49 protein-coding genes, 1 tRNA gene, 2 rRNA genes and 3 pseudogenes (2 of these 55 running past the window's edge) are annotated in these 56674 nt (G+C 62.5%); 28 read left to right on the forward strand and 27 right to left on the reverse strand.

Annotation, left to right across the window (positions count from 1 at the left end; translation table 11 throughout):
• From EN859_RS06235 to EN859_RS06245, 3 genes are all read left to right on the forward strand, one after another.
• A 23S ribosomal RNA gene (locus EN859_RS06235) occupies positions 1 to 1654 on the forward strand (it extends 1144 nt beyond the left edge of the window).
• A 76-nt stretch (positions 1655 to 1730) separates the two neighbouring features.
• Positions 1731 to 1845, forward strand: a 5S ribosomal RNA gene (gene rrf, locus EN859_RS06240).
• A gap of 128 nt (positions 1846 to 1973) precedes the next feature.
• Positions 1974 to 2050: transfer RNA gene (locus tag EN859_RS06245), tRNA-Met, on the forward strand.
• A gap of 115 nt (positions 2051 to 2165) precedes the next feature.
• On the opposite strand, the gene EN859_RS06250 is transcribed toward EN859_RS06245, so the two are convergent.
• Complete coding sequence (locus EN859_RS06250; protein ID WP_127852420.1) at positions 2166 to 2399, reverse strand: DUF6429 family protein; 234 nt, start codon at positions 2397 to 2399, stop codon at positions 2166 to 2168.
• Positions 2400 to 2460: 61 nt separating this feature from the next.
• Positions 2461 to 3438 (reverse strand): AraC family transcriptional regulator, encoded by a 978-nt coding sequence (locus EN859_RS06255; RefSeq protein ID WP_127852419.1) that lies wholly within the window; start codon positions 3436 to 3438, stop codon positions 2461 to 2463.
• A gap of 221 nt (positions 3439 to 3659) precedes the next feature.
• Here EN859_RS06255 and EN859_RS06260 point away from each other — a divergent pair, with 221 nt between their 5' ends.
• Positions 3660 to 3878, forward strand: coding sequence for a hypothetical protein (locus tag EN859_RS06260; protein ID WP_127852418.1), 219 nt, complete (start codon positions 3660 to 3662; stop codon positions 3876 to 3878).
• Entirely contained in the window at positions 3854 to 5386 is a 1533-nt protein-coding gene (locus EN859_RS06265) for an FAD-dependent oxidoreductase (protein WP_127852417.1), read from the forward strand. Before EN859_RS06260 ends, EN859_RS06265 begins: the two co-directional genes overlap by 25 nt.
• A gap of 156 nt (positions 5387 to 5542) precedes the next feature.
• On the opposite strand, the gene EN859_RS06270 is transcribed toward EN859_RS06265, so the two are convergent.
• A complete protein-coding gene (locus EN859_RS06270; protein ID WP_127852642.1) occupies positions 5543 to 6340 on the reverse strand; it encodes an AraC family transcriptional regulator in 798 nt (265 codons plus the stop codon).
• Positions 6341 to 6624: 284 nt separating this feature from the next.
• On the opposite strand from EN859_RS06270, the gene EN859_RS06275 reads away from it, so the two are divergent.
• The 9 genes and pseudogenes from EN859_RS06275 to EN859_RS06315 all read left to right on the forward strand — a co-directional run.
• Positions 6625 to 8091: an alpha-glucosidase/alpha-galactosidase gene (locus EN859_RS06275; protein WP_127852416.1), complete on the forward strand. Its 1467-nt coding sequence runs from the start codon at positions 6625 to 6627 to the stop codon at positions 8089 to 8091.
• A gap of 118 nt (positions 8092 to 8209) precedes the next feature.
• Positions 8210 to 10294 carry an ABC transporter substrate-binding protein gene (locus tag EN859_RS06280; protein WP_127852641.1) on the forward strand — a complete coding sequence of 695 codons (2085 nt, stop codon included), beginning with the start codon at positions 8210 to 8212 and terminating at the stop codon, positions 10292 to 10294.
• A gap of 101 nt (positions 10295 to 10395) precedes the next feature.
• Positions 10396 to 11403: an ABC transporter permease gene (locus tag EN859_RS06285; protein WP_127852415.1), complete on the forward strand. Its 1008-nt coding sequence runs from the start codon at positions 10396 to 10398 to the stop codon at positions 11401 to 11403.
• Position 11404: 1 nt separating this feature from the next.
• The gene (locus EN859_RS06290) at positions 11405 to 12538 is read left to right on the forward strand and encodes an ABC transporter permease (RefSeq protein ID WP_127852414.1); all 1134 of its coding nucleotides are present in this window, start codon (positions 11405 to 11407) and stop codon (positions 12536 to 12538) included.
• Between the two features lie 9 nt (positions 12539 to 12547).
• Entirely contained in the window at positions 12548 to 14215 is a 1668-nt protein-coding gene (locus EN859_RS06295) for an ABC transporter ATP-binding protein (RefSeq protein ID WP_127852640.1), read from the forward strand.
• 21 nt (positions 14216 to 14236) lie between these two features.
• Positions 14237 to 15607, forward strand: coding sequence for an alpha-glucosidase/alpha-galactosidase (locus tag EN859_RS06300; RefSeq protein ID WP_127852413.1), 1371 nt, complete (start codon positions 14237 to 14239; stop codon positions 15605 to 15607).
• A 153-nt stretch (positions 15608 to 15760) separates the two neighbouring features.
• Positions 15761 to 16672: pseudogene (locus EN859_RS06305) on the forward strand (transposase); the annotation flags it as partial.
• Between the two features lie 78 nt (positions 16673 to 16750).
• Positions 16751 to 17917, forward strand: a complete 1167-nt coding sequence (locus EN859_RS06310; RefSeq protein WP_127852412.1) for an IS110 family transposase — start codon at positions 16751 to 16753, stop codon at positions 17915 to 17917.
• Between the two features lie 302 nt (positions 17918 to 18219).
• A pseudogene (locus tag EN859_RS06315) lies at positions 18220 to 18660 on the forward strand (transposase); the annotation flags it as partial.
• A gap of 250 nt (positions 18661 to 18910) precedes the next feature.
• Here the strand turns inward: EN859_RS06315 and EN859_RS06320 are convergent.
• From EN859_RS06320 to EN859_RS06360, 9 genes are all read right to left on the reverse strand, one after another.
• On the reverse strand, positions 18911 to 19414 hold the full coding sequence (locus tag EN859_RS06320; RefSeq protein ID WP_127852411.1) for a hypothetical protein: 504 nt from the start codon (positions 19412 to 19414) through the stop codon (positions 18911 to 18913).
• A gap of 130 nt (positions 19415 to 19544) precedes the next feature.
• Positions 19545 to 21371, reverse strand: coding sequence for an allophanate hydrolase (gene atzF / locus EN859_RS06325; protein ID WP_127852410.1), 1827 nt, complete (start codon positions 21369 to 21371; stop codon positions 19545 to 19547).
• Positions 21368 to 21718, reverse strand: a complete 351-nt coding sequence (locus EN859_RS06330) for a cupin domain-containing protein (RefSeq protein ID WP_127852409.1) — start codon at positions 21716 to 21718, stop codon at positions 21368 to 21370. The genes atzF and EN859_RS06330 overlap by 4 nt, the downstream gene beginning before the upstream one ends.
• A complete protein-coding gene (locus tag EN859_RS06335; protein ID WP_127852408.1) occupies positions 21711 to 22379 on the reverse strand; it encodes an isochorismatase family cysteine hydrolase in 669 nt (222 codons plus the stop codon). The genes EN859_RS06330 and EN859_RS06335 overlap by 8 nt, the downstream gene beginning before the upstream one ends.
• The gene (locus EN859_RS06340; RefSeq protein ID WP_127852407.1) at positions 22379 to 23911 is read right to left on the reverse strand and encodes an ABC transporter ATP-binding protein; all 1533 of its coding nucleotides are present in this window, start codon (positions 23909 to 23911) and stop codon (positions 22379 to 22381) included. The genes EN859_RS06335 and EN859_RS06340 overlap by 1 nt, the downstream gene beginning before the upstream one ends.
• A gap of 10 nt (positions 23912 to 23921) precedes the next feature.
• Complete coding sequence (locus tag EN859_RS06345) at positions 23922 to 24623, reverse strand: isochorismatase family cysteine hydrolase (RefSeq protein ID WP_127852406.1); 702 nt, start codon at positions 24621 to 24623, stop codon at positions 23922 to 23924.
• Between the two features lie 25 nt (positions 24624 to 24648).
• On the reverse strand, positions 24649 to 25575 hold the full coding sequence (locus tag EN859_RS06350; protein ID WP_127852405.1) for an ABC transporter permease: 927 nt from the start codon (positions 25573 to 25575) through the stop codon (positions 24649 to 24651).
• Positions 25575 to 26681, reverse strand: a complete 1107-nt coding sequence (locus EN859_RS06355; protein ID WP_245525500.1) for an ABC transporter permease — start codon at positions 26679 to 26681, stop codon at positions 25575 to 25577. Before EN859_RS06355 ends, EN859_RS06350 begins: the two co-directional genes overlap by 1 nt.
• Positions 26682 to 26745: 64 nt before the next feature.
• On the reverse strand, positions 26746 to 27873 hold the full coding sequence (locus EN859_RS06360) for a BMP family ABC transporter substrate-binding protein (RefSeq protein WP_127852403.1): 1128 nt from the start codon (positions 27871 to 27873) through the stop codon (positions 26746 to 26748).
• A 305-nt stretch (positions 27874 to 28178) separates the two neighbouring features.
• Between EN859_RS06360 and EN859_RS06365 the strand changes: the two genes are divergently transcribed.
• From EN859_RS06365 to EN859_RS06375, 3 genes and pseudogenes are all read left to right on the forward strand, one after another.
• The gene (locus EN859_RS06365; RefSeq protein ID WP_127852402.1) at positions 28179 to 28865 is read left to right on the forward strand and encodes a GntR family transcriptional regulator; all 687 of its coding nucleotides are present in this window, start codon (positions 28179 to 28181) and stop codon (positions 28863 to 28865) included.
• 177 nt (positions 28866 to 29042) lie between these two features.
• Positions 29043 to 30427, forward strand: a pseudogene (locus EN859_RS06370) (glutamine synthetase family protein).
• A gap of 66 nt (positions 30428 to 30493) precedes the next feature.
• Entirely contained in the window at positions 30494 to 31276 is a 783-nt protein-coding gene (locus tag EN859_RS06375) for a DeoR/GlpR family DNA-binding transcription regulator (protein ID WP_127852401.1), read from the forward strand.
• A gap of 30 nt (positions 31277 to 31306) precedes the next feature.
• On the opposite strand, the gene EN859_RS06380 is transcribed toward EN859_RS06375, so the two are convergent.
• From EN859_RS06380 to EN859_RS06400, 5 genes are all read right to left on the reverse strand, one after another.
• Positions 31307 to 31813 carry an L-2-amino-thiazoline-4-carboxylic acid hydrolase gene (locus EN859_RS06380; RefSeq protein ID WP_127852400.1) on the reverse strand — a complete coding sequence of 169 codons (507 nt, stop codon included), beginning with the start codon at positions 31811 to 31813 and terminating at the stop codon, positions 31307 to 31309.
• Entirely contained in the window at positions 31810 to 32424 is a 615-nt protein-coding gene (locus EN859_RS06385; protein WP_127852399.1) for an ABC transporter ATP-binding protein, read from the reverse strand. Before EN859_RS06385 ends, EN859_RS06380 begins: the two co-directional genes overlap by 4 nt.
• Positions 32421 to 33251, reverse strand: coding sequence for an ABC transporter permease (locus tag EN859_RS06390; RefSeq protein ID WP_127852398.1), 831 nt, complete (start codon positions 33249 to 33251; stop codon positions 32421 to 32423). Before EN859_RS06390 ends, EN859_RS06385 begins: the two co-directional genes overlap by 4 nt.
• Complete coding sequence (locus tag EN859_RS06395; protein WP_127852397.1) at positions 33248 to 34234, reverse strand: ABC transporter permease; 987 nt, start codon at positions 34232 to 34234, stop codon at positions 33248 to 33250. Before EN859_RS06395 ends, EN859_RS06390 begins: the two co-directional genes overlap by 4 nt.
• A 134-nt stretch (positions 34235 to 34368) precedes the next feature.
• Positions 34369 to 35979 carry an ABC transporter substrate-binding protein gene (locus EN859_RS06400; RefSeq protein ID WP_127852396.1) on the reverse strand — a complete coding sequence of 537 codons (1611 nt, stop codon included), beginning with the start codon at positions 35977 to 35979 and terminating at the stop codon, positions 34369 to 34371.
• Between the two features lie 397 nt (positions 35980 to 36376).
• On the opposite strand from EN859_RS06400, the gene EN859_RS06405 reads away from it, so the two are divergent.
• Entirely contained in the window at positions 36377 to 37567 is a 1191-nt protein-coding gene (locus EN859_RS06405) for a Xaa-Pro peptidase family protein (protein WP_127852395.1), read from the forward strand.
• Here EN859_RS06405 and EN859_RS06410 read toward each other — a convergent pair.
• The 3 genes from EN859_RS06410 to EN859_RS06420 are packed head-to-tail and all read right to left on the reverse strand — an operon-like array spanning position 37564 to position 40062.
• Positions 37564 to 37983, reverse strand: a complete 420-nt coding sequence (locus tag EN859_RS06410) for a cupin domain-containing protein (protein WP_127852394.1) — start codon at positions 37981 to 37983, stop codon at positions 37564 to 37566. The two genes, EN859_RS06405 and EN859_RS06410, sit on opposite strands and share 4 nt — an antisense overlap.
• Before the next feature lie 16 nt (positions 37984 to 37999).
• Positions 38000 to 38854, reverse strand: a complete 855-nt coding sequence (locus EN859_RS06415; RefSeq protein WP_127852393.1) for a phosphoenolpyruvate hydrolase family protein — start codon at positions 38852 to 38854, stop codon at positions 38000 to 38002.
• Positions 38855 to 38865: 11 nt separating this feature from the next.
• Complete coding sequence (locus EN859_RS06420; protein WP_127852392.1) at positions 38866 to 40062, reverse strand: Tm-1-like ATP-binding domain-containing protein; 1197 nt, start codon at positions 40060 to 40062, stop codon at positions 38866 to 38868.
• 113 nt (positions 40063 to 40175) lie between these two features.
• Between EN859_RS06420 and EN859_RS06425 the strand changes: the two genes are divergently transcribed.
• The 7 genes from EN859_RS06425 (at position 40176) to EN859_RS06455 (ending at position 46930) form a co-directional block, all read left to right on the forward strand.
• Positions 40176 to 40859, forward strand: a complete 684-nt coding sequence (locus tag EN859_RS06425; protein ID WP_127852391.1) for a TetR/AcrR family transcriptional regulator — start codon at positions 40176 to 40178, stop codon at positions 40857 to 40859.
• 359 nt (positions 40860 to 41218) lie between these two features.
• Entirely contained in the window at positions 41219 to 42535 is a 1317-nt protein-coding gene (locus tag EN859_RS06430; protein ID WP_127852390.1) for an ABC transporter substrate-binding protein, read from the forward strand.
• A 66-nt stretch (positions 42536 to 42601) separates the two neighbouring features.
• Positions 42602 to 43507, forward strand: coding sequence for a sugar ABC transporter permease (locus EN859_RS06435; RefSeq protein ID WP_127852389.1), 906 nt, complete (start codon positions 42602 to 42604; stop codon positions 43505 to 43507).
• 1 nt (position 43508) lies between these two features.
• A complete protein-coding gene (locus EN859_RS06440) occupies positions 43509 to 44468 on the forward strand; it encodes a carbohydrate ABC transporter permease (RefSeq protein WP_127852388.1) in 960 nt (319 codons plus the stop codon).
• Entirely contained in the window at positions 44465 to 44698 is a 234-nt protein-coding gene (locus EN859_RS06445) for a hypothetical protein (protein WP_127852387.1), read from the forward strand. The genes EN859_RS06440 and EN859_RS06445 overlap by 4 nt, the downstream gene beginning before the upstream one ends.
• Positions 44695 to 45798 (forward strand): ABC transporter ATP-binding protein, encoded by a 1104-nt coding sequence (locus EN859_RS06450; protein ID WP_127852386.1) that lies wholly within the window; start codon positions 44695 to 44697, stop codon positions 45796 to 45798. The genes EN859_RS06445 and EN859_RS06450 overlap by 4 nt, the downstream gene beginning before the upstream one ends.
• 46 nt (positions 45799 to 45844) lie before the next feature.
• Positions 45845 to 46930: an ABC transporter ATP-binding protein gene (locus EN859_RS06455; protein ID WP_127852385.1), complete on the forward strand. Its 1086-nt coding sequence runs from the start codon at positions 45845 to 45847 to the stop codon at positions 46928 to 46930.
• A gap of 12 nt (positions 46931 to 46942) precedes the next feature.
• On the opposite strand, the gene EN859_RS06460 is transcribed toward EN859_RS06455, so the two are convergent.
• Positions 46943 to 47914 carry an AraC family transcriptional regulator gene (locus tag EN859_RS06460; RefSeq protein WP_127852384.1) on the reverse strand — a complete coding sequence of 324 codons (972 nt, stop codon included), beginning with the start codon at positions 47912 to 47914 and terminating at the stop codon, positions 46943 to 46945.
• A 91-nt stretch (positions 47915 to 48005) separates the two neighbouring features.
• Between EN859_RS06460 and EN859_RS06465 the strand changes: the two genes are divergently transcribed.
• A complete protein-coding gene (locus EN859_RS06465; protein ID WP_127852383.1) occupies positions 48006 to 49223 on the forward strand; it encodes an MFS transporter in 1218 nt (405 codons plus the stop codon).
• Between the two features lie 6 nt (positions 49224 to 49229).
• On the opposite strand, the gene EN859_RS06470 is transcribed toward EN859_RS06465, so the two are convergent.
• Positions 49230 to 49577: a GFA family protein gene (locus EN859_RS06470; RefSeq protein ID WP_127852382.1), complete on the reverse strand. Its 348-nt coding sequence runs from the start codon at positions 49575 to 49577 to the stop codon at positions 49230 to 49232.
• Positions 49578 to 49697: 120 nt separating this feature from the next.
• On the opposite strand from EN859_RS06470, the gene EN859_RS06475 reads away from it, so the two are divergent.
• Positions 49698 to 50993, forward strand: coding sequence for an amidase (locus EN859_RS06475; RefSeq protein ID WP_127852381.1), 1296 nt, complete (start codon positions 49698 to 49700; stop codon positions 50991 to 50993).
• A gap of 23 nt (positions 50994 to 51016) precedes the next feature.
• Here EN859_RS06475 and EN859_RS06480 read toward each other — a convergent pair whose 3' ends face one another.
• From EN859_RS06480 to EN859_RS06500, 5 genes are read right to left on the reverse strand one after another with little or no spacing between them, the layout of a single operon-like run.
• The gene (locus EN859_RS06480) at positions 51017 to 51403 is read right to left on the reverse strand and encodes a hypothetical protein (RefSeq protein ID WP_127852380.1); all 387 of its coding nucleotides are present in this window, start codon (positions 51401 to 51403) and stop codon (positions 51017 to 51019) included.
• Between the two features lie 41 nt (positions 51404 to 51444).
• Positions 51445 to 52425 carry a hydroxyacid dehydrogenase gene (locus tag EN859_RS06485; protein WP_127852379.1) on the reverse strand — a complete coding sequence of 327 codons (981 nt, stop codon included), beginning with the start codon at positions 52423 to 52425 and terminating at the stop codon, positions 51445 to 51447.
• An 8-nt stretch (positions 52426 to 52433) separates the two neighbouring features.
• Positions 52434 to 53153 (reverse strand): FadR/GntR family transcriptional regulator, encoded by a 720-nt coding sequence (locus tag EN859_RS06490; protein ID WP_127852378.1) that lies wholly within the window; start codon positions 53151 to 53153, stop codon positions 52434 to 52436.
• 2 nt (positions 53154 to 53155) lie between these two features.
• Complete coding sequence (locus tag EN859_RS06495) at positions 53156 to 54325, reverse strand: mandelate racemase/muconate lactonizing enzyme family protein (RefSeq protein WP_127852639.1); 1170 nt, start codon at positions 54323 to 54325, stop codon at positions 53156 to 53158.
• Between the two features lie 55 nt (positions 54326 to 54380).
• On the reverse strand, positions 54381 to 55268 hold the full coding sequence (locus EN859_RS06500; RefSeq protein ID WP_127852377.1) for a sugar phosphate isomerase/epimerase: 888 nt from the start codon (positions 55266 to 55268) through the stop codon (positions 54381 to 54383).
• A 390-nt stretch (positions 55269 to 55658) separates the two neighbouring features.
• Here EN859_RS06500 and EN859_RS06505 point away from each other — a divergent pair, with 390 nt between their 5' ends.
• On the forward strand, positions 55659 to 56674 hold the 5' portion of the coding sequence (locus EN859_RS06505) for a sugar phosphate isomerase/epimerase (RefSeq protein WP_127852376.1). The gene runs 40 nt beyond the window's last position; 1016 of the gene's 1056 nt are visible here — the first part of the coding sequence; the start codon lies at positions 55659 to 55661; the stop codon falls past the right edge of the window.

The raw sequence follows: 56674 nt of genomic DNA on the forward strand, positions 1-56674 counted from the left end.
GGTCTAAATAAGGGTCTTTGCGCCGAAAATGTAACGGGGCTAAAGCCATACACCGAAGCTTAGGGTTCGTAGCAATACGAGCGGTAGCGGAGCGTTCTGTAAGCTGATGAAGCCATACCCGTGAGGGGTGGTGGAGGTATCAGAAGTGCGAATGCTGACATGAGTAACGTAAGGGGAGTGAGAGACTCCCCCGCCGAAAGTCCAAGGGTTCCTGCTTAAAGTTAATCTGAGCAGGGTTAGCCGGCCCCTAAGTCGAGGCAGAAATGCGTAGACGATGGGAACCACGTTAATATTCGTGGGCCTGGAGGTAGTGACGGATCATTGAGGTAGTCCAATCTTATCGGATTGAAAGGGCTGCTGCGTGGTTCCAGGAAATAGCTCCTCCTTATAGACCGTACCCGAAACCGACACTGGTGGACTGGTAGAGTATACCAAGGCGCTTGAGAGAACTATGCTGAAGGAACTCGGCAAATTGCACGCGTAACTTCGGAAGAAGCGTGACCCTTTCATGCGCAAGCATGGGAGGGTGGCACAGACCAGGGGGTAGCGACTGTTTATCAAAAACACAGGGCTCTGCGAAGTCGCAAGACGACGTATAGGGTCTGACGCCTGCCCGGTGCTGGAAGGTTAAGAGGAGGGGTGCAAGCTCTGAATCGAAGCCCCAGTAAACGGCGGCCGTAACTATAACGGTCCTAAGGTAGCGAAATTCCTTGTCGGGTAAGTTCCGACCTGCACGAATGGCGTAACGACTTCCCCGCTGTCTCCAGCATAGACTCAGTGAAATTGAATTCCCCGTGAAGATGCGGGGTTCCTGCGGTTAGACGGAAAGACCCCGTGCACCTTTACTATAGCTTTACATTGGCATTCGTAGTGGCATGTGTAGGATAGGTGGTAGGCTTTGAAACCTGGGCGCCAGCTCAGGTGGAGCCACCCTTGAAATACCACCCTTATCACTATGGATGTCTAACCGCGGCCCGTTATCCGGGTCCGGGACAATGTATGGTGGGTAGTTTGACTGGGGCGGTCGCCTCCTAAAGAGTAACGGAGGCGCGCGATGGTGGGCTCAGAACGGTCGGAAATCGTTCGCTGAGTGCAATGGCATAAGCCTGCCTGACTGCGAGACTGACAAGTCGAGCAGAGACGAAAGTCGGTCATAGTGATCCGGTGGTCCCGCGTGGAAGGGCCATCGCTCAACGAATAAAAGGTACGCCGGGGATAACAGGCTGATGACCCCCAAGAGTCCATATCGACGGGGTTGTTTGGCACCTCGATGTCGACTCATCGCATCCTGGGGCTGGAGCAGGTCCCAAGGGTATGGCTGTTCGCCATTTAAAGCGGTACGTGAGTTGGGTTCAGAACGTCGTGAGACAGTTCGGTCCCTATCTGCCGTGGGTGTAGGAATATTGAAAGGATCTGTCCCTAGTACGAGAGGACCGGGATGGACGGATCTCTGGTGGACCTGTTGTGGCGCCAGCCGCATAGCAGGGTAGCTATATCCGGACGGGATAACCGCTGAAGGCATCTAAGCGGGAAACCCACCTTAAAACGAGTATTCCCTGAGAACCGTGGAAGACGACCACGTTGATAGGCCGGGTGTGGAAGAGCGGCAACGCTTGAAGCTTACCGGTACTAATAGTTCGATCGGCTTGATCGTTCTCATTCCTTATGCCCATCGTGAACACGATGGATGGCACAGAAAACAGCTTCTCGAACAACGTGCGCTTTGCCGACCTGGTGGTTATGGCGGAGCGGCTGCACCCGATCCCATTCCGAACTCGGCCGTGAAACGCTCCAGCGCTGATGGTACTTCGTCTCAAGACGCGGGAGAGTAGGTCGCTGCCAGGTCTGCCAAGCGCACGTTGAAAGTCTTCTCTTACGAACAGGCCCGCCAACGGGATTTCGGGCCGCGCAAGCGGCCCTTTCATTTGGCGACAGCTTGAATTCGGTAAGCTTCGGCTTATTTCCATGGTTGACGCGGGGTGGAGCAGCCCGGTAGCTCGTCAGGCTCATAACCTGAAGGTCACAGGTTCAAATCCTGTCCCCGCAACCAAATCGGCCCGCCAAGTCATTGACTTGGCGGGCTTTTTGATTCCGGAGATGCGCTTGCCGGCAGCCGCGTACGTCTGCGCGACTCTTGCCGTGGAATTGGAACGCTCGCCCAGCGCTCATGGCGCTGGCCGCGTGAACAGGGTTCGGAACAGCTCCTCCGCACGCCGCAGGCCTTCATCTGTCAGAACCACCGACTTCGCCTTGTTCGCTGGATTCGCGATCAGTCCTTTCTGGTGCAAGCGATCCAGAGCATCCCAATCCAACCCCTTCCAGGCGCGCCTCTCTTCATGCAGCGTTAGCCAAAGCAGGCCCAGAACGGCATTGTCGATCTTGTCGGTGTCCAAATCCATGCAAGAAGTCTAACACGCGAAACGTCGACTGACGCGGTCCACGCCTGACGGTTACTGTATGTCAACCTGCGACAGGTTCGAGCCGATTGGCGTTGGCAGCTATTCCTTCGCTATGTGAAAGGGGAGTAGGATCGCGGCCGCGGCTATATTGTCGCGGCGAACAGCCCATGACCCTCTTGAAGGCCGTGCTGAAGGCGCTTTCGGATTCGTAGCCGAGCGACACGGCAATGACGGAAATGGGATCGCCGGAATTCGCCAGCCTGTCGCCGGCCAGCAGCATTCGCCAGCGGGTCAGGTAGTCCATGGGTGTGGCCCCAACCGTCTCCTTGAATTTCAGCGCAAAGGTCGATCGCGACATGCCGGCGCGCTCTGCCAGCGCCTGCAACGTCCAGCCATGCGCCGGATCGTTGTGCATGGCGTTAATCGCCGCCCCCATCTGTTTGTCTGCCAGGGCGAAGAGCCATCCGACACCGCCTCTCAAACCTTCCGCCAGATGCAGCCGCAGGGCCTGAACCAGCATCATGTGGGCGAGGTGTTGTATGACCAGAAAGCCGCCCGGCTGCGGCTCGCGCAGCTCCTGCATCATCCGCTCCACGGACCAGCGCAGCGCCGCCTGGTCCGGTTCGTTGCGGATATGCACGATCGGCGGCAGCATCCGCAGCAGGATGCCGGCGTGATTGCCGCCAAGCGCGAAGCGGCAGCTGACAAGAAAGAAATCGCCGCCGCCATTATGCGAGACGATGCCGCCATTGCGCGCGGCCGGAAAAATCGTGCGGGCCTCGACAGGCGTCAAGTTCATATCGCTTGCAAGACGGAAAGGCCGCCCGCTCGGCAGCAGGAAGCAGTCCCCCGTTTCCAGGCGCACTGCGTCGGCAACGCCCTCCACGGACAGCCAGCACCGGCCGGAGACCACGGAGCCGCATTTGATGCCTTCCTGCTGGTCGGGGAACTGGATCGACCATTCTCCACCCGCGTCAAAACCAGCGGACATATAATTGCGCGGCTTCAGCAGCGACAGCACATCTGAGAGCGGATCCATGGGTCATCCCGGACGATTGCGAAGATAACGCAAGCTTTACAGCACAGATCGTATTTCCTCAATGACCTGTCACGATAGTGGCGCGGGCTTTCGCATTTCAAAGGTCGGCTCCTTCAATGATCGCCATAAGCCACAATTGGACGTGAGAAGGTTTCGAAATACCGGTGGTGAGGAGGTTTCGATCGAACCTGACGCGTAGTTCCTGATCGCAGGGTAGCCAAATGGCGGAAATTGAAGTGCGCATACTGCCCAACTGGCAACAAATGATGTGGCCGGACGTTTGGGCACAAGCGGTGTCGAGTACCAGAAGGCGCGCTAGCCGGGCAGAAGGTATTCCGAGGCTGGTGGACCTGAAGATTTCCCGGTTCCCGGCCGTGCAGGCGATTTTGACACCGGATCGCCAAGGGAGGAAAAAATGGCTGAAGGTCATTCCAAATTAGACGGGCCGGATCTGGTCCAGGGCATCGCGTTCGCTGATCTTCCAGATGGCGGCAAATTAGTCGGCCATTGTGGCAACGAGCAGGTACTGCTCATGCGCCGCGGGGCCGAGGTCTTTGCTATCGGAGCGACGTGCACGCATTATGGCGGGCCGCTCGTCGACGGTCTTGTGGTGGAAGACACCGTCCGGTGTCCTTGGCATCATGCGTGCTTTGATTTGCGTACGGGCGAAGCCTTACGCGCGCCCGCCTTCAATCCACTCGCTTGCTGGTCGGTGGAACAACGCGATGATCAAATATTCGTGGGCGAGAAGCGTAAACGGACGGCACCGAAGCAGCGCAATGGAAGCCCCGGCCAAGTCCCCGAGAAAATCGTCATTGTCGGCGGCGGCGGGGCCGGTTTCGCAGCGGCCGAAAAACTGCGGCGCGAACACTATCAAGGCAGCATCGTGATGCTCAGCAACGATGAAGCACCGCCGGTTGATCGACCCAATCTTTCCAAGGACTACCTCGCTGGCAAAGCACCGGAGGATTGGGTTCCGCTGCGCGGAGAAAGCTTTTACTCCAAGAACGATATCGACCTACGTCTCAATGCGAACGTCGCCAGCATCGATGCACGTTCTGGCGAGGTCGTACTCGCGGACGGGGCCAGGACTCCTTACGACAGGCTGCTGCTTGCGACCGGAGCCGAACCGGTTCGTCTCACCATCCCCGGCGCCGACCAGCCACATGTTCAAACGCTGCGCTCGTTCGCAGATTGCAAGGCGATCATCGAGCGAGCCGCGACTGCGCGCCGCGCCGTCGTGCTTGGTGCCAGTTTCATTGGCCTGGAAGTTGCCGCGGCCCTGCGCTCGCGCAATATCGAAGTTCATGTCGTAGCGCCGGAAAGACGACCCATGGAGCGGGTCCTGGGTTCGCAAATGGGTGACTTCATCCGCGCCCTGCACGAGGAGAATGGCGTCATATTCCATCTTGAGGATACCGCGAGCAGCATCGACGGCAGGAAGGTGACACTCAGCAGTGGCGACACGTTGACCGCGGATTTCGTCGTCGCCGGCATCGGCGTGCGACCGCGGACCGGGCTTGCCGAAACGGCAGGGCTGGCCGTTGACGACGGAGTCGTCGTGAACGCGTTTCTGGAGACGAGCGCACCAGGGATCTTCGCGGCCGGTGACATTGCGCGGTGGCCCGATCCTCACAGTGGCGAGAACATTCGGGTCGAGCACTGGGTTGTCGCAGAGAGGCAGGGGCAAACAGCGGCTCTCAACATGCTCGGCTATCGCGAGAAATTCGCCGCTGTGCCGTTCTTTTGGAGCCAGCATTACGATGTTCCCATCAACTATGTCGGCCATGCCGGGCAATGGGACGAGATCGCGGTCGATGGAGACATCATTGCCAAGGATTGCCTGCTACGCTTCAAGCGCGAAGGGCGCACGCTGGCGGTCGCTTCGATCTTCCGCGACATCGAGAGCCTAGAGGCCGAGGTGGAAATGGAGAGCCAAATGACCTAGCGCAGCCACTCCGGAACAAAGTCAAACACTGCCACGACGGCTCAAACAAGCTTCACAAGGCTCAACCGTCGCGGTTTTGCTGTTCGCTCAAACCGGTTACCTGCTGGAGCACTTTCGCCACGACACAATTTCTCGAGGCCTGATTCCTCAGGCCATCTACCGGTGGTTTCCCATGCTGGCGTACATGCCGGTGGTGCGGAACTGCGTCGGGTTGATGCCGTACGACCTGCGGAAAACCTTCGAAAAGTAGTTAGCATCTTCGAAGCCGCACATGATGGCGACCTCCTTCACGGGCAGGAAGTCGACTTTTGTCAGCAGTTTCGCCGCACGCTGCAGTCGCTGTTGCAGCACGAATTCGGCGGGCGGAATGCCTTCGCTCTCGGCGAAGCAGCGCGAGAAATGCGCGCGGCTCAGCCCGCTGATCTCGGCGAGGTCCGCAACGCAGAGCGGCCTGTCGAGATTGGCCTTGATGTGGTCGACCACCGGTTGCATGGCGCTCTTCTCGTCGGCGAAGGCATGCGAGCCGAAGACATCGTCGTAGAGCGCCATCGCCGCTTCGTAAGCTACCGCCGACGCAGCCCCGGGCGATGCCGCTCCGGTGATGAGGCGCACGCTGCAATCGGCGAGATGATCGATCGTCGACGGCTGCAGCCGCAGCACCGGACCAACGGCGGCAAGGATCGACTTGTGGATGCGCAGCGCCTCCTCGCCATTCATCGATATCCAGAAATATTCCCAGCGTTCCCCCTTGGCCAGCCAGTAACGGTGGTTGTGCGGCACCAGAACCAGCAACGTATCGCCCTTCTGCAGACGGTAGTTGCGGCTCTCGTAGCGCAATCGGCCAGTGCCGCTGATCGTGTGCTGGAGCACGGTGAACGGGGTCTGGCCGCGCTTGCGCCCATCCCAGTCGTAAACCTCGTTTTCGCGCACTTCATAGCCGGCACTTGTCGGCATGGTGTGCAGGCGCTGGCGGCCGCGCGGCAGCGAGACGGTTCTGCTCGACGGCCCGGTTTCGATCAAGTTGCGCAGCACAAAATTACCCCTGAAAGCATAATCCTTCTCTGTTCGCTGTCTCCATTAGGCGCATAATACCCTTCAAGAAGCAAAACAAACTACGGTCAAGGAGCGGACAGGAGGAGACGCCGGATTCCAGCCTTTCCTGGCAATGCCAAGGCGAGGGGATCAGACCTCCATTCGCTGCCCTTTGCCTAACATTCGATCAGGTCGAGGTGAGGCTGATGAGTTTCAAAATCGCTATCATCGGTGCAGGCAGCGTCGGGTTCACCAAGAAGCTCTTTACCGACATTCTGTGCGTTCCCGAATTCCGGGACATCGAGTTCGCGCTGACCGATCTTAGCGAGCACAACCTGCAGATGATCAAGGCGATCCTCGACAAGATTGTCGAATTCAACAAGCTGCCGACCAAGGTTACGGCGACGACCGATCGCCGCCGTGCGCTCGAGGGTGCCCGCTACGTCATCAGCTGCGTTCGTGTCGGCGGCCTCGAAGCCTACGCCGACGATATCCGTATTCCCCTGAAATACGGCGTCGACCAGTGCGTTGGCGACACGATCTGCGCCGGCGGCATTCTCTACGGCCAGCGCAACATTCCGGTGATCCTCGATTTCTGCAAGGACATCCTGGAGGTCGCCGAGCCCGGCGCGAAATTCCTCAACTACGCCAACCCGATGGCCATGAACACGTGGGCGGCGATCGAATATGGCAAGGTCGATACCGTCGGCCTCTGCCACGGTGTCCAGCACGGTGCCGAACAGATCGCCGAAGTGCTCGGCGCCAAGTCGCGCACCGAACTCGACTATATCTGCTCCGGCATCAACCATCAGACCTGGTTCATCGACCTGCGTCTCAACGGCCGCAAGATCGGCAAGGACGAGCTGATTGCCGCTTTCGAAGCACATCCGGTCTATTCGCAGCAGGAGAAGCTGCGCATCGACGTGTTGAAGCGCTTCGGCGTCTATTCGACCGAAAGCAACGGCCACCTTTCCGAATACCTGCCCTGGTATCGCAAGCGGCCGGACGAAATCACCCGCTGGATCGACATGTCCGACTGGATCCACGGCGAAACCGGCGGCTACCTTCGCTACTCGACCGAAACGCGCAACTGGTTCGAAACGGAATTCCCGCAATTTCTCGAATCCGCCGCCAGACCGATCGATCCGAGCAAGCGCTCCAACGAGCATGCGAGCCATATTCTGGAAGCGCTGGAGACGAACCGCATTTATCGCGGCCATTTCAACGTCAAGAACAATGGCGTCATCACCAACCTGCCGCAGGACGCGATCATCGAGTCGCCCGGCTTCGTCGACCGCTTCGGCATCAACATGGCCGCGGGCATCACATTGCCGGAGGCCTGCGCCGCCACCTGCATTTCGTCGATCAACGTTCAGCGCATGTCGGTGCATGCCGCGATCGCCGGCGACATCGACCTGCTCAAGCTCGCCGTGCTCCACGATCCTCTGGTCGGCGCCGTTTCGACGCCGGAGGAAGTCTGGCAGATGGTGGACGAGATGGTCGTCGCCCAGGCCCGCTGGCTGCCGCAATACGCCCATGCCGTGCCGGCCGCCAAGGAACGTCTTTCGAACTCCAAGGTGAAGACCCGCGACTGGGCGGGCGCGGCGCGGCGCCAGGTACGTTCGATCGAGGAATTGCGCGCCGAGAAGACGGCGATCAGGCAGGCCGGCTGAAATCGTCCGACGCGGATGCGGCGATTTCCGGGAGGGGGATTTCACCGCGATGGAGCCGCGCAGTTCAAGGAAAAGCGGAGCAGCGACAAACGCTCCGGAACATGAGGGAGGAGAGATGATGACATATTTCCGAAATATTAGCATTCTCGCAGGGCTGACGCTGAGCGTTTCGGCGTCGGCGCTCAGTGCGTACGCATCCGAGCCGACCGTGCCGCCGGTGCCCGCGCAATTTCCCGCCGAGGGAAAAATCAAATATGTCGCGCGCGACTCCATCCTGGAGTTCAAGGCGCTTCCGGAATACCACGAACCCGATTGGGTCACTGGGAAATACGTCAAGGCAGGCAAGCTGCCGCCGGTCAAGGATCGCCTGCCGAAAGAGCCGCTGGTCTTCAAGACCGGCAACATGCCGGATGGCATCGGCGTCTATGGCGACACGATGCGCCACGTCATCGGCGGCCGGCCGGAAGGCTGGAACTATGGCGCGGGCCAGACGCAAGGCTGGGGCGGCATCGACATCGGCCTTTCCGAATGCCTGACACGCACGGCGCCGCTGTTCCAGGTCGAGGCCAAGGACACAGAGCCGCTGCCGAACCTCGCCAGAGGCTGGGACTGGTCGAAGGACGGCCACACCCTGACGATGCACCTGGTCGAAGGCGCGAAATGGTCGGACGGCGTTCCGTTCAATGCCGACGACGTCATGTTCTACTGGGACGACGAGGTCATGGACCCGAACGTTTCGCCTCTCAACGGCGCGACCCAGGAAACCTTCGGCGTCGGCACGACGCTGAAGAAGATCGATGACTACACCGTCGAGTGGGCGTTCAAGGACGCCTTTCCGAAACAGTATCTCTATGCCATGGCCTACGGCACCTTCTGCCCCGGCCCGTCGCATATCCTGAAGCCGCAGCATCCGAAATATTCGAAGAATACCTACGAGCAGTTCAAGAACGCCTTCCCGCCGGAATACATGAACCTGCCGGTGATGGGCGCCTGGGTGCCGGTGGAATACCGCCCGGACGACATCATCGTACTGCGGCGCAATCCGTACTATTGGAAGGTGGATGAGAAGGGCAACCAACTGCCGTACCTGAATGAGCTGCACTACAAGCTTTCGACCTGGGCTGACCGTGACGTTCAGGCTGTGGCGGGGTCGGCGGACATCTCCAACCTGGAGCAGCCCGAAAATTTCGTCGCCTCGCTGAAGCGAGCGGCGCAGCCTGATGCACCGGCCCGTCTCGCCTTCGGCCCGCGCCTGATCGGCTATAATCTGCGCATGAATTTCTCAGCCAATGGCTGGGGCAACCCCGACGAACGCGGGCAGGCGGTCCGCGAGCTGAACCGCAATGAGGATTTCCGCAAGGCCGTCACCATGGCGCTCGACCGCAAGGCGCTCGGCGATTCGCTGGTCAAGGGCCCGTTCACCGCCATCTATCCGGGCGGCTTCTCCTCGGGCACGAGCTTCTATGACCGCAACTCGACCGTCTCCTATCCCTTCGATCTCGAAGGCGCCAAGGCGGAACTTGCCAAGGCAGGCCTGAAGGACACGGATGGCGACGGCTTCGTGAACTTCCCGGCCGGCACCGCCGGCGGCAAGAACGTCGAGATTGTGATGCTGGTCAACAACGACTACACCACCGACAAGAGCCTTGCAGAGGGCGTCGTCGGCCAGATGGAGAAGCTTGGCCTTCGTGTCGTCCTGAACGGGCTGAACGGCACCCAGCGCGACGCGTCCAACTACTCCGGCCGTTTCGACTGGATGGTCAGGCGCAACGATCAGGAGCTCACCTCCGTCGTGCAAAACACCGAACAACTGGCCCCCGTCGGTCCGCGCACGAGCTGGAACCACCGCGCTCCGGAAAACGGTCAGGTCGATCTGATGCCGTTCGAGAAGGACCTTGTCGACATTGTCAACAAGTTCGTCTCGACGCAGGACAATGACGAGCGCGCCAGCCTGATGAAACAGTTCCAGAAAATCTCGACGGAACACGTCTACAATGTCGGGCTGACCGAATATCCCGGCGCGCTGATCATCAACAAACGCTTCTCCAACATCCCGCAAGGAACGCCGATCTTCATGTTCAACTGGGCCGAGGACTCGATCGTCCGCGAGCGGGTCTGGGTCGCTGCTGACAAGCAGCAGAAATACGAACTGTTTCCCGAGCAGCTTCCCGGTAAGCCCGGGGACAAGGGTCCGACGAACTGAGTTTCCTCCCTGGCTGAAACCTCCCGGCCGCGCTGCGAGCGCGGCCGGGACAAGACAAGCCAGCGGCCTGAAACCCGAAAGCAAGGAGGACGAACGGTCCGATGCTGCGATTCCTGTCTATGCGCATAGCATCCGCAATACCGGTTCTCGTCATTCTGAGCCTGGTCACCTTTGCGATCATCCAGGCGCCGCCGGGCGATTACGCCGACTACATCCGCTCGCAGCTCATCAACCAAGGTGGAGCCTCATTCGCCCAGGCCGACGCGCAGGCGCGGGCCTACCGCATCGAGCATGGCCTCGATAAGCCGTTGCCGGTCCAGTACCTGAACTGGATCGCCGGCATCGTCACCCGCGGCGATTTCGGCTACAGCCTCTATTACAACAAGCCGGTCGCCGATGTCGTCGGCGAACGGCTGCCGCGTACGCTGCTGCTGGCGCTTGTCTGCCACCTGTTCGCTTCAGTGCTAGGCATCGGCTTCGGCATCTGGGCCGCGACGAGGCAATACAGCTGGATCGACAGCACGCTTTCAGCAATATCCTTCCTCGGCATGACGGTGCCGCGCTTCCTGATGGCGCTGATCATCGTGTACCTGCTGGTCTTCCAGTTCAACGTGTCCGAGATCGGCAGCTTCTTCTCGCCGCAATATGGCGGCGCGCCGTGGTCCTGGGCGAAGTTCGTCGACCTCGTCGGGCATGTCTGGCCGGTCGTGGCGATCGCCACCTTCGGCGGGCTCGCCTACAACATGCGTGTCATGCGCGGCAACCTGCTCGATACGCTGAACGCGCAATATGTCGAAACCGCCCGCGCCAAGGGGCTGAGCGGAGGCGCGGTCGTCATGCGCCACGCGGTGCCCAACGCACTGCATCCGCTCGTCATGTATCAGGGCGTGGTGCTGCCCTACATGCTGACCGGCGAGATCGAGACGGCGATCATCTTTGCGTTGCCGACCGTCGGCCCGGCGATCGTCGGCTCGATGGCGGTCGGCGATGTCTATGTCACCGCGACCTTCATGATGGTGCTGTCGGCGACGCTGATCATCGGCAACATCATCGCCGACATGCTGCTGGTGATGCTCGACCCCCGCGTGCGCCAATATGCAGGGGCTTGAGATGCTTGCTTTCGACACCTCGCTGCCGCCGGTTCCCGAGGAACCCGTCAAGATAAGGCCGCGCGGCAATGAGAGCTACATCGCACTGGTCTGGCGTCGCCTGAAGCGATCCTGGACTGGCATGGCCGGGCTCATCCTGGTCGCGCTCCTGGTCCTGGTGGCGGTGTTTGCCGATTTTTTCGCACCTATGGACCCCAAGGTGACCGACGTCGGCTTCGCCCCTCCGCAAGTGATGAGCTTCCATGACAAGGACGGCAATCTTGTTTTCCAGCCACGGGTCTATGCCCTGGCGGATTCGGAAGGCCTCGATCCGGTGACCTTTCAGCCGGTCGTCGGGCCGGACTATGACCATCCGCGGTTGCTCGGCTTCTTCGTCAAAGGGGCCGACTACAAGCTCCTTGGCTTGATCCCTGCGAACCGGCACTTCTTCGGCTCGACCGACGGCCAGCCGGTGCATTTCCTCGGCACCGACAAATTCGGCCGCGATGTGCTGGCCCGTGCCATCTATGGTTCGCGCATCTCGTTGATGATCGCACTGACCGTGGTCTTCATCGTCACCGTGATCGGTACAACCGTCGGCATGGTGTCGGGCTATTTCGGCGGCGCGTTCGATGTCTGGGTGCAGCGTTTCGTCGAACTGGTGCTCGCTTTTCCGCAGTTGCCGCTCTATCTGGCGCTGACGTCGCTTGTCCCAGTGACGGCGCCGACGAACGTCTTCCTCGCCTTCGTCATCATCGTCATGTCGGCGCTTGGCTGGGCGCAGATGTCGCGCGAAGTCCGCGGCAAGACCCTAGCGCTTGCGCGGATCGACTATGTCCGCGCGGCGATGGCGGTCGGCGCCACCGATGGCCGCATCATCATGCAGCACATCTTCCCCAACGTGATGAGCCACGTCATCGTTGCCGTCACATTGGCGATCCCGAGCGTCGTGCTGCTCGAATCGTTCCTGGGTTTTCTCGGTTTCGCGGTGAAGCCGCCGCTGATCTCATGGGGCCTCATGCTGCAGGACACCGCGACCTACTCGGTCATCGGCACCTATCCCTGGATCCTCTCGCCCGTCGGTTTCGTGCTTGTCACCGTCTTCGCGTTCAACGCGCTTGGCGATGGGCTGCGCGATGCGGTCGACCCTTATTGACGTGACATGATGGTTGAAACGCTTATCAAATCCTTTGCACCGCCTGTCCGGCTCGACCATGATGGACGTTCGGAAAACCCGGTCATCGACGCCCGCAGCATCGCGGTCGATTTCAAGGTCGAGGACGGCATCGTCCAAGCCGTCAAGGATATCTCCTTCCAGCTCTATCGCGGCGAGACGATCGCCATCGTCGGCGAATCCGGATCGGGCAAGTCGGTGACGGCGCGCACCGTCATGGGCCTGTTGTCGAAGCGCGCCGTCGTGTCGCCGAAATCGACCGTCGAGTACGATGGGGAGAACATCCTGAAATTCTCCGAGCGAGCCCGGCGCAAGCTGCGCGGCGACCGCATTTCCATGATCTTCCAGGAGCCGATGAGCTCGCTCAATCCGATCTACACGATCGGCAGCCAAATCGTCGAGGCGATACGGGTGCATCGCAGGATGAGCCGAAGGCAGGCGGAGGCGCGAGCGCTCGAGCTTCTACAGCAGGTGCAGATTCCGGACCCCTCGGCGCGGCTGAAGCAATATCCGCACCAGCTTTCCGGCGGCCAGCGCCAGCGCGTGATGATCGCCATGGCGCTTGCCAACGATCCGGACGTACTGATCGCCGACGAGCCGACAACGGCACTCGACGTCACCGTTCAGGCGCAGATCCTCAATCTCATTCGCAACCTGCAGAAGAAGTTGCGGATGGCGGTGATCCTGATCACACACGACCTGACCGTGGTGCGGCAGTTCTCCGACTATGTCTACGTCATGCAGCACGGCGAGATGCGCGAGCACAATGTGACGGAAAGGCTTTTCGCCAATCCGCAGCATCCCTATACACGCCACCTGCTTGCCTCCGAGCCGCGGGGCCAGGCAAATCCGTTGCCGCAAGGCGCCGACGTCATTCTTGAGGCCAAGGGCGTTCGCGTCTCCTTCATGCTGCGGCACGGCACGTTCCTGAAGCCGGACCTGCGTGAGCTCGTCGCCGTCGACAGTCTCAACCTGACCCTTCGCCGCCACGAGACGCTGGGCCTCGTCGGCGAATCCGGATCGGGCAAGACGACCTTCGGCGAGGCGCTGCTCAGGCTCAACAATACGGCCAGCGGCGAGATCTATTTCGACGGCCAGCCGATCCATGGCTGTACGCGGGCGCAGATGCGGCCTTTGCGCTCGCGCATGCAGGTCGTTTTCCAGGATCCGTTTTCATCGCTCAACCCGCGCATGACGATCGGCCAGATCATCGAAGAAGGGCTTGTTGTCAACAGGATCGGCGCCACGAAGAACGATCGGCTCGTGCGGGTGCGCGAGGCGCTGATCAGTGCCGGCATGCCGGGCAACATCCTGTCGCGTTTCCCGCACGAGTTTTCCGGCGGCCAGCGGCAGCGTATCGCGATCGCCCGCGCCATCGCGCTCGAACCCGAATTCATCGTGCTCGACGAGCCAACATCGGCGCTGGACCTCTCGGTCCAGGCGCAGATCATCGAACTGCTGCGCAGGCTGCAGCGCGAACGAGGCCTCAGCTACCTCTTCATCTCGCACGATCTCAAGGTCGTGCGAGCCCTGTGCCACCGCGTCATCGTCATGCAGCACGGCAAGGTCGTGGAGGAGGGGCCCGTCAATGAAGTTCTGTCCAATCCCAAAACCGCTTACACCGAACGGCTAGTCAAAGCCGCTTTCGAGGTAGCCTGATCGCATATGCCGGAGGTTGTTGTGGCAAGAAATCCCAGGATCGCTTTTATCGGAGCTGGCTCCACCGTTTTCATGAAGAACATCGTCGGCGATCTGCTGCAGCGTCGGGCATTGTCAGGCGCGACGATCGCGCTGATGGACATCAATCCGCAAAGGCTCGAAGAAAGCGCGGTCGTCGTCGGCAAGCTGATCTCGACGCTCGGGGTAAAGGCCAGGGCCGAAACCTATTCCGATCAGCGCGAGGCGCTGGCGGGTGCCGATTTTGTCGTCGTCGCCTTCCAGATCGGCGGTTACGAGCCGTGCACGGTCACCGACTTTGAGGTTCCGAAGAAATATGGCCTGCGTCAGACCATCGCCGATACGCTCGGCGTCGGCGGCATCATGCGTGGCTTGCGAACCGTGCCGCATCTCTGGAAAATCTGCGAGGACATGCTCGCCGTCTGCCCGCAGGCGATCATGCTGCAATATGTGAATCCGATGGCGATCAACACCTGGGCGATCGCGGAGAAGTATCCTGATATCAAGCAGGTCGGCCTCTGCCATTCGGTGCAAGGCACGGCGATGGAACTGGCGCATGATCTCGACATTCCCTACGAGGAGATTCGCTATCGCTCGGCCGGCATCAACCACATGGCCTTCTACCTGAAGTTCGAGCATCGCCAGCCGGACGGCTCCCACCGCAACCTCTATCCGGATCTCGTGCGCGCCTACCGCGAAGGCCGGGCGCCGAAGCCTGGGTGGAACCCGCGCTGCCCGAACAAGGTGCGCTACGAGATGCTGACGCGTCTCGGCTACTTCGTCACCGAAAGCTCCGAGCATTTCGCGGAATACACGCCCTACTTCATCAAGGAACGGCGCGAGGATCTGATCGAGAGGTTCGGCATCCCGCTCGATGAATATCCGAAGCGCTGCGTCGAGCAGATCGAACGCTGGAAGGGGCAAGCGGAAGCCTATCGCTCGGCTGACAAGATCGAGGTCGAGCAGTCGAAGGAATATGCGTCCTCGATCATGAATTCGGTGTGGACGGGTGAGCCGTCGGTGATCTACGGCAACGTCCGCAACAATGGCTGCATCACCTCGTTGCCATACAATTGCGCGGCCGAAGTGCCGTGCCTCGTCGATGCCTCTGGCATTCAGCCCACCTACATCGGCGACCTGCCGCCGCAACTGACCGCGCTGATCCGTACCAACATCAACGTGCAGGAACTGACGGTTCAGGCACTGATGACAGAAAACCGCGAGCATATCTACCACGCGGCGATGATGGACCCGCATACCGCAGCCGAACTCGACCTCGACCAGATTTGGTCGCTGGTCGATGATCTGCTCGCCGCTCACGGCGACTGGCTGCCCGCCTGGGCACGCAAACCTTCCAGGGTCCGGGCCGCCTGATAGGCACCATCTAGACTAGTTTCCGTCCATAAACGGCAAGCTATTGATTTTGTTTTGTAAATCGTAGCTTTGCGCGGGCAAGGCCCGGCGGTTTCAGGTAAACTTTGGTCTCATGCCACTGATTCCAAAGGCCTGCTACCGCCGGAGCCGACAATGCGCCAAGAACGCACCGTCCAAGCCAGTATATTCGATGTTTTCGCCACCCACGAGATCGGCCATGAGTTGAAGGCGATGTCGCAGTGGCTGGATGAGCATCGCGACCTGCTTGGTCTGGTGGTGCGAGATCTGGGTCGACGTGGCGTCAAGGCCACCGGACGGCAAGGCCTGCCGGCCGAAGCGGTCTTGCGCTGCGCGCTCCTCAAGCAATACCGCCAACTGAGCTATCAGGAGCTGGCCTTCCATCTGGAGGACTCCGCATCGTTTCGGGCTTTTGCGCGGCTGCCGTGGTCATGGAGCCCGCAGAAGTCGGTGCTGCAAAAGACGATCAGCGCGATCCGGCCTGAGGCCTGGGAAGAGATCAATCGGGCACTGCTGTCGAGCGCCCAGCAGACGCAGCTCGAAGATGGGAATGTCGTGCGGCTGGACAGCACTGTGACCTCAGCGTTCATGCACGAACCGAGCGACAGCAGTCTGTTGTGGGACGCCGTCCGGATCATGGTGCGCCTGTTGAAGCAGGCTGGTGCCTTGGCCGGCGGCGCCGGCTTGGGGGAATGGCGCGATCACTGCCGCGCGGCCAAAAAGCGAGCCCGCAAGATCCAGTTCACACGTGGTCGACCCAATCGTGTCCAACTCTACCGTGAACTGATTGCGATCACCCGCGGGACCTTGGCCTATCTGCGGCAGGCAGCCGCGCAATTGGCCGTGGCGAGCGATCCGCTCATCGAACTCTGGCAAGCCCAACTCTGTCACTATCGGCCGCTGATCGAACGCATCATCACACAAAGCGAGCGGCGGGTGCTGGCCGGCGAGTTGGTGCCGGCCAGCGAGAAGCTGGTCAGCCTGTTCGAACCCCATGCCGATATCATCGTCAAAGGCGGCCGCGATACCGAATACGGCCACAAGATCCTATGAGGGAGGGTGGATAGCGACCTGCGCTCTGGCAAAGTGAGGTTGCTAGATTAACGCCTTACTCTGGAGACCGACATGCCCATTGCAGCAGCTAGCCGATCCGACGCGCCGACCGCTATCCGTATTGATCTTGGCGCAATCTTCGTCTCATTGGAATTGAGCCGTTCGAAATGGTTGATCACGTCGCTGTTGCCGGGCGGTGGCGAGAAGATGTCGAAGCATGCGGTGGCGGCCTGCGATGTCGTGGGCATGCTTGCGTGGTTTGCCGAGCTCAACAGGAAGGCAGAGGCGCGGACCGGACGGTGCTTTCCGGTCATCGTGATCCAGGAGGCCGGGCTCGATGGTTTCTGGATCCACCGCGTTCTGCAGGCCGAGGGGATCGAAAGCCACGTCGTCGATCCGGCGTCGATTGCAACCTCACGCCGGAAGCGCCGGGCAAAGACCGACAAGATCGACGGCGAGGCGCTGCTCCGGGCGTTGCTTGCTTACAAGAGAGGCGAGCCGCGGGTGTGTGCAATGGTCCGGGTGCCGACGCCCGCCGAGGAGGACCGCCGCCGCATCTCGCGTGAGCGCAAGGCCTTGACCACCGAGCGCGTGCGCCACCTCAACCGCATCAAAGGTCTGCTGTTCGCCCAGGGCGTGTCCGGCTACGAACCGCTGCGCCGAGACCGGCGCAAGCGGCTTGAGGAGCTGAAGACCGGCGACGGCCGTCCGCTTCCCGTACATTTGAAGGCGCAGATCGGCCGGGAACTTGATCTGCTCGAACTGCTGCTGGAACAGATCAAGGCGGTCGATGCCGAACGCGATGCCATGTTCGCTGCCGCTGAGGCGGTCTCGCCGGCTCCGGCGATGCTGCTCAACCTGAAAGGCATCGGGCTGGAGTTCGCCACTGTCCTGTGGTCGGAGGGGCTGTCGCGTCACTTCGACAACCGGCGACAGGTTGCCGCCTATGCGGGCCTTGCTCCGACACCTTGGCAGAGTGGGAAGATCGATCACGACCAGGGGGTTTCGAAAGCCGGCAATCCCAGGCTGCGCACGACGCTGATCCAGCTCGCCTGGCTGTGGCGGCGCCATCAGCCACGATCGGCGCTCACCTTGTGGTTCGAGGACCGGGTCAAGCAGAACGGCGGCCGTCTCAAGAAGACGACGATTGTTGCGCTCGCCCGCAAGTTGCTCGTGGCGCTGTGGAAATACGTCAACGCGGGCGTCGTCATCGAGGGCGCAGCCATGAAGACCGCCTGATGCGTTACCCGAACTGAATTCTGCAATCTTCCAGGACCCGATCAGTCTTGGCGGATCCAGGTGGGACGAACCGAAGGTTGGGATGGCATCTGAAATGCCGACCATAAGAATGGTCCCGTCCTCCTGAGCCTTGTCCGTCGCAAGCGGGATGTTGGTGCCGCTGTCTCGAGCAGCGACCGTATACAAGTTGGATCTGGCTCGGCAACGAGCCGCGTCATGCAATCAGGCTCAGACCGCGGATGCCGCAGTAACCATAGGTAGAAAATGCCGCCCTAGACGAAGTTCCCGCTTGACCTTCCTCATACAAGCTCAACCTGATCACCGGCAGGAGCGGCATGATCCTCGATCTGGTGATCGAGGCGGGCAATCCGCGCGACAGCGATCGGTTGCTGCCGATGCTGGAGCGCCACATCGCCTTCTATGGTCAAGCACCGCGGCAGGCGGCGGCCGATGGCGGCTTCGCCAGTCGCGACAACCTGGCCAAAGCGAAGGCCTGGGGCGTTCGCGATATGGCATTCCACAAGAAAGCCGGCCTCAGGATCGAGGACATGGTCCGAAGCAATTGGGTCTACCGCAAGCTGCGCAACTTCCGCGCCGGCATCGAAGCCGGAATATCATGCCTCAAGCGCGCTTATGGCTTGGCGCGTTGCACCTGGCGCGGTCTTGATCACTTCAAGACCTACGTCTGGTCCTCGGTCGTGGCTTACAACCTCGTCCTCTTCACACGCCTCAAGCCGACCTGACGCCGGTCCGCTGTTTGGAATGCGTGGCACCGGCTGACTCCGGTCTCGCGGCATGCGCGGCCGCGCCCCGTGACGACATTTTGCCGACAACCAGCGCACTCTCGCCCGCCCACGCCCCGACAATCGCTTCCGGAAGAGGGTAAGTGCCTGTAAACGCAGTAAAATATACGCGTTTATGGACGGAAACTAGACTAGACGATGATCCCGAAACCTCGGCTCGGAAAAGATCATGGCCGCCGAGCCTCACCAGTTATCTGGAGGTGGCCGCTGTCCTGGCTTGATGGCGCTGGCGGGCATATTCGACGCAGGCGTCGACCGTGCTGACACAGAGCCCATCGCGGTTGTTCGGCAGGTTGTTGTCGCCCGCATAAGCCACCTCGGCAACATGGCCGTCGACCATTCGAATCTGCGTGTTGCAATAGCCGCCAGGCGCCACATTGACAGATCCTCCAACCGCCGGGATCGCCCCCACCGCCAAGGTTGGAATCACGACGTTGAGATTGCCGCGTTGAACGGTGCGCTGATAGGTCCAGATCTGGCCAGATCTGCCCGCATCAGCGGTGGCAGTCGGAAAGCCGGCGCACATTCGGACGTCCGCCTCGCTGAGACCGACCATCTCCTTGCGGGCTGCTGCCGCTGTCGCGTCTTCCTTTGCAACGCTCGACGTATCGTCAGGAACGACGCAGGAGGACAGGATGGAACTGCTGGCCGACAGAACGAGAAGGGCAAGCTTGCGGATGCGGGAAGATGTCATACCGACTATTGGAATTGCGCGCCCCTGGCATCCAAGCTAGGCAACCAGACAATCGAGTCAACCTGCGCAGGTTCACGATATCGTTGTCGTGCTCAGTCGAGACGTGTCAGGGAACCGCCGCGAGCACCGTTCAACCGGTTGGAACGCTTTCCAGGCGTGGTCGTGTTTCGCGAGCGACAAAGCTGCGCCAACCGCCATAGGCGGAGATGTCGATCGCTGCCGACAGGCCGGCGGTTTCGGTCAGGAAACCCTTCGCCGATGATCCATCATCAAGCTCGATCGTGCCGATGCCGAGCGGCGGCGGGATGGCGGCGACGAAGCGCCCGAAGGCGTCGGGCGCGAGCCGCCAGACCTCGACCTCGATTGCCATCCCGTCTCTGGCGACGCGGACCAGCCCCGGCTTGGGCACGGACTGGCCGGCGAGCGCGTAGAGCTTGTAGGAGGGCGTCGTCTTGGTCGCTCTCGAGAACCGCGCGCCGAGATCCTTCAGCTGACCATTGAGGGGCATCGCCGAGAGATGGGCGCCGACGACCACCAGCTCGATCGAACCGTCCTCGGCCAGGGGCGCGCTCGTAAGCAGGCGGGGCTGCGGCCATCCGGTTGCACCCAGCGACAGGCCGCTTGCGGCATGCAGGTCGCGAGCGACCATTGCGGCAAGAGCATCTCGCCCGGCGGCGGCTAGTAACGTGATGCTCATCGGCAGGCCGTCGTCACGTTTGCCCGCCGGCACGGTGATGCCGCACATGTCGAGCAGGTTGACGAAATTGGTATAGGTGCCGAGGCGGCTGTTGGTGACGATCGGGTCGGCAAGAACAGCCTCGACCGTGTAGTGGGTCGGCGCGGTCGGCACGCAGAAAAGGTCGACCGAGGCGATGATCGGCGCCAGCCCGGCCTTGTAGGCCTGCAAGGCATAGAGGCCGCGGAAGGCATCGGCGGCCGAAAGATTTCGTGCGCCGCCGATGATCTTTCGCGTGACAGGATTAAGCGCCGTTTCGTTCGCCTCGAAGAAGGCGCGGATCGCGGCGTAGCGCTCAGCGACCCAGGCGCCTTCGTACAGAAGGTTGGCGGTGGCGTAGAAATCGCCGAAAGGGATTTCTACAAGCCTGCAGCCCAGCGTCTCCAGAGAGGCAAGAGCAGCCTCGAAGCCGGTTTGCATCGACGAGTCGCCGAAGAAGTTCCGATCCGCTTCGGCCGGCACGCCAACCGTCAGCACCGGCGGGCGTTGGGGGAGCGGCGTGACGGCGACCTGCTTCGAGTAGGGATCGGATGGATCGAAGGCCGACGCGACACCGAGCACCGCGTAAGCATCGTCGACGGTCAGCGCGAAGATCGAAACGCAGTCGAGCGTCCGGCATGCCGGCACGACACCTGCCGTCGACAGCGCGCCGACCGTCGGCTTCAGCCCGACGATGTTGTTGAGGCCAGCGGGTATGCGGCCGGAGCCGGCAGTATCGGTGCCGAGCGCGAAGCAGGCGATGCCGCGCGCCGTTGCCACGGCGGAGCCCGACGAGGAGCCACCCGGTACCAGTTTCGGATCGATCGCGTTTCTGGGGATCGGATAGGGCGTGCGCACGCCAACGAGGCCGGTGGCAAACTGGTCGAGATTGGTCTTGCCGACGACCAAAGCCCCGGCTCCCTTCAGACGCTCGACAACGGTGGCGTCCTTCGCAGGTTTGTAAGCATATCCGGCGCAGGCAGCCGTGGTCGGCATGCCGGCGACGTCGATATTATCCTTGACGGCGAAGGGAATGCCCCAGAGCGGCTTCGCCACGGGATCGAACGGGCCGAGCCTTTCTACTTCGGCAAGCATGTCCGCTTTGCTGGCAAGATGGATGAAGATGCCCGGATCGTCAGCCGCCGCGAGGCGTGCATGGACCGTATCAATCATCTCGCCGATGCTGACGCCGGCCTGATAGGCCGCGTGCAAGCTCTTTATGTCGAAGCGGATGTCGCTCATTTGGCCTCCCCAAGAATGATCACCGGCAGGTCCCATTGGATCAGCACGACGCAGCCGTCTTTCGTCCATACTGAATGCTCGGTCCCGACCGGGTTCAGGATCAGGCTTCCAGCGGGATAGTCGCCGTTCTCGTCGCTCTGGGTACCTTCCAGCACGATGATCGTCTCCAACCCGACATGTTGGTGGCGTGGCACGCCGGCGCCAGGCCGGTAGTTCAGGACTGCGACCGACGGTTCGACCGGCCCGCCCTTGAGCAGCCAGTGCACGGTGATGCCATCGCGAAAATGCTCGAATTCCAGATCACGCCAGCCGTCATCGAGCAGGCCGGCAAAACTCAGATTAGGCATTGGCAATTCCCTCGATCACCTGGTCGGTCGTCGCCGTCCAGCCGACGATGGCGCCTTGCGCCCTGATCATGGCCAGTGCGGCCGCCTTGAACTCGGCAAAGTAGCTCTCCGTCGCATCTTCGGCGAGCAGGCACTCGTAGCCGCGGTCGTTGGCCTCGCGCATCGTCGTCTGCACACAGACTTCCGTCGTCACGCCGGCAAAGACGAGCTGCTGCGCGCCGAGCCGCTTAAGGTCGTCACCGAAGCTGGTCGCGTAGAACGCGCCCTTGCCGGGCTTCTCGATGACGATCTCACCAGGCAGCGGTGCAAGCTCGTTGAGGATCGCCGTTCCCGGCTCGCCTGCGATCAGCACACGGCCCATCGGGCCGACATCACCGATCCGGATCGACGGATTGCCGCGATTACGCTTGGCCGGAGGCAGGTCCGAAAGGTCCGGCCTGTGGCACTCCATGGTGTGGATCACCGGCAGGCCAGCGGCGCGAAACCCCGCGATCAGCCTCTTCACCGTCGGCACGATCGCCACAACCCGGCTGACGTCGTTGCCGAGGCTGGCGCCGAAGCCGCCCGGCTCGGCGAAATCGCGCTGCATGTCGATGACGACAAGCACTGTCGATTCCGGCTTGAAGGCAAACGGAAACGGCAGCGCCTCGATCTCAGCCATCAGTGATGTCCCGCCATGTGCTCGCCGATGGTCTGCACGATAGCCTGCGCGACCGGCGTCTCGTAGACCAGAGCGCCGTCCGACATGACGAAGATGCGGTCGGACAGCTCCAGCAACTCGTCAAGGTCCTCCGATATCAAGAGCACGGCAGCCCCGGTGTTGCGCGCCCGCATGATGCGCGCGCGGATCTCGGCGACAGCCGAGAAGTCGAGGCCGAAGCACGGGTTGGAGACGATCAGCAGATCGACCTCGCCCGTGAGTTCGCGGGCGAGCACGGCGCGCTGAACATTGCCGCCCGAGAGCGACGAAATCGGCGAGGAAAGCGAAGCGGTCTTGACCTTGAACTGCTCGACCAGGCGGGCGCTGAACGCCTTGATGGCGCCGGCGCTGATCCAGCTCACCGGTTTGCCATTGCCGTCGATGTCGAAGGTGCGGAACGCGATGTTCTCGGCAACGGTCATTTTCGGTGCGCAGGCATTCTTCAGCGGTTCCTCCGGGATGAGGCGGACATTGAGCGCGCGGGCCTCGCCACGCGTCGACGCATAAGGCGCGCCCTTGATCAGCACTTCGCCGCCGTGACGGGCACGCTGGCCGGCCAGCACTTCCATGAACTCCTTCTGACCGTTGCCGGAGATGCCGGCGATGCCGACGATCTCGCCGGAGCGGACGCCAAGATCCTCGATCCTGATCGACTTGAGTCCGGTACGGTCCGGCGCTTTCAGCGATTTGACCTTGAGCACGATCTCGGCGTCCGGCTTCGGCTCGGCGCGGCTGTCCAATGCGGCGATCGGTTGGTCGCCGATCATCATCGCCGCCATCTGCTTTTGGGACAGGTCCGATACTTTTCTCGTTCCGGTCAGCTTGCCCTTGCGCAGCACCGTGATGTCGTCGGCAAAGGCCGTCACCTCATGGAACTTGTGCGAGATCATCAGCACGGTGATGTCGCCAGCCCTGGTCATGTCCCGCACCAGGCCAAGCACCTCCTGCGCCTCGCCAGGGGTGAGCACGGACGTCGGCTCGTCGAGCACCAGGAAACTGCGGCCAAGATAGAGCTGCTTGATGATCTCCAGCTTCTGCTTCTCGCCGGCGGCGAGTTCGGCCACCTTGACGTCGAGCGGCAGCTTGAACGGCATCCGCTGCATGAAAGCGGCAAGCTCGGCGCGTTCCTTGCGCCAGTCGATGATGTCAGGCACCTTTTCGCGCGAGATGACCAGGTTCTCGGCGCCGGTCAGCGACGGGACGAGCGTGAAATGCTGATAGACCATGCCGAGCCCAAGTGCCGAGGCATCCCTTGGACTGGCGATGTCGACCTCGCGTCCTGCGACCAGAATGTCGCCGGAGGTCGGATGGTAGAACCCCATCATGCATTTGACCAGCGTCGACTTGCCGGCGCCATTCTCGCCAAGCAGCGCGTGGAACGACCCTGCCGGCACCTTGATCGAGACGTCGTCCAGCGCCATGAAGGCGCCGAAGCGCATGGTCATGCCGATGGTCTCGACGCCGACGGCCTTATTGCGAATAGTTTGGCTCATCGTGAGGTTCTCACGGCAATTGGGCGACGAAGGACGCCGAGTTCGATACCGCGCCGAAGACGCCGCCCTGCATCTTGATCATCTTGATCGCGGCGAGATGATTGCCGTAGTCGGTCGCTCCGCAGCAATCCTCCAGCATGACGCATTCGAAGCCGCGGTCGTTGGCCTCGCGCATCGTGGTGTGGACGCAGACATCGGTGGTGATGCCGGTGAGCACGATGTTTTCGATGCCGCGCTGGTTGAGGATCAGCTCGAGGTCGGTGGCGCAGAACGAACCCTTGCCGGGCTTGTCGATGATCGGCTCGCCCTCCCCCGGGTAGAGGTCGGGGATGATGTCCCAGCCGGGCTCACCGCGCACCAGGATGCGGCCACAAGGACCGGGATCGCCGATGCCGGCATTGATGCGGCGCGAACGCCAGCGCTTGTTGGCCGGCAGGTCGGCGAGATCGGGCCTGTGCCCCTCGCGTGTGTGGATGATGGTGTAGCCCTTCGCCCGCATGGCTGATAGCACCGATTTGATCGGCTCGATGGGCGCCCGCACCAGCGAAAGGTCGTAACCCATGTGGTCGACATAGCCGCCCGGCCCGCAGAAATCGGTCTGCATGTCGATGACGATCAGCGCCGTGTTGTCGGGCCTCAGATCGCCATTGTAGGGCCATGGATAGGGGTCGGCGTCGATGTAGCGCTGGGTGATCCCGGCTCTGGCGTTCATGGCAAAAACTCCAGTCTGGACGCGGTCATTTGGTGATCGATAGTTCGCCCGGCGCGCCGGCAAGCGAACGGCTCGGCGACGAGGTGGCGATCATGATGACGAGGGTGAGAATGTAGGGGGCGGCGTAGAAGAGATAGTAACCCTGGGTGACGCCGACCGACTGCAGCGCCGGGCCCAACGCGCCGGCGCCGCCGAACAGCAGCGCGGCGGCAAAGCAGCCGAGCGGGTTCCAGCGCGCGAAGATGACCAGCGCCACCGCCATCAGCCCCTGGCCCGACGAGATGCGCTCGGTCCAGCTGCCGGGATAATAGAGGGAGAGATAGGCGCCGCCGATGCCGGCGAGAGCACCGCCGACGCCGGTGGCGACAAGGCGCACCGTGTCCGGGTTGAGGCCCATGGCACGCGCAGCGTCGGAACTGTCGCCGACCACGCGCAGGATCAGACCAACGCGGGTGTTTCGGAAGGCCCACCACAGGAACACCGCCAACGCGGCGCCGATCAGGAACAGCACATTGACGTTGAGCGCCGCCTGCACCTGCGGAATGTCAGACCAGCCACCGAAGGGGATGGCAGGCAGGTCGGGTGCCGAAGGCTGGATGTACGGCTTGCCGAAGAAGAAGGCGAGACCCGAACCGAACAGCATCAGCGCGATGCCGATAGCGATGTCGTTAACCCCAGGGAATTTGCAGATCCAGCCATGGAACAGGCCGAAGCAGAGGCCGGCGGCGGCGGCGGCCAGCAGGCCGGGCCATGGCGAGGCGGTCATCACCGCCACCGCGTAAGCCGTCATCGCGCCGAAGACCAGCATGCCTTCGAGGCCGAGATTGATGCGGCCGGAGCGCTCGGTGATGGCTTCGCCAAGCGATACGAAGATGAAGGGCGTCGAAACACGGATGGCGCCGCCGACGATGGCGAGCGGAACACCCCAGAGGCCGATCTCGGTCGCTACCATCAGATAGTCCCCTTCAAGAAATCGGGCCTCTGCCAGAGGTCTGGATTGAAGGCCTTGAAGCGGCCGTAGAAGGTCTCGCTGAACAGAATGACGATGAAGAGCATGCCCTGCAACACCAGCACGGTTGCATCGGGCAGGTCCATACGGCGCTGGATCAGGCCGCCGGACGCGTCGATGCCGCCAAGCAAGACGGCGACCGGGATGATGGCGAGCGGGTTGTGGCGGGCGAGGAAGGCGACGAGAATGCCGGTATAGCCGTAGCCGGCGGCGAGCGAGGCGTTGGCGCTGCCTTGCACAGCGGCAACTTCGAGCATGCCGGCAAGACCGGCGAAGCCGCCGGCAAGCGCGGTGAAGCCGACGATCAGCGGCCCAACGGCAAGTCCCTGCACCTGGGCTGCCCTGACATTGCCGCCGGCAATGCGGGCGGCGAACCCCCAGCGTGTCTTTTCAATCAGCAGCCAGGACACAACGCAGGCGACGATGCCGACGACGAGGCCCCAATGCACCTCCATGCCGGGAATGTTGCCGAGCCGGTAGATGTCGGCCAGCGGCTGGGTGGAGGGTTTGTTGAGCGAGGTGGGGTCGCGCAGCGGCCCTTCCACCAGATGGTTCATCAGGGCGATAGCGATATAGGCCATCAGCAGGCTGGAAATGGTTTCGTTGACGGCGCGGTAATGGCGGAGCGCGCCGACGGCACCTATCCAGATGCCGCCGGCGGCCACGCCCGCCACGCCCATAAGCAAGATGACCAGAAACGCCGGCGCGCCGTTCAGCGCGACACCGACAGCAGCCGCTGCAACGCCGCCCAGCACGATTGCGCCTTCGCCGCCGATGACGACGAGGCCAAGCCGGGCCGGCAGGGCGACGCAAAGCGCCGCAAGCAAAAGCGGTGCGGCGCGCGACAGCGAGTTCTGGATCGAAAACCACGAGCCGAAGCCGCCGCGCCACATCGTTTCATAGAGCTGCACGGGCGACTTGCCGACCAGCGCGATGAACAGGCTGAACAGCACCATGCCGACGATCAGCGCCGCGAGCGGGATGACGAAGCCTTCCGCCCGCCGGGCGATCCATTCGAGCGCCGCCGGAAATCCCTTACCGCCGGTCATGGCCGGCACATCCGCGCTGCTGACCGTATCTGCCATCGCCCCGTCTCCGGTCGCGCGTTCAACTTCAGGCGGTCGAACCGACGACGCCCTCGACGAGATAGTCCATGCTTTCGAGCTCGATGGCGGTCTCGACGAAGGCCTGGCTTTCGGTCGCCACGACATCGCCCTTGTTGCTCTTCAAGGGCCCCTTGATGACGGAAAAACCGCCCTTCATCATTTCGGCCAGCGTGCCGTCGAACTGCTTGCGGGCCGCTTCACTGACAGCAGGGCCGAGTGGGCTCATCTTGACGAAGCCGTCGGCCAGTCCGCCGCGCGTGAAGTTGGGCAGCGGCGTGCCGGCAACGAGGTCGTCGACGAACATCTTGTAGACCTTGGCCCAGTTCCATTCGGCGCCGGTTAAGTACTTTTCGGGAGCCAGCGGGCTCTGGTTGGCGTGGTAGCCGCAGACGAAGGCGCCGCGGCCGGCGGCCGTCTCGACCATCACCTTGGGGCTGTCGACATGGCAGGTGATGACGTCGGCGCCCTGATCGACCAGAGCGTTGGTGGCCTCGGCTTCCTTGATCGCCAGCGACCATTCACCGGTGAAGATCACCTGGCAGGTGATTGCCGGGTCGACCGAACGCGCGCCGAGCAGGAACGAGTTGATGTTGAGCAGCACCTGCGGGATCGGCTTCGCGGCGACGAAGCCTAACTTCTTGGTCTTGCTGGTGTGACCGGCGACGACGCCGTTGAGGTACTGGCCCATGCCGATGTAGCCGAAATAGGAGCCGGCATTCATCGGGTGCTTGTCCTTGTTCCACATGCCGCCGCAATGGCGGAACTGCACGTCCGGGAATTTGGCGCACATGGCGAGCATGTGCGGATCGAAATAACCGAAGGAGGTCGGGAAGATCAGCGAAGCGCCGTCGAGGTTGATCATCGATTCCATCGTCTTCTGGACGTCGACCGTCTCGGGGACGTTCTCTTCCTCGACGACCGAGATGCCCTCGATGGCCTTCAATGTCGCCGCCCCTTCGGCATGCGCCTGGTTGTAGCCGTAATCATCCTTGGGTCCGACATAGATGAAGCCGACGGTGGCGGCAGCGGCGAAGGCCCTGCTGATGGGAAATGACGCTGAAGCCAGGCCGAGTGCGGCTCCAGCGGCGGAGGTCTTGAGCAGATCGCGGCGGCTAAGCATGAATCTCTCGGTCATGTGAATGCTCCCCTTTAGGACCCTTTCCGGGTCGGTTAACGGCCTTCTCGAAAAAGTGCATGCAATCAATGTGCCAGTTTTGAAACAAGAATTTATCGAATAAAATCAACGGAAACGTTGATGCGCGCTGCACAAGGGCGAGGCAATTGCATACACTTCTTGCCTTGAAAATGATCAGTTTGACAGGCGGATTAAAACCTAGGCATACAGGGATGCCGGCGAATCGAAATCGGCCCGCGAGCCGTTCACCTCATGGCCTGGATGCGAAGAAACTGGACGGAGGAGATGTGTCGGGAAAGCGCAGCTTGATCAGGTCGGGCACGACCGTCGATCAGATGGTGAGGGCGATCGCCGACCGGATCGTCACCGGCTTCCTGCGCCCGGGCGAAAAGCTCGACGAGGCTTCACTCGCTGCCCGCTTCGGCGTATCGCGCACACCCGTCAGGGAGGCGCTCAGCCGGCTCAGCGCCATGGGACTGGTCGAAAGGCGGCCCAACCGGGGCGCTATCGTCGCCGTGGTGACGCAGGAGCATCTCGCCTCGATGTTCGAAAGCATGGCCGAACTGGAAGCGATCTGCGCCCGCTTCTCGGCCGAGCGGATGACCGCCGGTGAGCGCCGTACGCTTGAGATCGAGCACCAGGCCTCGGCGCGTCTCGTCCAGTTGCGTGCCGAGGAGGATTATGAGTATTTCAACACCGAGTTCCACACCCGGCTCTATCGCGGCGCCCACAGCACGCACATCTACGAACTGACTGTCATGACGCGCAGCCGGCTGGCGCCGTTCCGGCGCGCGCAATTCATGCTGCCGGGCCGCCTGGCCAAATCCTGGCAGGAGCATGACGCGATCGTTACCGCAATCATGCGCGGTGATGGCGCTGCCGCCGGAAGCGCCGCCAGGGATCACGTTTCCATCGTCAGCGAAGCGAGCGCCGTTTTTGCCGCAACTGGCCCTGTGAAGCCGGCTGCTACCGCCGACTCTGCGCGTCCATGATCTCGACGAAGCCGCCGAAGAGACCAGCCTGTGCGGCATTCAACCGGAAGCGGCCGTCCTTGGCATAATGACCGACGGCGAAATGCGCTTTCGCCTCAAGGAGAATGCGGCCTACATGGCACGGACGCTGGGGAATCGCTGCCGAAGCCATTCTCGCGCTCGCAAGGACGTGACCTGATGCTCAAGAGCACGACAAATGATGCACCATCCGTGAGCCCTACGGATGATCCAGGAAGCTGGCTGGAACAGCACGCGATCAGCGAGGTCGAGTGTCTGGTGCCGGACATGAACGGCGTCTTGCGCGGCAAGGCCTTGCCTTCGGCCAAGTTCCTGAAGTCACTCGAGGATCGCGCGCTCTATCTGCCGAGCAGCGCATTCCTGGTCAGCATCGACGGCCGCTATTCCGGTTCCATCGACGAGGGTTTCGTCTATCAGGACCCCGATATGCGGATGATGCCGGATGTCGCGACACTCTGCCTGGCGCCCGGCGCCGGTGCGGGCAAGGCCTATGTCTTTGCCGATGCTTTTCACATGGACGATCGGCCGTGGATGGCCTCGCCGCGCCACGTGCTGAGGGCCGTGCTCGATCTCTGTCGCCAGCGTGGATGGCAGGCGGCGGTGGCGCCGGAGCTCGAATTCTATTTGACCGCACCCAACCCCGATCCAGACCGGCCGTTGACCGCGCCGGTCGGGCGCAATGGTCGCTTCGAAAGCGTGCAACATCCCTACGACATGGCGGCGTTGGAAGAGTTTGAGCCGGTGATCCGGCGCCTCTACGATTATGCCGAGGCGGCTGGATTGCCGCTCGATACGCTGATCCATGAATCGGGCACGGCGCAGCTGGAGATCAATTTCCTGCATGGCGACGCGCTGCCGCTGGCCGACAAGGTGCTGCTGTTCAAGCGGATGGCGCGCCAGGCGGCGCAGGAAGGTGGTATGCATGCGACCTTCATGGCCAAGCCGATCGCGGCACAAGCCGGCAGCTCCATGCATCTCCACATGTCGGTCGTCGACGAAGCCGGCAAGACACTGTTTTCCGACAGTGATGGTGCCGACACCGAGATGTTCGGACATTTCATCGGCGGGTTGCAGAAATACATCCCCGAAATCATGCCGCTGTTTGCGCCGAACGTGAACTCGTTCCGCCGCATCCGGCCCAATCACAGCGCGCCGGCCAACATCGATGGTCGCACGACAACCGCTCCTGCGGCCTGCGTGTGCCGGCGGGTGGCGGCGCCGCGCGTCGAGTGGAAAACCGGCTGCCCGGAGCCGACGCCAATCCTTATCTGGCAATGGCCGGTTCGCTCATCGCAGGCTATCTCGGCATCGAGGAGAAGATCTCGCGAGCGCCCGAGGCGTCGGGCAATGCTTATCGCAGCAAGAGCACGCTGCCGAAAACCATGGAGGAAGCGCTCGATCGTTTCGCCGCGTGCAGTCCGGCTCGCGCGCTGCTCGGCGAGGACTTCTTCCAGACCTACCTCCGTGTCAAGAACGTCGAGCTCGACCTGTTCCAGGGCGTTGTCACATCGTGGGAACGAGGCCATCTGCTGCTCAAGGTGTGACGGTGGGCCAAGGGGGGCGCGGCCGGGCATGCGAACGCGCTGATTGCAGAAAGGAGTAGGACGATCATGGGGCCAGGTCGGCTGACGAAGAAGGAACGGCACGAGCTGATCCTCTCCGAGGTGCGCAGATCGGCGTCTATACGCATCTCCAAGTTGGCCAGGCGCATCGGCGTCGCCGGCGAGACAATCCGCCGCGATCTGATCGAGCTGGGCGAGACAGGGCTTATCAATCGCACCTATGGCGGCGCGACGATCTCGCTGATGACGTCCGAACCGGTTATCACCGAGCGTAGCCTGACCATGGTCGAGGAGCGCGCTCGGATCGGACGCGGCGCGGCAGGCCTTATCGAAAAGGGCCAGATCGTGATGATCGACGGCGGGTCGACGACCTACGAGGAGGCGCGCAATCTCTCGCAACTGAAGCGGGACCTCGTCGTCATCACCAACTCCACCGGCGTGGCGTCGGTGGCCGGCGCCAACCCGACCTTCCGCGTCATCCTTTGCCCTGGAACCTATGACAGCCGTGAAGGCAGCGTGCTTGGCGAAGACACTGTCGAATTCGTCCGCCGCTATAATGCCGATTTCGCCATCATCGGCGCGTCGGGCGTGACCGCGGATGGCCCGAACGACATGATCTCGGGTTCGGCGGCGGTCAAGCGGGCGATGATGTCCCGGTCGCTGTCGACGGTCCTGGTCGTGACCAACGACAAGTTCGGCCGCGCCAGCCTCGAGCACGTCTGCGACTTCCGCGACATTTCAGACGTCGTCACCGATTCCGGGCCGCGGGCCGAGATGCGTGCGGCCATCGAAGAGGCCGGAACGGAGCTCCATGTTTTCGCCGGCGGCTGACCGCGCTGTGCAAATGGAGGAGCCGTCGCTCTAACCGGCATCCCTGTTGGTCAGCGCGATGTGACAGCAGCCCGAGCCGCGGCCCGGCGTCCAGGTGACGTTGTCGAAGCGCACGCCGGTCGCTTCGAACAAGCCGCGGTCGAAGGCGCCGGCTATGCGGCACAACGTGGCGAGCTTCTCGTCGCCGACGCCGGCCTCGACCCAGGCATCCTTCAGCGGGCAGCGCTTCACCTTGAAGGCGATGTGGTGATCGCTGCGTTCGACATCGGTCGGATACATGCGGCCGCCGTCCGGGCTGACGGCGAGAAATGCTTCGCCTATTGCCGGCGCGTCGTTGGGTCCGAAGCCGGCGAAGGCTGTCGCCGCAACCTCCTTGCCGCGCTGTTCGATGGTGCGGATCATGATCGCCTCGGCCTTTTCGGCACCGAATTCCGCGGTCAGCTCGTCAAGGAACAGGCGATAGAGATCGGCCCGGTTGCGGAAGGCTGAATCGAGTTCGCGCGACAGCGTTTCGGCTCTGGCTTCGGGATTGGTCATGATGCGTCCTGCCTGCTGGTCCTGTTCAATCTTGGCGCCGCCGCCACCAGCGCCTTGCCGATGGCCGATCGCGGCGCGTCGATGACGGTGCGGGCGTTGCCGCTCTCGGCGATCCGCCCGGCGTCGAGAATGACGAAACGGTGGGCGATGGCTCTGATAACGCCGAGGTCGTGCGAAATGAACAGATAGGCGATGCGCTCCTCGCGTTGTAGATCGAGCAGCAGCTGCAGGATCTGTCCGCGCACTGACACGTCGAGCGCCGACACAGCCTCGTCGAGCACGATCAGCGACGGCTTTGTGGCGATGGCGCGGGCGATGGCGACGCGCTGGCGCTGGCCGCCGGAGATTTCATGGATGGCGCGACCGGCGAGATCGGCGCTCAGCTCGACGCGCTGCAGCAGGGCGGCGATGCGGCCTTCAATTCTAGCTGAACCCGGCAGCAGCCCGGCAATGGCCAGCGCCAGCGTGCTCTTGCCCGAACCGCTCTCGCCGATGACGGCAAGACTCTCGCCTGCAGCGACATCGAGGCTGATGTTTTTCAGCGCTGTCACCTCGACGCCGTCGCGCCGATAGGTCACCGTCAGATCGTGGATCGAAAGCAGCGCCGTCACGACAGCCCCCTCATTGCCGCCGTCGTCTCGACGACGCCTTCGCCGGCGAGGTAGACGCCAAGCACGGTCAGCACGAGTGCTACGCCGGGAATGATCGACAGGAACGGCGCGGTGCGCAGCATGGCGCGGCCTTCGGCGATCATGCCGCCCCAGGTGACGCGGTTGGGATCGCCCAGGCCGAGAAACGACAATGCCGCCTCGGTGAGGATCGCGGCGGCAACGATCACCGACGACAGCGCCAGGACCGGCGGCAAGGCGTTGGGCAGTACTTCGCGAAAAGCGATCTCCAGCGGATGCATGCCGATGACCCGGGCCCCGGCGACAAAATCGCGCTCGCGGATCGACAGCACCTCGGCCCTTGCCACACGTGCCGGGCCGGTCCAGGCGCCGAGTGCGATCGCCGCGACGACAACGCCGAGCGACGGCCCGACGATGCTGACGAAGGCCAGCGCCAGCAGGAAGCTCGGCACGGTCTGGAACGCATCGGTGATACGCATCAGCACCTCGTCAGCGAGGCCGCCGGCAAAGCCGGCCAGCGTGCCAACGATGGCGCCGACGGCAAGGGCGGCGGCTGCCGCCGCCAGCCCGACGGCCAGCGATGTGCGAGCGCCGTGGAAAAGCTCGGCCAGCACATCGCGTCCGAGGCGGTCGGTGCCAAGCGGCAACGACCAGTCCTGAAACGGCAGCAGAAGTGCCGTCCCGGCAATGGCCTGCGGATCGCCGGGAAAGAGCAAGGATGCAGCGAGCGCCATAGCAAACAGTGCGGCCAGGATGACCGCACCGGCTATCGCTTCCGGCGTGCGAAGGAAACGGCGAAGCAGGTTCACGCGCCGGCCTCGCTGGCGCCAACGCGTGGGTCAAGGAGGGCGTAGGCGATGTCGACGAGAAGGTTGATGACGACGACCAGCACGGCGCTGGTAAGGATGATGCCGAGCAGCAGCGGTGTGTCGCGCGCCGCCACTGCCTCCTGCGCCAGCCGGCCGAGACCCGGCACGGAAAAGACGCTTTCGATGACGACGCTGCCGCCCAGCATCTGGACGGATTGCAAGCCGAGCATGGTGACCAGCGGCAGCAGCGCGTTGCGGGCGACATGGTGGAGCACGATGCGGCGGCGGGAAAGTCCCTTGGCGCGGGCGGCCAGGACAAAATCCTGCCGCCAGACCTCGGCCATGCCGGCGCGCATCATACGCAAATAGAGCGCGAGATAGATGAAGCCGAGGGCGGACACCGGCAGCACGAGATGGCGGGCGATGTCGGCAGCGCGCTCAAGGCCTGTCTTGGCCGAGACCAGGGTCTCGATGCCGCCGATCGGCAGCCAGCGCAGGTCGACGGCGAAGACGATGATCAGCACCAGTCCCAGCCAGAAGCCCGGCACGGCGTGGAGCGCCAGCGAGCCGATCGACAGGAGGCGATCGCGAAAACCGCCGGGCCGCGCGCCGGCATAGATGCCGAGCGCCGAACCGAGACCGAAGGAAAGCACCGTGGCGCTGCCCATCAACAGCAGCGTGTTGGGCAGACGTTCGAGGATCACGTCGCGGATCGGCCGCGAAAAGGTCACCGACTGGCCGAGGTCAAGATGCAGCAGCGCCCAGAGATAATTGGCCAGCCGCGTCAGCTCCGTCTGGTCGAGGCCCCAGCGGTGGCGCAGCAGTTCGATCATGCCGGCGTCGCCGCCGGTCGAGACGATATAGGCATCGACCGCGTCGCCGGGCGCGGCTTCGAGCAGCAGGAAGGTCCCAATGACGACGATCAGCAGCACGAAGATGCTGCCGACGAGACGGCGGCGAAGCAGGGTCAGGGCGCGTGTCATGCGCGTTTTACCCTCCCTTTTGCGGGGAGGGTGAAGCCGGTGGAGATGTCCGACAGGACAGAGGGGGCGCGAAGGAACTCTCATGGTTCAACCTGAGCACCCACACAAGAGACGTGCAAGCCTGGAGAGAAACCTTACCCTTCGATCCAGGTGTCCGCCCAGCTCGATACCGCCCAGCGTGGGTTGTCGGCGATGTTCCTGACTGTGTCGCGGGCGACGCTGATGAAGCTCCATTCGGCGATGTTGATCAGCGGCAGGTCTTCGGCAACCTTCTTCTGGAACTGCTTGTAGAGTTCTGTGCGAGCGGCGGTGTCGAGCGTCTCGGATGCCTTGGCGATGAGGGCATCGAGATCGTCGTTCTTGTAGCCGCCCTGGTTGGAGAAAGGCACGCCGTCCGGGATGCCGCTCTGCATAAGAATAGTGGTCGAGATCGCCGGGTCACCGCGGAACACCGGCGGCCCGACCGCCAGGTCGAAAGCGTGGTCGGTATAGACGGCCTTGATGTGTGCGGCCGAGTCGTTGTTGACCAGCTGGGCGTCGATGCCGATGGCGGCGAGCGCCTGGCGCAGATAGTCGCCGAACTGCTTGGTCTCGTTGAAATAGGGCGCCGGCAGCAGCCGCAGCGAAAAGCGCTTGCCGTCGTCGTTCTTCTTGTAACCGGCTTCGTCGAGCAAGGCGTTGGCTCTGGCGACGTCAAAAGCATAAGTCGGAACATCGGCCGTGTAGAATTGTGGGTCGTTTTTCGGCACCGGGCCGGTGGCGGTGGCGGCGTAGCCGAGGAACACCCTCTTGACGACGAAATCCTTGTCGATGGCATGGGCGATCGCCTGGCGCACCTTCAGGTCGGCCAGTTCCTTGCGGCGATGGTTGATCTCGACGACGAGTTGGTAAGTCAGGCCTTCGTAACCCTTGGTGATCACCTTGAGGCCAGGCACCTTGGAGATGCGGTCCAGGTCGGCAAGCGGCACGGCGGAAAAGGCAGCAAGCTGGATCTCTTCTGCCTCGAGCGCGCTTGCGGCAGAGGTGCGGTCGGGCAGCACCTGATAGACGATCTCGTCGAGGTAGGGCTGGTCCTTGCCCCAATAGTCGGCATTCTTCTCCAGCCGGTAATATTGGCCGGGCTTGTAGTCGGCGAATTTGAACGGACCGGTGCCGACCGGGGCATTGTTGGCCGGGTTGTCCTCGATCTTTCCGGTCTCGTAGACATGCTTCGGCACCACGCTGCTCAGCGCCGGCAAGGCATTGCGGATCAGCTGGAACGGTGTTGGCTTGGTGAATTTGAACACGGCAGTGAGTTCGTCCGGCGTGTCGACCGCCTCGAGGTCCTTGAACACGGTACGGCCGAGATTCTGCAGCGGCTTCCAGATCTGCAGTGCCGAGAAAGCGACATCTGCTGAGGTGAAGGGTTTGCCATCATGCCATTTGACGCCCTCGCGCAATTTGAAGGTCACCGACAAGCCGTCGGTGGCACCCTCCCAGTTGACGGCAAGGCGCGGGTCGAGCCCGTCCTTGCCGTCGAAGGAGGCCTCGGCCAGCGTCTCCACGATCTTGCTCGAGATGAAGAAGACGCCGTTGGAGGCGACGATCGCCGGATTGAGGTTGCGCGGCTCGGAATCAGCGGCAACGTCCAGCCGGCCGCCCTTTTTCGGCGTCTGCGCCCAGCCGATCGTCGGCATGGCGGTGGAGGCCAGAAGCAATGCCGAACCGGCAAGCATGGTACGCCTGGAAATCCTGAAATCTGACATGATCGAACTCCGTCCTCTCCGCGACCCGGCCGGGCGCCCTCGACGCTCGCGAGCATCCCTTGCGGCGGCGATTATGGGCCTTGTCCGGGGTTTCGCCAGAGACGGAATTGGCGCATCCTGGCGTGGCTTTGAAAATTTCGTCCGCTGGACCAGTGCGAGGGAGCAGTTCAATGTGCTTGGTCTGGTAAGACCAGATTAAGCCAATGCGGTCGATGTGGGCCGGCAGCTTTAGAACTTGGTGGCCGTTCGGCCCATTTCTGGCTGGACCAGACCGGGCGAAATGATGCAGATTTGACCGACAGCCAGAACATCAGGACCAAACAGTCGGCGATCCGACCAGTCGGCCAGGGAATTCAGGGTCAAGAAATTCAGGCCAGGGAATTCAGGGAGAGAGACAATGAACATCGCCCCGGGCAAGAATGCCGTCAGCAATATCCCGTTCGACCAGACCAGGATCGATGCGCTGATGGAGGAGGCCGGCATCGACGTGCTGCTCGCCACCTCCAAGCACAACACGCAATATTTGCTTGGCGGCTACAAGTTCATCTTCTTTGCCGCCATGGATGCGGTCGGCCACAGCCGCTATCTGCCTGTTGTCGTCTACCAGAAGGGCGGGCCGGAGCATGCCGCCTATATCGGCAACCGCATGGAGGGCGCAGAGCACCAGAACCACCCATTCTGGACGCCGACATTGCACGCCGCCTGCTGGGGCACGCTGGATGCTGCAAATCTCGCAGTCGAACACCTGAAAAAGATCGACAAGGCGGACGCCCGCATCGGCATCGAGCCGGCCTTTCTGCCGTCGGACGCCTATACGCTGATCCGCAAGGCGCTGCCCGACGCCAAGCTGATCGACGCGACGTCGATGCTGGAGCGCATGCGTGCCATCAAGACGGAAGCCGAGCTGGAGAAGCTGCGCATGGCCTCCGAACTGATCACCGATTCGATGCTCGCAACCATTGCCTGGGCGCGCGAAGGCACGACCAAGAGCGAGATCATCGAGCAGCTCAGGCGCGAGGAGACCAATCGCGGCGCACATTTCGAATATTGCCTGTTGACGCTGGGTTCCAGCCACAACCGAGCCGCCTCCCCGCAGGCGTGGGAGAAGGGCGAGGTGCTGTCGATCGATTCAGGCGGCAACTACCATGGCTATATCGGCGACCTCTGCCGTATGGGCGTGCTGGGCGAACCGGATGCCGAGCTCAGAGATTTGCTGGCCGAGGTCGAGACGGTGCAGCAGGCAGCCTTCTCCAAGGTTAGTGCGGGCACGCTTGGCGGCGACATGATCTCCCATGCCGAAGGCGTGCTGAAGAAATCCAAGGTCGCGCCCTATACCGATTTTTTCGCCCACGGCATGGGGCTGATCACGCATGAAGCGCCGTTCCTGATGACCAACCATCCGGTGACCTATGAAGGCACCTATGCCGAAAAGCCGCTGGAGAAGAACATGGTGCTCTCGGTCGAGACGACCATGCTCCACCCGACGCGCGGCTTCATCAAGCTGGAGGACACGCTGGCGGTCACCGACACCGGCTACGTCATGTTCGGCGACCGGGGCCGGGGGTGGAACAGGGGTGGGGTGGCTTAGCCGCCGCCCGCCGGCAGCAGCCTGAAATCCGGCAACTCGCGCAGCGCCAGTTCCGGTCCGGCCGGCGAATAGACGACGAAAAGCTGCATCGGGCCATCACTAGTGTTGAGCGTCGAATGGAAGCGGCTTTCCGGCACATAGATGGTGCAGCCGGGGCCGACCTTCGCAACGACCGGATTGCCGTTCTCATCCTCGACCATCTGCTCGCCATTGCCCGAGATGACGAAAATGATTTCCTCGGCACCCGGATGATTGTGCCGCGAGTGACCCTTGCCGGAGGGTAGGTCGACGACGCCGCCGGAAAAGCGAGCAGCGCCGTTCACTTCGGGAGCGACCGTCAGCGACAGTCTGCCCCAGTCGAAGCCGAAGGCGCTGACATCCTTCGGATACACGAACACCTTGCTCTTGTCGGTCATCGTCTCACTCCTTCCCTCATTTGGCGACGGCGTTCGGAGCGCCGATCGCGACGGCCTTGAAATCCGCCGTTTGCCTGGCGATCGCGGCTTCCGCCGGCAGCCGCTCCATCGAGCTTGCGCCGTAGAAGCCATGCAGGCCCTTGCAGCGTTCTAGGATGTAGCGGGCATCATCCGGCATCGAGATCGGCCCACCATGACAAAGCAGGATGACATCCTTGCGCACGGAGCGGGCGGCGGCGGCGATGGCGTCGATCTCCATCACGCAGTCGTCGAGCGATTTTGCCGAGGTCGCGCCGATCGAGCCACCGGTGGTCACGCCCATATGCGCGACGACGATGTCAGCGCCGGCTTTCGTCATGGCGCGCGCCTCATCGGGGTTGAAAACATAGGGCGTGGTCAACAAGTCTAGTTTGTGCGCCTCGGCGATCATGTCGACCTCGAGCCCGAAGCCCATGCCGGTTTCCTCGAAGCTTTGCCGCATCTGGCCGTCGAACAGGCCGATGGTCGGAAAGTTCTGCACGCCGGAAAAACCCATCGTCTTCAGTTCAGCCAAAAACAGCGACATGATGACGAAGGGATCGGTGCCGTTGACACCCGCCAGCACCGGCGTCTTCTTCACCACCGGCAGCACCTCGTAGGCCATTTCCTTGACGATCTCGTTGGCGTTGCCGTAGGCGAGCAGGCCGGCGGCCGAGCCGCGCCCGGCCATGCGATAGCGGCCGGAATTGTAGATGATGATCAGGTCGATGCCGCCGGCCTCTTCCGCCTTGGCCGACAGGCCGGTGCCGGCGCCGCCGCCGACGATCGGCACGCCATCTGCGATCATCTTGCGGAATTTTTCCAGGATTTTCTTGCGCGGTATCGCAGCCATGTCTTGGCGTCTCACTGTCTGGCGATGTCGAGGAAGGCGGCGGTCGCGGCCTTGGCGAATTCGGGGTCGTTGATGTGGAGCGGCAGGCGCACCACGCGGCGCATGCTGCTCGGCCCGATCGTTCGCTCGATGGCCTCAAACAGCGCGGTGTCGGCTTCAGGATCGAAAAAGGCGCCGCCTTCGATGTCGAGCGCCGAGACGCCCTTTTCAGGAATGAGGAAGCGGACCGGACCTTCGCAAAGGGCAAGCCGCGCACCGATCCATTCGCCGATCTTGCGGCTCTCTTCCGGAGTGGTGCGCATCAGCGTCACGTTCGGATTGTGCTCATAGAACAGGCGTCCACGATACTTTTCCGGAATTGTCGGCGGTGCCCAGAAATTCACCATGTCGAGCGCTCCGACCGAACCGACATAGGGCAGCCGGGTGCGGGCGATGGCACCGAAGCGGTCTTCAGTCGCCGGCAGTACGCCGCCGAACAAGAGGTCGCAGACTTCGGTTGTGGTGATGTCGATGACGCCGGACAGCAAGCCGCTGTCGGCCAGCTTTTCCATGCTGCGGCCGCCGGTGCCGGTGGCGTGGAAGACCATGCAGTCATAGGTCGAGCGAAGCTGTTCGGCGATGGCCGTGACGCAAGGCGTGGTGACGCCGAACATGGTGAGGCCCAGCGAGGGCTTGCCATCGGGCGGCGGCGCCGGCTTCGCCACCATGCCGGCGATCGCCTGGGCGGCATTGTGCAGCACGACGCGGGACAGCCGGTTCAGTCCGGCCATGTCGGTCACCGATGGCATCATGACGATGTCGGAGACATCGACATAAGGCGCGGTGTCGCCGGAAGCCAGCGTCGATACCATGATTTTGGGCAGGCCGAGCGGCAGCGTGCGCATGCCTGATGTGATGATCGAGGTGCCGCCGCCGCCGCCGATGCCGATCATGCCGGCAATGTCGTTGCGCGACTGCGCGAAGCGGGCGAAGGCGACGCCCATCGCCGCGACTGCGATGCCGCGGTCATCAATGCCCAGCACGGCGCTGTGGCCACCGGGATGGTGGCCGGCGACCTCTTCGGCCGAGACATCGACCGGCACGACGGCGCCACGCGTTCCGACATCGACGCGGGCGACAGCAGCACCGGAGGCGGCGATCGTGTCGGCCAGGAAGGTGAGTTCTTCGCCCTTGGTATCAGCGGTGCCCACCACATAGATGCGCTTCATAGCGTTCCCTCGGTCGCAAGTGAGCTCGACTTTGCCGCCTGCCGCTCTTGTGCCCGACCGTTCGGCAGCGCGAAGGCCATTGCAATTTTTTGAGACGTGCGTATCGTATTGATATGGATGTCTCACGTCAACAAGCAGCAGTCAACGATGATGCCGGCCAAGGAGCGAAGCGTGGGGCTCGCGCGCGCACAAGGCGGCTGATGCTGGAGACGGCGACCAGGCTGATGCAGGCAGGCGCCACGCCCTCGGTCAGCGAGGTCGCGGAAGCAGCGGAAGTTTCCCGCGCCACCGCCTATCGTTATTTTCCGAGCCAGGCGGCGCTGGTGCAGGCGGTGGTCGACGAGGGGCTTGGGCCGATCCTTTCCTGGCAATCAGCCTCGACCGATCCCGAGCGCCGGGTTGCCGAACTGTTCGACACGGCGATGCCGCGCATCGAGGCTTTCGAAGCGACGTTCAAGGCGGCGCTGAAGCTGTCGCTCGACCAGTGGGCGCAGCGGCAGGCAGGCACGCTAGGCGGCGAGCCGGCCTTTACGCGCGGCCATCGTGTTGATCTTTTGAAGGACGCGATCGCGCCGCTCAAGGGCCGATTGCCGCCGCGCGAATTCAAGCGCCTGGCGCAGGCCCTGTCGCTGATCTTCGGCGTTGAAATGCTGATTGTGCTGAAGGATATTTGGGGGCTGGACAGCCGCAGGATGATGTCGGTCGCGCAATGGGCAGCCGGCGTACTGGTGCGGTCGGCTGTGTTGGAATCGATGGCCGGAGGAGACAGGACAGCACCGGCGGCAGCCGTGAAATAGAGCAGATCTGGTTCGACCAGATGAGGACACCGACTAGGCATTATAGATGCGGTGCTGCGGTCGAAACAAGGGGCTCACATATCAAGGAGTAGGAAAATTCAGGGAAAACAGGCAGATACAGCAGGAATCCGCTTGCCTGAGCGCCAGCTATCGCCCAAGAAAGAGCTTGACGTGCATCTGAAATTGGTAATACCAGATCAGGACTGACAAAGCGGATCGAAAGTGAGGGCTGAGATCCATTTCCGGTCGGGCGAGGAGGCCCAAAACCGGAGCGGTGCCATCACGGGAGGAACTACCAGAGCCGGCCTCGCTGCCGGCTCGCATGACAAGGTAGAATGCGCACAAGGGAGGAAATCATTATGCGCAAGACACTGACCAGCGTGCTTGCTGGTATCGGCTTAGTGCTCGCCTGCGGAACGTCGGTTTACGCGCAGGACAAGGAACTCACCATCTTCTGGGCCGAATGGGATCCGGCCAACTACCTGCAGGAACTCGGCAACGAGTACGAGAAGGAAACCGGCGTCAAGATCACGGTGGAAACCACGCCATGGTCCGACTTCCAAACCAAGGCCTTCACCGAGTTCAACGCCCATGGCGACGCCTACGACCTGGTGGTCGGCGACTCGCAATGGCTTGGCGCCGGCTCGACCGGCGGCCACTATGTCGACCTGACCGACTTCTTCAACAAGCACAAGCTCGGCGACGTGATGGCGCCGGCGACGGTGAAATACTACGCCGAGTATCCCGGCAACAGCGGCAAATACTGGGCTATCCCGCTTGAGGGCGATGCGGTCGGCTGGTCCTACCGCAAGGACTGGTTCGAGGACCCCAAGGAAAAGGAAGCTTTCAAGGCCAAATACGGCTACGATCTCGATGTGCCGAAGGATTTCAAGGCGCTGCGCGACATCGCCGAATTCTTCCACCGGCCAGATCAGAAGAAATACGGCATCGCCATTTACACCGACAACTCCTATGACGCGATGGCAATGGGCTTCGAGAACGCGCTGTTCTCCTATGGCGGGGAACTGGGTGACTATTCGACCTACAAGGTCGATGGCTTCATCAACTCCGACAAGGCGGTCGCGGCGCTCGACGCCTACAAGGAACTCTACAAGTTCACGCCTCCGGGTTGGGCCAAGGCGTTCTTCGTCGAGGACAACCAGGCGATCACCGAAAACCTGGCCGCGATGAGCATGAACTATTTCGCGTTCTTCCCCTCGCTGATCAACGAGGCGTCGAACCCGAACGCCAAGAACACCGGCTTCTTCGCCAACCCTCCCGGCCCGAACGGCGACCAGTTCGCCGCGCTCGGCGGTCAGGGCATCTCCATCGTGTCCTACTCGCAAAAGCAGGACGAGGCGATGAAGTTCCTGGAATGGTTCATCAAGGACGAGACCCAGAAGAAGTGGGCGGCACTTGGCGGCTACACCTGCAGTGCCGCAGTGCTCAAGTCGCCTGAATTCCAGAACGCCACGCCTTACAACAAGGCCTTCTACGAGACCATGTTCAAGGTGAAGGACTTCTGGGCGGTGCCGGAATACGCCGAGCTGCTGCAGCAGCTCAACCAGCGCATCTATCCGTACATGATCGGTGGCCAAGGCACCGCCAAGGAGACGCTGGACGCCCTGGCGACCGACTGGAACGCGACGTTCAAGAAATACGGCCGCGGCCAATAATCGTCATGCCTCACGGAGGGGGCTTCGTGCCTCCTCCGTTTTATTTTGTGAAACGGGAGCAGGGTCTTGGCGACCACGATGATCACCACACTGGATAGGTCCTCGCGGGCCGCCGCGCGCGGTCTCAGCGACATTTCGATCCGCAACCTCTTCATCATCCCGACGATCCTGTTCCTGATCGTCTTCAACATCTTCCCGCTGATCTATTCGCTGGGCTATTCCTTCACCGATTTCAGGGCGTCGACCAACGCGGCGGCGAATTTCGTCGGGCTGCAGAACTATCGCGACCTGCTCAACGACCCCTATGTCTGGTCCAACTTCGCCATCACCGCGAAATACGTCATCATCTCCGTTGTCGGCCAATTGGTCGTCGGCTTCGGCGTGGCCATGCTGCTCAACCGCGACATTCCGCTGAAGGGCCTGCTGACGACGCTCCTGCTGTTGCCGATGATGCTGTCGATGGCGGTCGTCGGCCTGTTCTGGAAACTGCTCTACGACCCGTCCTTCGGCATCATCAATTATGCGCTCGGCCTCGGCACCTTCGAGTGGCTGTCGGACCCGAAGATGGCGCTCTATGCGGTTGCGCTGACCGACATCTGGATGTGGTCGCCCTTCGTCATGCTGTTGTCGCTGGCCGGTCTTTCGGCGGTGCCCAAGCATCTCTACGAGGCGGCGGCGATCGACAGGGCAGGGCCGTTCTACACGTTCTTCCGCATCACGCTGCCGCTGGTCGCGCCGATCCTGATGATCGCGGTCATCTTCCGCACCATGGAGGCGTTCAAGACCTTCGACCTCGCCTATATCCTGACCAGCCAGCCGACGGCCGAGCTGATCTCGATACGGCTCTACAAGATGGCATTCCAGGAATGGCAGACAGGGCGCTCCTGCGCGCTCGCCTACATCGTACTGATCATGGTGCTGGCGATCACCAACATCTACGTCAAATACCTCAACAAAGTGAAGGAGCGCTGAGATGGCTGCCGTCCGCACTTCTTCCGAAATCGGCTTCAACCGCGTTGCCATCGTCGCCGTGCTGGTGGTGACGATCATCTTCCTGGCGCCGATCTACTGGATCGCCTCGACGGCGTTCAAGCCGCGCAACCTTGCCACCACCATCCCGCCGACGGTGGTTTTCCAGCCGGAGATATCGCCATTCGTCAAGCTGTTCACCAAGCGCTCGCAACTGCGTAGCCCACCGACGCCGGAGGAGTATGCGGCTGCCCCGTGGTGGGAGCGCGTCGTCTTCAACGGTGGCGAAAAGATCGTGCGTGACGGCAAGGGCCGGGTGCAGTGGTCCGGCTACCCGAGCCGTTTCATGAACTCGCTGATCGTCGCCATCACTTCGACCATCCTGGCCGTCGGCATGGGTACCTTCACCGCCTACGGCTTCTCGCGCTTCAGGGTGAAAGGCGAGGCGGACCTGCTCTTCTTCATCCTGTCGACGCGCATGCTGCCGCCGGTGGTCGTCGCCATCCCGATGTTCCTGATGTACCGGGCGGTCGGCCTCAACGATTCCCATCTCGGCCTGATCATCCTCTACACCGCCTTCAATCTGTCCTTCTCGGTCTGGCTGATGAAAGGCTTCATGGACGAGATACCGAAGGAATATGAGGAGGCGGCCCTCGTCGACGGCTACACGCGCATGGAGGCCTTCTTCAAGATCGTGTTGCCCGAGGCCGCCACCGGCATCGCCGCCACCGCCGTCTTCTGCTTCATCACGGCGTGGAACGAATATGCCTTCGCGCTGATCATGACCAACCGCCGCGCCCAGACGGCGCCGCCCTTCATCCCCAGCCAGGTCGGCGCCGGCCTGCCTGACTGGACGGTGATTGCCGCCGGAACCTTCCTGTTCCTGTTGCCGGTCGCGATCTTCACCTTCCTGCTCCGCAACCATCTCCTGCGCGGCATGTCCTTCGGAGCGATCCGCAAATGAGCTTTCGCGCCATCAACCAGAAATATCTCGAACCGGGCAGCCAGGTGCTGATGGTGCTCGGCATCATCGCGCTCTGCCAACCCTGGAACATGCTACTACACAGCTACGGCGTCACCATTATCCTGATCGGCCTGATCGGCTTCAACGTCACTTCGAAGATCGCGCCGGACGAAGAGGCCGGCACCGGGCAAACAGGAGACCTGGCGCGAAATCCGGGAGCACAGCATTGACCCAGATCGAGCTTCGCGGCGTCCAGAAATATTTCGGCGCCGTCCAGGTCATCAAGGACCTCAATCTCAAGATCGACGACAACGAGTTCATCGTGCTGCTCGGTCAGTCGGGCTGCGGCAAGACGACGACGCTGCGGGCCATAGCCGGGCTGGAGACGATCGACGGCGGCGACATCCTCATCGACGGCAAACCGGTGCAGCATCTCAAGGCCGCCGACCGCGACATCGCCATGGTCTTCCAATCGTTCTCGCTCTATCCGCATATGAGCGTCTACGAGAACGTCGCCTTCCCGCTGAGGGCGACACGCAAGAGCAGGGCGGAGATCGATAGCGAGGTGCGCTCTGTCGCCAAGACGCTGCAGATCACCGATCTCCTCGAAAAGAAGCCATCGGCGCTCTCCGGTGGCGACATGCAGCGCGTGGCCATCGGCCGGGCGCTGGTGCGGCGGCCGAAGGCGATGCTGATGGACGAGCCGATCGGCGCGCTCGATGCCAAGCTGCGCGAGGAGATGCGAGCCGAAATCAAGCGCCTGCACATCAAGCAGGGCTCGACCAGCATTTATGTCACCCACGACCAGATCGAGGCGATGAGCCTCGCCGACCGCATCGTCATCATGCATGAGGGCGTGCTGCAGCAGGTCGGCTCGCCGGACGAGGTCTACTCGCACCCGGCCAACCTGTTTGTTGCGCAGTTCGTTGGCAGCCCGGTGATGAACGTCGCCGAGGCGTCGGTGACCGAGAAAGCCGCGTCGGCATCGGTCACGGTCGGCGGAGCCGCCGCCGGCTTCGAATTTCCGCGCGCATTGTTGTCGAAGCTCAACGGCCATGCCAGCGGTCAGCTTGCACTCGGCATCCGGCCGGAAGGCGTCATCGTTCGTCGCGAGGCGGCGGAAGGGTTCTTGCCGGTCGAGACCAAGATCGTCGAGCCGCTTGGATCCTTCGACATCGTCGACCTCATGGTCGGCTCCAAGATGCTGCGCGCACGCACCAAGAGCGGCTTCGTCAGCGGGCCGGGCGAAAAGGTTTTCGCCAGGATCGACCCGGCCCAGGCGCATTTCTTCGATACGGCGAGCGGCAGATCGCTGGGGGTGAGACTGTGATGGCGCTTTCCAACGCTTCAAAGAACCGGGCGGAGGCGCGCTGACCATGGCCCATATCCAGCTCAAGAACGTCTCAAAGAAGTTCGGCAACCACACCGCGCTGACCGGGCTCGATCTCGACATCGCCGATGGCGAGTTCTTCGTCCTGCTCGGCGAGACCGGCGCCGGCAAGACGACGACGCTGCGCATGATCGCCGGCCTGGAAAAGCCGACCGAGGGCCAGGTCTTCATCGATGGCGTCGACGTCGCCGACTGGGGTGCCGCCGAGCGCGACGTGGCACTGGTGCTGCAGCAATATTCGCTCTATCCGCGCTACACAGTGCGCGAAAACCTCGAATTTCCGCTGAAGCCGAAGATCCGCCGGCTGCCCGACGCCGAGATCAAGGACCGCGTCGACCGCGCCGCCAGGACGCTGCGCATCGAGCATCTGCTTGACCGCAAGACCGACCGGCTTTCGGGCGGCGAGATGCAACGCGTCTCCATCGGCCGCGCCATCGTGCGCAAGCCGCGCGTGTTCCTGATGGACGAGCCGCTGTCGGCGCTCGACGCCAAATTGCGCGAGGCGCTCCGCACCGAGCTGAAAAACCTGCAGATGCAGCTCGGCGCCACCTTCCTGTTCGTCACGCACGACCAGATTGAGGCGATGTCGATGGGCGACAAGGTCGGCGTGCTCAATCATGGCCGCATCGTGCAGACCGGCACGCCGCACGAGATCTACAACAATCCGCGCGACACCTATGTGGCGAGCTTCGTCGGCTCGCCGCCGATGAACCTCATCGACGGCAGACTGGTCGACGGCCGTGCGGTGATGGCGCCGCTGAATTTCGAACTGCCGTTTTCGGGGGGAGCCAAGACGGGCGGTGCGACCGACGGTCGCCCGCTCGTCTTCGGTATTCGTCCCGAGGATGTCTATCTCGAGACCGGTGCACCGGTGGAGGCGCGTGTCCACGATGTCGAGAACCACGGCGTCGAAAAAATCCTGACACTGCGGGTCGGCGATACGATGCTGCGCGCCACGGTGCCGGCCAGGACCGACGTCGAGATCGAGCAGCCGGTGCGCTTTGCCTGGAACCCGGACAAGGTGGTGCTGTTCGACAAGGGCAGCGGCGTCAGCTTGCGGCACGCCGGATAAGGTTGCAAAGGCTTAGCCGGCCTGGCGGATCTCGACCTGTTCCTCGGCGCGGAGATGGCTGGGGGCCGAGCCGATGACGCGCTTGAAGGCGCGGCTGAAGGATGCGTCGGATTCGTAGCCCAAACGTGCGGCGACAACGGAGATTTTCAGCCGGTCGCGGACCAGCCATTGCCGCGCCTGATGCATTCTCACCTGGGTGACATATTTTGCCGGCGTTTCGCCGACGATCGTCGCGAAGCGTTCCGCGAAACCCGATCGCGAGGCGCCCATCATCCTGGCCAGGGTTTCGACCGTCCAGTCGCGGTCCGGTTCGAGATGGATCGCGGCCAGCACCCGCCCGATCTCGCGGTCTCTCACCGCCGCGATCCATCCTGACGAGTCGCCGCAGCCGCGCTCGACCCATGAGCGGATGACGGTGGCGGCCAGCACATCGGCAAGCCGTGCGAGGATGCCGCCGGACCCGACGCGCTCCATCGTCACTTCGCGCGCCATGGCCTCCAGCAAATGCGGGATGCCCGGTTCATAGGCTTCCAGCTCGTGCGCGCGCATCACATCCGGCATCATGCCGAGCAATGGGTGCAAGCCGTCGAGATTGAAATACATGCTGCCGAAAAACAGCAGGGTTCCCGGCCGGCAGCCTTCGTTGGACATGCAGTAGACGCCCTTGCAGACCTCTGCGACTTCATAGCCCTGGATCGGCGAAGCCTCGACGCCTGGCTCGCTGGCCAGGACGTGTGCGGCGCCGCGTGGCAGCAGCACCGCATCGCCCGCCTTGAGCTCCACCCATTCGCCGGAGGGCTGCAGCAGCCAGCACCCCTTGCGGCCGATGAAATGAAACCGCGCTGCCGCCTGGGCCGGAAACTGGAGGCCCCAGGGCTCCTGCAGTTCGCAGCGGCCATACTCGACGCCGTCGAGCCGCAACCCGCGCAATATGTCGGTCAGCGGATCGCCGGTGATTGGAAGTTTGGACGAATGATCAAGCATAATGGTGTTTCTAGCATGGAAACTCCAGACGGTCACTCCCTATGTTGCACTGCAGTCAAATGTTGCGCTGCAAACAGACCGGAGATCCATGATGACCGAACCCGCGACTGGCGTCATCGACGCCGCTGTTCTCGATCCCTCGGAAACCGGCGAAAGAGCCGAGCCGGCGTGGGGGGCGGTCCTATCCCTCGCGCTCGGTGTGTTCGGGTTGGTGACCGCGGAGTTTTTGCCTGCCAGCCTGCTGACGCCGCTTGCATACGATCTCGGTGTCACCGAAGGCACGGCCGGGCAAGCGGTGACGGCGACGGCCGTGGTCGGGGCGATCGCGGCGCCGACTATGGCCATCGTCACCAAGCGGCTGGACCGCCGGCTGGTCATGTGGGGCCTTACGGTGCTCTTGATCGTCTCGAACCTGCTGGCGGCGTTCGCGTCTTCGCTTTCCGTTCTCCTGATCGCCCGCGTCGCGCTCGGGATCAGCCTCGGTGGCTTCTGGTCGATGTCGGCGGCCATGGCGATGCGGCTGGTTCCGATGCGGCTGATGCCGCGCGCCATGTCGATCATCCTTACCGGCGTTTCGATCGCGACCGTCTGCGCGGCCCCGGTCGGCGCCTATGTCGGCGACATCTGGGGATGGCGAACAGCTTTCATGCTCGCAGCCGTCGTCGGCGCTCTGGCGCTCCTGGTGCAGGTTGCCACCATTCCAAGGCTGCCGCCGGCTGGCATCGCAAGTTTCCGTACCCTGGTGGAGGTGATGAAGCGGCCGATGATCCGGGTTGCACTTCTGGTGGTGCTGTTGGTCGCCTCGGGACATTTTGCCGGCTTCACCTATGTCCGGCCGTTCCTTGAGAAGGTTCCGGCACTAAAAATCGAGACGATCTCGCTTGTGTTGCTCGCTTACGGCATTGGTGGCTTTTTCGGCAATCTAGCCGGTGGGTTCATGGCTGAACGCAGCCTCAAGACGGCCGTGGGTCTGGCGCCTCTGCTGATCGCTGTCGCAGCCCTCTTGCTGCTGGTAGTCGGGGCGTCACCCGTGATGGCGGCAATAGCGGTCGCAGCCTGGGGTTTTGCCTTCGGCGCGGTGCCGGTCGGACTGCAGACCTGGCTGGTGCGAGCCGCCCCCGACCAGGCCGAAAGCGCCGGTGGGCTGATGGTCGCGACGTTCCAGGTGGCCATTGCACTCGGTGCCGTTTTCGGCGGCCTGCTGGTCGATCATGCCGGCGTTGCCAGCGCCTTTGCCTATTGCGGAACGGCGACGTTGCTGGCCGCATTGGTGGCGTTCGTCCTTGGCCCCAGGTCAGCGGAGAGTTGAAAACTGTCAGGCCGCGCGACCGTCGAAGTCGACGATCGGCACAGCGGTCAGGTCAAGGCCGTCCAGGCAATGGATGTTGACATAGGCGCTTCGTTCACTCCCCTCGCTGACGTCCTCGGCGAAGGGATGGATGCCGCAGGTCCGGCAGAAGCGGTGGGCGATGACATGGCTACCGAACGTGTACTGACCAAGATCGTCGCCCCAGGCAAGCAGCCGCAATTTGCTATGCGGCACGGCCCATAGCAGTGCGCCCTTGCGCGAGCAGATCGAGCAATTGCATCGGACGGCTCCGGTCAACTCGCCTTCGACCTCGAAGGCGACCTTGCCGCAGTGGCAGCTGCCTTTATAGAGCATCGGGTCTCCTCCTTCGGTTTCGGCAGGGGTGCAAATCCTGCAATGCCGGGTTATGTCTGTGCAGCCCGCATTAGCCGCTACCTCTAAGACGCGGCAGGCGTCCGGAGTCCGACACCGAAGATGCAATCCTCCCGCGACCGCCTCGAAGCCATTCTTTCGCGTCTCGCTGGTCGTGCCGGCGATGAAAGCGTATTCGTAAAGCTCTACCCGCAAGCAGCAAGGGCCGCAGCGGATGCCGCCGATGCGCGATGCAAGGCCGGGCCGACGCTCGGGCCGCTCGACGGGGTGATTGTCTCGATCAAGGACCTGTTCGATGTCGCCGGTGAGCCGACCACCGCCGGTTCGTTGCTGCTCGCCACCACGGCGCCGGCGCTGCGGGATGCCGTCATCGTACGCCGGCTGCGGCAGGCTGGCGCGGTGATCCTCGGCAAGACCAACATGACCGAATTCGCCTTCACTGCGATCGGCGTCAATCCGCATTACGGCACGCCCGGCAATGCGACCGATGCCGGTCGCATTCCGGGCGGCTCGTCCGCAGGTGCCGGCGTTTCGGTCGCCGCAGGCACCAGCGAGATTTCGATCGGCTCCGACACCGGCGGTTCGGTGCGCATTCCGGCGTCGCTCAACGGTGTTGTCGGCTTCAAGCCGACAGCGCGTCGTGTGCCGCTCGCCGGTGCTTTTCCGCTGTCCGCCACGCTGGACTCCGTTGGTCCGCTTGCCCGAACCGTCGCCGAATGTGCCGCGGCCGACGCGGTGATGGCGGGCGAGGAACCCGCGGCGCCGGTTCCGCTTTCGCTTGCCGCCTCACGCATCGGCATCGCACGTGGCGCGCTCTTCGACGATACGGAAGAAGAGGTCGCAGCGGCGTTCAACCGGTGCCTTCGCAGGATAGAGCTCACAGGCGCGCGGCTCGCCGACATGTCGATCGACGACCTGCTTGCCGATATGCGCGTGGCGACCAAGCGGGCTTCGATCGCGGCGATGGAAGGTGCCGAGGTCCATGCCGACTGGCTGATGACGGGGGCGGCGACACCGGTTGATCCGAGAGTGAGCGGGCCTCTGTCGCGCGCCTCCACCGTTCCGGCCACGGTCTATATAAGGGCAGTCCGCCGCCGCGCCGCGCTCGTCGCTGCCATGGACGAGCGGCTGGCGTCGGTCGACGTGCTGGCGCTGCCGACCACGCCGATCACGGCGCCGACCATCGTGTCGATGACTAGCGACGAAGTTCTATGCGAGCGTACGGAGGGCCTGCTGCTGCGCAACACGCAGGTCGCCAACCAGTTCGATCTCTGCGCGATCTCGCTGCCTATGCCGGGAATGACGCGGCCGGCCGGGTTGATGCTGGTGGCGCGCAGTGGTCATGACCATCACCTCCTGCGCATCGCCGCCGCAATCGAGGCACTGCTCGGCGGTTGACAAACTGGCCGATGGCTTGAGCGTCAATGCGCCGAACAATGGCCGCGCTCGCCGTCCCTCGCCGCGCGTTCGATGGCGGTCGCGACCAGCCATGGCAGAGTGTGTTGCTTGCCATTGAAAGTCTGGGTTCGGTTCTCGATCGAGCCGACAACAACGACCTTGCCGGCATAAAGCTTGTCCGAGAGATCAAGCGCCTTGTCTTCCTGCGTCAGCCCCTCGATGTCGATCGACACGCCCTTGATGAGCTCGCCGGTGGCGAGGTCAAGCGCGCTGTTCGACGGACAAGGCGCCGTCACGCAGCGCAGGCCGTTGTCGCAGAACACGTAGCTGTCCTGTCCGCCGGCGAGGGCCTGCGCCGCTACGGTGCAGACGCTGATGGCAAGGAGGATTTTTGCGGCCGTGTTGGACATCGCCGCAAGGTTGCCGGCGAATTCGGGAAAATTGAGGCGCTTCAGGCGTCGGCCGGAAATCGCCGCCGGTAGAGCTCGACCACTTCGGGATTGCGCAGGTTGATCGGCAGCTTGTTGGCCAGCACCAGCAAGGCTTCGCCCGCCGCGCCAACGCCCATGCGCATCATCGATTCTTCAGTGATGCCGGCCATATGCGGAGTGATGATGACGTTGTCGAAGCCGAAATACGGATGATTGGGCGGCAGCGGCTGCGTCGAAAAGACATCGAGCGCGGCACCGCCGATGCGGTTCTTCTGCAAGGCCTCGATCAGCGCGTCGTCGTCGACCACCGGCCCGCGCGAGACGTTGATCAGCAGCGCGTGCGGCTTCATGCGGGCGATGCGTTCGCGGCTGATCAGGCCACGCGTCTCCGGCGTCAGCGGACAGCACAGCACGAGGATGTCGCTCTGTTCGACCAGTGCGTCGATCGACAGGAAGCCGACCGTATCGAGCGCAGGCCTCATGCTGCGCGTCGTCGCCACAACGTTGAGGTCGAAGCCACGTGCGGCGATATGGCCGACCGCCTGGCCGACCGCGCCGAGGCCGACAATGCCGATCGTCTTGCCGGCGAGCTCGCTGGCAAAATTGGCGTGGTCGCGGCCGGTGAGCCAGCCCTTTGCCCTCAGGTCGCGGTCGACCATGCGGAAGCGCCGGGAGAGCGCAAGTGCTGCGAACATGACGTGCTCGGCGACCGACCGCGCATTGACCGCCGGCACGTTCGCCACCAGCACGCCGGCCGCGGTGGCCGCTTCCATCGGGATCATGTCGAGGCCGGCGCCATGGCGGATCGCTGCCCTGAGCTTCCTGGCGCCCTCGAAGAGTGCGGGCGACAGCGGAGCGCGGACAATGACGATGTCGGCGTTTTCAGCCTCGGCGGCCAGCGCGCGGGCATCGAGGGCGGAGGCGATGACGAGCTCGCCGGCACCGGCCAGCATGGCCTTGGCGCGCGGATGCAGCGTGTGCGTCGACAGGATTTTGGACATGTCAGACTTCAGGCCTTTTCGAGCGCCGGGCTTTCAGGTTCTTCTGCCCGACGGCCCTCGATCAGGCCCTTCCAGTAGCTTTCGGCACCCTGCAGATGCGCGCTCATCAGCGCCTGGGCGAGGTTGCCGTCGCGGCGCAGCAGCGCCTCGTAGATCTGGATGTGCTCGGCATGCGAGCGCACGCTGCGCTCGGGGTCGTTGAAATAGATCGGCAGGCGTTGCTCGCCCATCATGTAGTAGACGCTGCAGACATTGTGGAAGACGCGGTTCTTGGTCGCCCGCACGATCTCGAGGTGAAATTCGCGGTCTTCCTTGGCGAGGCCTTCGCCGGCTGCGATACGCTCCTCCGAGGCTTTCAGGATCTCGCGCAGCCGCTCGAAATTCTCCTCGGTGGCGCGCGAGCAGGCAAGTTCGGCGGCCTTGATCTCGTGGATCTTGCGCAGTTCGACCGTTTCGTAGATCTGGATCGGATCGAGCGGCAGTCCGGCGCGTGCGAACAGCGCCATCGCCTCGACGCTGGCCTGCTTGGTGTCGATGTAGATGCCAGATTTCGCCCGCCGCTCGACGATGCGCATGGCTTCGAGAATGGCCAGCGCCTCGCGGATCTGGCCGCGGCTGACGCCGAAATGCTCCGCCAGCTCGCGCTCAGACGGCGTACGGCCCGTCTCCTTGTCCGAGTGGGAAAAGAGATAGGCTGCGAGTTTCGCGAGAAGGTTCTTTTCTTTCATCGTCAGCTGCGGTGCGCGTGCGCCTCCAGGAATCGCTCCGAAATGGTGAAACCCAGCCCGGGCTTTTCGGGGATCGCTATCATACCGTCCTTTGCTTCGACAGTCTCTTCGATAAGATCGTGGATCATCGGGTTGGCGCCGAGCGAATATTCGACGGTGAAGCTTGCCGGCGAAGCAGCGCAGACATGCAGCCCGGCAAAGAAGCAAGGCGCCCCGGCCCACAGATGCGGCGCGAAGCGCAAATTGAAGGCGCTGGCGATGATGCCGATCTTCATCGCCTCGCTGATACCGCCGCAAAAGGCCAGATCGGGCTGGAAGATGTCGGCGGACTTCAGCACGGCGAGGTCGCGGAAGGCATAGCGCGTCGCCTCACTTTCGCCGGTGGCGATCGGAATCGAGCCGCAGGCGCGCACTTCGGCCATGCCTGGCTTGTCGTCGGCGATGACCGGCTCCTCGAACCAGGCAAGGTCGAGATCGCCGGTGAGATGGATGAAGCGCTTGGCTTCCGCCACCGTATAGGTGCCGTGCGCGTCGACCATCAGGTCGACATCAGGACCGAGCGCCTGTCTCGCGGCGCGGACGCGGGCGGCGGAAATATGCGGAGCGCCATCCATGGCGCCAACCCGCATCTTCAGCGCCTTGAAGCCGCCCTTGATAATGTAGGATTTCAGTTGCTCGCCGATGGCGTCGGAGGACGCCCAGCCACCGGAGGCGTAGGCCTGCATGCGATCGAGCTTGCGGCCGCCGAGCAGCCGCCAGACCGGCTGCCCAAGCGATTTGCCCAGAATGTCCCACAGCGCGATGTCGACGGCGCTGATCGCGGCTATGCTTATGCCGCGCCGTGCCAGTTGCGGCATGGCATGGCCGGCACGCGCGGCGCTGTCGTGACGCACGCCGTTGTAGAGCATCTCCCAGATGACGCCGATGTCGGCTGGGTCGCGGCCGATCAACTGCGGGCCGACCTCGTGGTTCAGCATATGGACGAGGGCGCCGTAGCTGCCGGCACTGCCGGCGGCATTCTTGCCTTCGCCCCAGCCGACCAGCCCGTCATCGGTTTCGATGCGCAGGATGGCGGCGTCAAAGGTCGTCGCCAGACCGAAGTCGCTGCGGTGCTGCCGCGCCGCTTCGATCGGTATGCGGACCCACCAGGCTTGGACCGTCTTGATGCGCATGTTCATCCTCGGCCCTCCGCCGTCAGGGCGGAAAGGCTCATTCCCAAACAGTCGACTACTTGATCAGCGGCAGCAGCGTTTCGGCGTTGATGCGCATCTGGTCGGTGTAGAACTTCTCCGTAAGCACGCTGGAACCATGGTCCTGAATGAATTTGAGCTGCTCCGGCGAGATGTCGACCGGATTGCGCTCGACCATGTCGGGATAGGGAGCGGCCGGCGTGCGATCGACAGGCGCGACGAACTCGTTGGTCAGCGCACCGTCGTAGCCGATCTCCTTCAGCGTGCCGACGATCCTCGGCCAGTCGATCTGCCCCAACCCTGCGGCGAAGCGGTTGTTCTCAGCGACGTGGAAGTCGAACAGGCGCTTTCCGACCTGCCGAATGGCGTCGTAGACATTAAATTCTTCCATGTGGATGTGGTATGCGTCGAGGCAGACGCCGCATTCGGGGCTGACCGCGTCGGCCAGCGCCAGCGCCTGGGCGCCGCGGTTGAACAGATAGGTCTCGAAGCGGTTGAGCGGTTCGATCGCGATCTTGACGCCGACTTTCTTGGCATGGGTGAAGCATTCCCTGGTGGCGTCGACCACCCATTTCCACTCTTCTTCCTCGGTGCCGTCAGGCACTACCTTGCCGACGGTGGCGGGAACGAGCGTGATGATCTCGCCGTCAAGTTCGCTCACCATGGTCAGCACGTCCTTGACGTACTGCACCGAGCGCTCGCGCTGGCCCTGGTCCTTGGCGGCAAGGTTGCGCTCGCCCAGCATCAGCGTCACCGCTCCCCAGCAGCGGATGCCGTGCTCCTTCAAGAGCGCGCGCGTTTCCGTGGTCTTGTATTGTTCGGGCTCGCCCGAAATCTCGATCGACTCATAGCCGAATTTCTTGATGCGCTTGAGCGTCGTCTCCAAGGGCTCCGCCCGCATCCAGTTGTGCGTCGAAAGATGCATGGTCTGTCCTTCCCAGAATTCGCCTGTAACAGTTCGCCGCGACGCACTTCATCGGAGCGCCGCATGATTCCTCCCCAAGGCGCTCCAGCGTTTTCGTAAACTGGTTCGACCAATTGGGCCTGATGGGAGGTCTACAGCAAATTAGCCTGAACGGCAAGAAGCGCTGCCGCGCAGCCCAGATTCCTGTTTAGCGTTTTGATTATATTATGATATATGGCGTAACTCGGTATGGCTTCAACGCTCCGATTGTGACTCAAATGGCTTGACCCGATTTCGGTATTTGGTAATACCAGAATAGCGGTGGTAACGCACTGTGCGAAAAGACCAAAGAGGCTGGCCCTGTCTTCAATCGGCGCTATGCTTGGTCGTGGAAAATCAGGGAGGATGCCGATGCCGACGACGATGAAGGGTCCCGGTCTGTTTCTGGCGCAGTTCGCGGGCGACGCGGCGCCGTTCAATTCGCTGGCCTCGATCACCAAGTGGGCGGCCGGGTTGGGCTACAAGGGCGTGCAGATCCCGAGTTGGGACAGTCGACTGTTCGACCTAGAGAAAGCTGCGTCTTCCACAGCCTATTGCGACGAGGTGAAAGGCATTTGCACTGATGCCGGCGTCGAGATCACCGAGCTGTCGACGCATCTGCAAGGGCAATTGGTGGCGGTGCATCCGGCCTACGATGCGCAGTTCGACGGCTTTGCGCCGCCCGCGGTGCACAACAATCCGAAGGCCAGGCAGCAATGGGCGGTCGAGCAGATGAAGGCCGGCGCCAAGGCCTCGAACAATCTCGGGCTCAAGGCATCGGTGTCATTTTGCGGAGCGTTAGCCTTCCCTTACCTTTACCCGTGGCCGCAGCGGCCGGCGGGATTGATCGAGGAAGCGTTTTCCGAGCTCGGCAAGCGCTGGAAGCCGATCCTCGACGTCTATGACGAGAATGGCGTCGACGTCGGCTACGAGATCCATCCCGGCGAGGACGTGTTCGACGGCGCTACCTTCGAAATGTTCCTGGACGCAGTGGGCGGCCACAGGCGCTGCAACATCAATTACGACCCGTCGCACTTCCTGTTGCAGCAGCTCGACTATCTCGAATTCATCGACATCTACCACGAGCGGATCAAGGCGTTCCACGTCAAGGATGCCGAGTTCAATCCGACCGGCAGACAAGGCGTCTATTCCGGCTACCAGAGCTGGACCAACCGGGCCGGACGGTTCCGTTCGCTCGGCGACGGGCAAGTGGATTTCGGCGGCATCTTCTCCAAGCTGACCCAATATGACTACGATTCATGGGCGGTGCTGGAATGGGAATGCTGCCTGAAGCATCCGGAAGACGGTGCGGCTGAAGGCGCTCCCTTTATCCAGCATCACATCATCAGAGTGACGGAAAAGGCTTTCGACGATTTTGCCGGCGGCGC

The sequence above is a fragment of the Mesorhizobium sp. M00.F.Ca.ET.216.01.1.1 genome, assembly GCF_004010325.2.
GTDB lineage: Bacteria > Pseudomonadota > Alphaproteobacteria > Rhizobiales > Rhizobiaceae > Mesorhizobium.

Excerpts from the sequence above, each read along its gene's own strand:
- EN859_RS06250 (WP_127852420.1), bottom strand. The coding sequence starts at position 2,399 with ATGGATTTGGACACCGACAAGATCGACAATGCCGTTCTGGGCCTGCTT.
- EN859_RS06255 (WP_127852419.1), bottom strand. The coding sequence starts at position 3,438 with ATGGATCCGCTCTCAGATGTGCTGTCGCTGCTGAAGCCGCGCAATTAT.
- EN859_RS06260 (WP_127852418.1), top strand. The coding sequence starts at position 3,660 with ATGGCGGAAATTGAAGTGCGCATACTGCCCAACTGGCAACAAATGATG.
- EN859_RS06265 (WP_127852417.1), top strand. The coding sequence starts at position 3,854 with ATGGCTGAAGGTCATTCCAAATTAGACGGGCCGGATCTGGTCCAGGGC.
- EN859_RS06270 (WP_127852642.1), bottom strand. The coding sequence starts at position 6,340 with ATGCCGACAAGTGCCGGCTATGAAGTGCGCGAAAACGAGGTTTACGAC.
- EN859_RS06275 (WP_127852416.1), top strand. The coding sequence starts at position 6,625 with ATGAGTTTCAAAATCGCTATCATCGGTGCAGGCAGCGTCGGGTTCACC.
- EN859_RS06280 (WP_127852641.1), top strand. The coding sequence starts at position 8,210 with ATGACATATTTCCGAAATATTAGCATTCTCGCAGGGCTGACGCTGAGC.
- EN859_RS06285 (WP_127852415.1), top strand. The coding sequence starts at position 10,396 with ATGCTGCGATTCCTGTCTATGCGCATAGCATCCGCAATACCGGTTCTC.
- EN859_RS06290 (WP_127852414.1), top strand. The coding sequence starts at position 11,405 with ATGCTTGCTTTCGACACCTCGCTGCCGCCGGTTCCCGAGGAACCCGTC.
- EN859_RS06295 (WP_127852640.1), top strand. The coding sequence starts at position 12,548 with ATGGTTGAAACGCTTATCAAATCCTTTGCACCGCCTGTCCGGCTCGAC.
- EN859_RS06310 (WP_127852412.1), top strand. The coding sequence starts at position 16,751 with ATGCCCATTGCAGCAGCTAGCCGATCCGACGCGCCGACCGCTATCCGT.
- EN859_RS06320 (WP_127852411.1), bottom strand. The coding sequence starts at position 19,414 with ATGACATCTTCCCGCATCCGCAAGCTTGCCCTTCTCGTTCTGTCGGCC.
- atzF (WP_127852410.1), bottom strand. The coding sequence starts at position 21,371 with ATGAGCGACATCCGCTTCGACATAAAGAGCTTGCACGCGGCCTATCAG.
- EN859_RS06330 (WP_127852409.1), bottom strand. The coding sequence starts at position 21,718 with ATGCCTAATCTGAGTTTTGCCGGCCTGCTCGATGACGGCTGGCGTGAT.
- EN859_RS06335 (WP_127852408.1), bottom strand. The coding sequence starts at position 22,379 with ATGGCTGAGATCGAGGCGCTGCCGTTTCCGTTTGCCTTCAAGCCGGAA.
- EN859_RS06340 (WP_127852407.1), bottom strand. The coding sequence starts at position 23,911 with ATGAGCCAAACTATTCGCAATAAGGCCGTCGGCGTCGAGACCATCGGC.
- EN859_RS06345 (WP_127852406.1), bottom strand. The coding sequence starts at position 24,623 with ATGAACGCCAGAGCCGGGATCACCCAGCGCTACATCGACGCCGACCCC.
- EN859_RS06350 (WP_127852405.1), bottom strand. The coding sequence starts at position 25,575 with ATGGTAGCGACCGAGATCGGCCTCTGGGGTGTTCCGCTCGCCATCGTC.
- EN859_RS06355 (WP_245525500.1), bottom strand. The coding sequence starts at position 26,681 with ATGACCGGCGGTAAGGGATTTCCGGCGGCGCTCGAATGGATCGCCCGG.
- EN859_RS06360 (WP_127852403.1), bottom strand. The coding sequence starts at position 27,873 with ATGACCGAGAGATTCATGCTTAGCCGCCGCGATCTGCTCAAGACCTCC.
- EN859_RS06375 (WP_127852401.1), top strand. The coding sequence starts at position 30,494 with ATGGGGCCAGGTCGGCTGACGAAGAAGGAACGGCACGAGCTGATCCTC.
- EN859_RS06380 (WP_127852400.1), bottom strand. The coding sequence starts at position 31,813 with ATGACCAATCCCGAAGCCAGAGCCGAAACGCTGTCGCGCGAACTCGAT.
- EN859_RS06395 (WP_127852397.1), bottom strand. The coding sequence starts at position 34,234 with ATGACACGCGCCCTGACCCTGCTTCGCCGCCGTCTCGTCGGCAGCATC.
- EN859_RS06400 (WP_127852396.1), bottom strand. The coding sequence starts at position 35,979 with ATGTCAGATTTCAGGATTTCCAGGCGTACCATGCTTGCCGGTTCGGCA.
- EN859_RS06405 (WP_127852395.1), top strand. The coding sequence starts at position 36,377 with ATGAACATCGCCCCGGGCAAGAATGCCGTCAGCAATATCCCGTTCGAC.
- EN859_RS06410 (WP_127852394.1), bottom strand. The coding sequence starts at position 37,983 with ATGACCGACAAGAGCAAGGTGTTCGTGTATCCGAAGGATGTCAGCGCC.
- EN859_RS06415 (WP_127852393.1), bottom strand. The coding sequence starts at position 38,854 with ATGGCTGCGATACCGCGCAAGAAAATCCTGGAAAAATTCCGCAAGATG.
- EN859_RS06420 (WP_127852392.1), bottom strand. The coding sequence starts at position 40,062 with ATGAAGCGCATCTATGTGGTGGGCACCGCTGATACCAAGGGCGAAGAA.
- EN859_RS06425 (WP_127852391.1), top strand. The coding sequence starts at position 40,176 with ATGGATGTCTCACGTCAACAAGCAGCAGTCAACGATGATGCCGGCCAA.
- EN859_RS06430 (WP_127852390.1), top strand. The coding sequence starts at position 41,219 with ATGCGCAAGACACTGACCAGCGTGCTTGCTGGTATCGGCTTAGTGCTC.
- EN859_RS06440 (WP_127852388.1), top strand. The coding sequence starts at position 43,509 with ATGGCTGCCGTCCGCACTTCTTCCGAAATCGGCTTCAACCGCGTTGCC.
- EN859_RS06445 (WP_127852387.1), top strand. The coding sequence starts at position 44,465 with ATGAGCTTTCGCGCCATCAACCAGAAATATCTCGAACCGGGCAGCCAG.
- EN859_RS06455 (WP_127852385.1), top strand. The coding sequence starts at position 45,845 with ATGGCCCATATCCAGCTCAAGAACGTCTCAAAGAAGTTCGGCAACCAC.
- EN859_RS06460 (WP_127852384.1), bottom strand. The coding sequence starts at position 47,914 with ATGCTTGATCATTCGTCCAAACTTCCAATCACCGGCGATCCGCTGACC.
- EN859_RS06465 (WP_127852383.1), top strand. The coding sequence starts at position 48,006 with ATGACCGAACCCGCGACTGGCGTCATCGACGCCGCTGTTCTCGATCCC.
- EN859_RS06470 (WP_127852382.1), bottom strand. The coding sequence starts at position 49,577 with ATGCTCTATAAAGGCAGCTGCCACTGCGGCAAGGTCGCCTTCGAGGTC.
- EN859_RS06475 (WP_127852381.1), top strand. The coding sequence starts at position 49,698 with ATGCAATCCTCCCGCGACCGCCTCGAAGCCATTCTTTCGCGTCTCGCT.
- EN859_RS06480 (WP_127852380.1), bottom strand. The coding sequence starts at position 51,403 with ATGTCCAACACGGCCGCAAAAATCCTCCTTGCCATCAGCGTCTGCACC.
- EN859_RS06485 (WP_127852379.1), bottom strand. The coding sequence starts at position 52,425 with ATGTCCAAAATCCTGTCGACGCACACGCTGCATCCGCGCGCCAAGGCC.
- EN859_RS06490 (WP_127852378.1), bottom strand. The coding sequence starts at position 53,153 with ATGAAAGAAAAGAACCTTCTCGCGAAACTCGCAGCCTATCTCTTTTCC.
- EN859_RS06495 (WP_127852639.1), bottom strand. The coding sequence starts at position 54,325 with ATGCGCATCAAGACGGTCCAAGCCTGGTGGGTCCGCATACCGATCGAA.
- EN859_RS06500 (WP_127852377.1), bottom strand. The coding sequence starts at position 55,268 with ATGCATCTTTCGACGCACAACTGGATGCGGGCGGAGCCCTTGGAGACG.